The sequence below is a fragment of the Maribacter algicola genome (assembly GCF_003933245.1).
Classification (GTDB): Bacteria; Bacteroidota; Bacteroidia; order Flavobacteriales; family Flavobacteriaceae; genus Maribacter; species Maribacter algicola.
The window spans coordinates 1,037,816-1,095,486 of record NZ_QUSX01000001.1; the positions used below are offsets into that span (position 1 = coordinate 1,037,816).

At 42.0% G+C, this 57,671-nt stretch carries 53 protein-coding genes (2 of these 53 running past the window's edge); 26 read left to right on the top strand and 27 right to left on the bottom strand.

Annotation, left to right across the window (positions count from 1 at the left end; all coding sequences use genetic code 11):
* A protein-coding gene (locus tag DZC72_RS04380) for an efflux RND transporter permease subunit (RefSeq protein WP_125221656.1) crosses the window boundary here: on the top strand, window positions 1-2,856 show its 3' portion. The gene continues 612 nt to the left of window position 1, outside the view; the window shows 2,856 of its 3,468 coding nt (coding positions 613-3,468); its start codon lies off the left edge, out of view; its stop codon occupies window positions 2,854-2,856.
* Window positions 2,857-2,890: 34 nt separating this feature from the next.
* Here the strand turns inward: DZC72_RS04380 and DZC72_RS04385 are convergent, their stop codons facing one another.
* Both DZC72_RS04385 and DZC72_RS04390 read right to left on the bottom strand, forming a co-directional pair.
* A complete protein-coding gene (locus tag DZC72_RS04385) occupies window positions 2,891-3,646 on the bottom strand; it encodes a DUF4184 family protein (RefSeq protein WP_125221657.1) in 756 nt (251 codons plus the stop codon).
* 126 nt (window positions 3,647-3,772) lie between these two features.
* Window positions 3,773-4,120: a toxin-antitoxin system YwqK family antitoxin gene (locus tag DZC72_RS04390; protein ID WP_125221658.1), complete on the bottom strand. Its 348-nt coding sequence runs from the start codon at window positions 4,118-4,120 to the stop codon at window positions 3,773-3,775.
* 263 nt (window positions 4,121-4,383) lie between these two features.
* Between DZC72_RS04390 and aspS the strand changes: the two genes are divergently transcribed.
* The 6 genes from aspS (at window position 4,384) to DZC72_RS04420 (ending at window position 10,842) form a co-directional block, all read left to right on the top strand.
* Window positions 4,384-6,132, top strand: a complete 1,749-nt coding sequence (gene aspS, locus DZC72_RS04395) for an aspartate--tRNA ligase (RefSeq protein WP_125221659.1) — start codon at window positions 4,384-4,386, stop codon at window positions 6,130-6,132.
* Between the two features lie 62 nt (window positions 6,133-6,194).
* Window positions 6,195-7,982: a chloride channel protein gene (locus DZC72_RS04400; protein ID WP_125221660.1), complete on the top strand. Its 1,788-nt coding sequence runs from the start codon at window positions 6,195-6,197 to the stop codon at window positions 7,980-7,982.
* 171 nt (window positions 7,983-8,153) lie between these two features.
* Entirely contained in the window at window positions 8,154-8,591 is a 438-nt protein-coding gene (locus tag DZC72_RS04405) for a GNAT family N-acetyltransferase (protein WP_125221661.1), read from the top strand.
* A gap of 165 nt (window positions 8,592-8,756) precedes the next feature.
* A complete protein-coding gene (locus tag DZC72_RS04410) occupies window positions 8,757-10,181 on the top strand; it encodes a M20 family peptidase (RefSeq protein ID WP_125221662.1) in 1,425 nt (474 codons plus the stop codon).
* A 131-nt stretch (window positions 10,182-10,312) separates the two neighbouring features.
* On the top strand, window positions 10,313-10,588 hold the full coding sequence (locus tag DZC72_RS04415; protein ID WP_125221663.1) for a hypothetical protein: 276 nt from the start codon (window positions 10,313-10,315) through the stop codon (window positions 10,586-10,588).
* Window positions 10,589-10,650: 62 nt separating this feature from the next.
* On the top strand, window positions 10,651-10,842 hold the full coding sequence (locus DZC72_RS04420; RefSeq protein WP_099546095.1) for a cold-shock protein: 192 nt from the start codon (window positions 10,651-10,653) through the stop codon (window positions 10,840-10,842).
* A gap of 68 nt (window positions 10,843-10,910) precedes the next feature.
* On the opposite strand, the gene DZC72_RS04425 is transcribed toward DZC72_RS04420, so the two are convergent.
* The gene (locus DZC72_RS04425; RefSeq protein ID WP_125221664.1) at window positions 10,911-11,354 is read right to left on the bottom strand and encodes a nucleoside deaminase; all 444 of its coding nucleotides are present in this window, start codon (window positions 11,352-11,354) and stop codon (window positions 10,911-10,913) included.
* A 96-nt stretch (window positions 11,355-11,450) separates the two neighbouring features.
* Here DZC72_RS04425 and DZC72_RS04430 point away from each other — a divergent pair, with 96 nt between their 5' ends.
* Together DZC72_RS04430 and DZC72_RS04435 are read left to right on the top strand one after the other, a co-directional pair.
* On the top strand, window positions 11,451-13,217 hold the full coding sequence (locus tag DZC72_RS04430; RefSeq protein WP_125221665.1) for a 1-deoxy-D-xylulose-5-phosphate synthase: 1,767 nt from the start codon (window positions 11,451-11,453) through the stop codon (window positions 13,215-13,217).
* Between the two features lie 83 nt (window positions 13,218-13,300).
* A complete protein-coding gene (locus DZC72_RS04435; protein WP_125221666.1) occupies window positions 13,301-14,428 on the top strand; it encodes a DUF3078 domain-containing protein in 1,128 nt (375 codons plus the stop codon).
* Here DZC72_RS04435 and dgt read toward each other — a convergent pair.
* Window positions 14,425-15,768 (bottom strand): dGTP triphosphohydrolase, encoded by a 1,344-nt coding sequence (gene dgt, locus DZC72_RS04440; protein WP_125221667.1) that lies wholly within the window; start codon window positions 15,766-15,768, stop codon window positions 14,425-14,427. The genes DZC72_RS04435 and dgt overlap by 4 nt on opposite strands.
* 176 nt (window positions 15,769-15,944) lie before the next feature.
* Between dgt and DZC72_RS04445 the strand changes: the two genes are divergently transcribed.
* The 3 genes from DZC72_RS04445 to DZC72_RS04455 all read left to right on the top strand — a co-directional run bounded on the left by DZC72_RS04445 (window position 15,945) and on the right by DZC72_RS04455 (window position 19,465).
* Window positions 15,945-16,328, top strand: a complete 384-nt coding sequence (locus DZC72_RS04445) for a carboxypeptidase-like regulatory domain-containing protein (RefSeq protein WP_125221668.1) — start codon at window positions 15,945-15,947, stop codon at window positions 16,326-16,328.
* A gap of 178 nt (window positions 16,329-16,506) precedes the next feature.
* On the top strand, window positions 16,507-18,777 hold the full coding sequence (locus DZC72_RS04450) for an inorganic phosphate transporter (RefSeq protein WP_125221669.1): 2,271 nt from the start codon (window positions 16,507-16,509) through the stop codon (window positions 18,775-18,777).
* Complete coding sequence (locus tag DZC72_RS04455; protein WP_243641640.1) at window positions 18,728-19,465, top strand: DUF6503 family protein; 738 nt, start codon at window positions 18,728-18,730, stop codon at window positions 19,463-19,465. The genes DZC72_RS04450 and DZC72_RS04455 overlap by 50 nt, the downstream gene beginning before the upstream one ends.
* Window position 19,466: 1 nt before the next feature.
* Here the strand turns inward: DZC72_RS04455 and nadD are convergent, their stop codons facing one another.
* Genes nadD through DZC72_RS04485 form a run of 6 tightly spaced genes read right to left on the bottom strand, consistent with a single transcriptional unit; the run spans window position 19,467 to window position 24,254 of the window.
* Complete coding sequence (gene nadD / locus DZC72_RS04460) at window positions 19,467-20,051, bottom strand: nicotinate (nicotinamide) nucleotide adenylyltransferase (RefSeq protein WP_125221670.1); 585 nt, start codon at window positions 20,049-20,051, stop codon at window positions 19,467-19,469.
* A gap of 51 nt (window positions 20,052-20,102) precedes the next feature.
* Window positions 20,103-20,687 carry a guanylate kinase gene (gene gmk, locus DZC72_RS04465; protein WP_125221671.1) on the bottom strand — a complete coding sequence of 195 codons (585 nt, stop codon included), beginning with the start codon at window positions 20,685-20,687 and terminating at the stop codon, window positions 20,103-20,105.
* Entirely contained in the window at window positions 20,687-21,544 is an 858-nt protein-coding gene (locus DZC72_RS04470) for a YicC/YloC family endoribonuclease (RefSeq protein ID WP_125221672.1), read from the bottom strand. The genes gmk and DZC72_RS04470 overlap by 1 nt, the downstream gene beginning before the upstream one ends.
* Window positions 21,545-21,597: 53 nt before the next feature.
* Window positions 21,598-22,419, bottom strand: a complete 822-nt coding sequence (locus DZC72_RS04475; protein WP_125221673.1) for a 3-keto-disaccharide hydrolase — start codon at window positions 22,417-22,419, stop codon at window positions 21,598-21,600.
* A 17-nt stretch (window positions 22,420-22,436) separates the two neighbouring features.
* Window positions 22,437-23,186, bottom strand: a complete 750-nt coding sequence (locus DZC72_RS04480; protein ID WP_125221674.1) for a 3-keto-disaccharide hydrolase — start codon at window positions 23,184-23,186, stop codon at window positions 22,437-22,439.
* Window positions 23,187-23,201: 15 nt separating this feature from the next.
* Window positions 23,202-24,254 carry a sugar phosphate isomerase/epimerase family protein gene (locus tag DZC72_RS04485; protein ID WP_125221675.1) on the bottom strand — a complete coding sequence of 351 codons (1,053 nt, stop codon included), beginning with the start codon at window positions 24,252-24,254 and terminating at the stop codon, window positions 23,202-23,204.
* 260 nt (window positions 24,255-24,514) lie between these two features.
* Here DZC72_RS04485 and DZC72_RS04490 point away from each other — a divergent pair, with 260 nt between their 5' ends.
* Together DZC72_RS04490 and DZC72_RS04495 are read left to right on the top strand one after the other, a co-directional pair.
* Window positions 24,515-26,218 carry a GMC oxidoreductase gene (locus DZC72_RS04490; protein ID WP_125221676.1) on the top strand — a complete coding sequence of 568 codons (1,704 nt, stop codon included), beginning with the start codon at window positions 24,515-24,517 and terminating at the stop codon, window positions 26,216-26,218.
* Between the two features lie 108 nt (window positions 26,219-26,326).
* Window positions 26,327-26,785, top strand: a complete 459-nt coding sequence (locus tag DZC72_RS04495) for an ASCH domain-containing protein (RefSeq protein ID WP_125221677.1) — start codon at window positions 26,327-26,329, stop codon at window positions 26,783-26,785.
* A 50-nt stretch (window positions 26,786-26,835) separates the two neighbouring features.
* Here the strand turns inward: DZC72_RS04495 and DZC72_RS04500 are convergent, their stop codons facing one another.
* The 4 genes from DZC72_RS04500 to DZC72_RS04515 are packed head-to-tail and all read right to left on the bottom strand — an operon-like array spanning window position 26,836 to window position 30,713.
* Window positions 26,836-27,975, bottom strand: coding sequence for a Gfo/Idh/MocA family protein (locus DZC72_RS04500; RefSeq protein WP_125221678.1), 1,140 nt, complete (start codon window positions 27,973-27,975; stop codon window positions 26,836-26,838).
* Between the two features lie 48 nt (window positions 27,976-28,023).
* Entirely contained in the window at window positions 28,024-29,256 is a 1,233-nt protein-coding gene (locus DZC72_RS04505; protein WP_125221679.1) for a nucleoside permease, read from the bottom strand.
* A gap of 6 nt (window positions 29,257-29,262) precedes the next feature.
* Window positions 29,263-29,706, bottom strand: coding sequence for a DinB family protein (locus tag DZC72_RS04510; RefSeq protein ID WP_125221680.1), 444 nt, complete (start codon window positions 29,704-29,706; stop codon window positions 29,263-29,265).
* 17 nt (window positions 29,707-29,723) lie between these two features.
* Entirely contained in the window at window positions 29,724-30,713 is a 990-nt protein-coding gene (locus DZC72_RS04515; protein ID WP_125221681.1) for a sugar phosphate isomerase/epimerase family protein, read from the bottom strand.
* 174 nt (window positions 30,714-30,887) lie between these two features.
* Between DZC72_RS04515 and DZC72_RS04520 the strand changes: the two genes are divergently transcribed.
* From DZC72_RS04520 to DZC72_RS04530, 3 genes are all read left to right on the top strand, one after another.
* Window positions 30,888-32,606 (top strand): GMC oxidoreductase, encoded by a 1,719-nt coding sequence (locus tag DZC72_RS04520; protein ID WP_125221682.1) that lies wholly within the window; start codon window positions 30,888-30,890, stop codon window positions 32,604-32,606.
* Window positions 32,606-33,253: a gluconate 2-dehydrogenase subunit 3 family protein gene (locus tag DZC72_RS04525; protein WP_125221683.1), complete on the top strand. Its 648-nt coding sequence runs from the start codon at window positions 32,606-32,608 to the stop codon at window positions 33,251-33,253. The genes DZC72_RS04520 and DZC72_RS04525 overlap by 1 nt, the downstream gene beginning before the upstream one ends.
* An 89-nt stretch (window positions 33,254-33,342) precedes the next feature.
* On the top strand, window positions 33,343-34,260 hold the full coding sequence (locus tag DZC72_RS04530) for a hydroxypyruvate isomerase family protein (protein ID WP_125221684.1): 918 nt from the start codon (window positions 33,343-33,345) through the stop codon (window positions 34,258-34,260).
* A 484-nt stretch (window positions 34,261-34,744) separates the two neighbouring features.
* On the opposite strand, the gene DZC72_RS04535 is transcribed toward DZC72_RS04530, so the two are convergent.
* Window positions 34,745-35,248: a hypothetical protein gene (locus DZC72_RS04535; RefSeq protein ID WP_125221685.1), complete on the bottom strand. Its 504-nt coding sequence runs from the start codon at window positions 35,246-35,248 to the stop codon at window positions 34,745-34,747.
* 468 nt (window positions 35,249-35,716) lie between these two features.
* Here DZC72_RS04535 and DZC72_RS04540 point away from each other — a divergent pair, with 468 nt between their 5' ends.
* Together DZC72_RS04540 and DZC72_RS04545 are read left to right on the top strand one after the other, a co-directional pair.
* Window positions 35,717-36,451 (top strand): LytR/AlgR family response regulator transcription factor, encoded by a 735-nt coding sequence (locus DZC72_RS04540; RefSeq protein WP_099546117.1) that lies wholly within the window; start codon window positions 35,717-35,719, stop codon window positions 36,449-36,451.
* 6 nt (window positions 36,452-36,457) lie between these two features.
* Window positions 36,458-38,446: a tetratricopeptide repeat protein gene (locus DZC72_RS04545; protein WP_125221686.1), complete on the top strand. Its 1,989-nt coding sequence runs from the start codon at window positions 36,458-36,460 to the stop codon at window positions 38,444-38,446.
* Here DZC72_RS04545 and DZC72_RS04550 read toward each other — a convergent pair.
* Window positions 38,439-39,008: a DUF3109 family protein gene (locus DZC72_RS04550; protein ID WP_125221687.1), complete on the bottom strand. Its 570-nt coding sequence runs from the start codon at window positions 39,006-39,008 to the stop codon at window positions 38,439-38,441. The genes DZC72_RS04545 and DZC72_RS04550 overlap by 8 nt on opposite strands.
* A gap of 110 nt (window positions 39,009-39,118) precedes the next feature.
* Between DZC72_RS04550 and DZC72_RS04555 the strand changes: the two genes are divergently transcribed.
* Window positions 39,119-39,703 (top strand): MarC family protein, encoded by a 585-nt coding sequence (locus tag DZC72_RS04555; protein WP_125221688.1) that lies wholly within the window; start codon window positions 39,119-39,121, stop codon window positions 39,701-39,703.
* Between the two features lie 35 nt (window positions 39,704-39,738).
* Window positions 39,739-39,942 carry a hypothetical protein gene (locus DZC72_RS04560; RefSeq protein ID WP_099546121.1) on the top strand — a complete coding sequence of 68 codons (204 nt, stop codon included), beginning with the start codon at window positions 39,739-39,741 and terminating at the stop codon, window positions 39,940-39,942.
* Here the strand turns inward: DZC72_RS04560 and DZC72_RS04565 are convergent.
* From DZC72_RS04565 to DZC72_RS04580, 4 genes are all read right to left on the bottom strand, one after another.
* A complete protein-coding gene (locus tag DZC72_RS04565; protein ID WP_125221689.1) occupies window positions 39,939-41,564 on the bottom strand; it encodes a S41 family peptidase in 1,626 nt (541 codons plus the stop codon). The two genes, DZC72_RS04560 and DZC72_RS04565, sit on opposite strands and share 4 nt — an antisense overlap.
* Window positions 41,565-41,569: 5 nt before the next feature.
* The gene (locus DZC72_RS04570) at window positions 41,570-42,001 is read right to left on the bottom strand and encodes a deoxycytidylate deaminase (RefSeq protein ID WP_125221690.1); all 432 of its coding nucleotides are present in this window, start codon (window positions 41,999-42,001) and stop codon (window positions 41,570-41,572) included.
* Window positions 42,002-42,092: 91 nt separating this feature from the next.
* The gene (locus DZC72_RS04575) at window positions 42,093-42,677 is read right to left on the bottom strand and encodes a HupE/UreJ family protein (RefSeq protein WP_125221691.1); all 585 of its coding nucleotides are present in this window, start codon (window positions 42,675-42,677) and stop codon (window positions 42,093-42,095) included.
* 14 nt (window positions 42,678-42,691) lie between these two features.
* Window positions 42,692-43,432, bottom strand: a complete 741-nt coding sequence (locus DZC72_RS04580) for a TerB family tellurite resistance protein (protein WP_125221692.1) — start codon at window positions 43,430-43,432, stop codon at window positions 42,692-42,694.
* Between the two features lie 130 nt (window positions 43,433-43,562).
* Here DZC72_RS04580 and DZC72_RS04585 point away from each other — a divergent pair, with 130 nt between their 5' ends.
* The 3 genes from DZC72_RS04585 to DZC72_RS04595 all read left to right on the top strand — a co-directional run bounded on the left by DZC72_RS04585 (window position 43,563) and on the right by DZC72_RS04595 (window position 45,459).
* Window positions 43,563-43,973, top strand: coding sequence for a BrxA/BrxB family bacilliredoxin (locus DZC72_RS04585; RefSeq protein WP_125221693.1), 411 nt, complete (start codon window positions 43,563-43,565; stop codon window positions 43,971-43,973).
* Between the two features lie 74 nt (window positions 43,974-44,047).
* A complete protein-coding gene (locus DZC72_RS04590; protein ID WP_125221694.1) occupies window positions 44,048-44,785 on the top strand; it encodes a lysophospholipid acyltransferase family protein in 738 nt (245 codons plus the stop codon).
* A complete protein-coding gene (locus DZC72_RS04595; protein ID WP_125221695.1) occupies window positions 44,782-45,459 on the top strand; it encodes an HD domain-containing protein in 678 nt (225 codons plus the stop codon). Before DZC72_RS04590 ends, DZC72_RS04595 begins: the two co-directional genes overlap by 4 nt.
* A gap of 59 nt (window positions 45,460-45,518) precedes the next feature.
* Here the strand turns inward: DZC72_RS04595 and DZC72_RS04600 are convergent, their stop codons facing one another.
* Window positions 45,519-46,949 carry a glycosyltransferase gene (locus tag DZC72_RS04600; RefSeq protein WP_243641641.1) on the bottom strand — a complete coding sequence of 477 codons (1,431 nt, stop codon included), beginning with the start codon at window positions 46,947-46,949 and terminating at the stop codon, window positions 45,519-45,521.
* 278 nt (window positions 46,950-47,227) lie between these two features.
* Here DZC72_RS04600 and DZC72_RS04605 point away from each other — a divergent pair, with 278 nt between their 5' ends.
* Window positions 47,228-48,652, top strand: coding sequence for a Gfo/Idh/MocA family protein (locus DZC72_RS04605; RefSeq protein WP_125221696.1), 1,425 nt, complete (start codon window positions 47,228-47,230; stop codon window positions 48,650-48,652).
* 111 nt (window positions 48,653-48,763) lie between these two features.
* A complete protein-coding gene (locus DZC72_RS04610; RefSeq protein WP_125221697.1) occupies window positions 48,764-50,500 on the top strand; it encodes an amidohydrolase in 1,737 nt (578 codons plus the stop codon).
* Between the two features lie 94 nt (window positions 50,501-50,594).
* Here the strand turns inward: DZC72_RS04610 and DZC72_RS04615 are convergent, their stop codons facing one another.
* The 6 genes from DZC72_RS04615 to DZC72_RS04640 form a co-directional block, all read right to left on the bottom strand.
* Window positions 50,595-51,665, bottom strand: a complete 1,071-nt coding sequence (locus tag DZC72_RS04615; protein ID WP_125221698.1) for a PA0069 family radical SAM protein — start codon at window positions 51,663-51,665, stop codon at window positions 50,595-50,597.
* Between the two features lie 47 nt (window positions 51,666-51,712).
* A complete protein-coding gene (locus tag DZC72_RS04620) occupies window positions 51,713-53,263 on the bottom strand; it encodes a hypothetical protein (RefSeq protein WP_125221699.1) in 1,551 nt (516 codons plus the stop codon).
* 16 nt (window positions 53,264-53,279) lie between these two features.
* The gene (locus tag DZC72_RS04625; protein WP_125221700.1) at window positions 53,280-54,062 is read right to left on the bottom strand and encodes an enoyl-CoA hydratase/isomerase family protein; all 783 of its coding nucleotides are present in this window, start codon (window positions 54,060-54,062) and stop codon (window positions 53,280-53,282) included.
* A gap of 12 nt (window positions 54,063-54,074) precedes the next feature.
* Window positions 54,075-55,505 carry a sensor histidine kinase gene (locus tag DZC72_RS04630; protein ID WP_125222602.1) on the bottom strand — a complete coding sequence of 477 codons (1,431 nt, stop codon included), beginning with the start codon at window positions 55,503-55,505 and terminating at the stop codon, window positions 54,075-54,077.
* Between the two features lie 205 nt (window positions 55,506-55,710).
* Window positions 55,711-56,262 carry a CopD family protein gene (locus DZC72_RS04635; protein ID WP_125221701.1) on the bottom strand — a complete coding sequence of 184 codons (552 nt, stop codon included), beginning with the start codon at window positions 56,260-56,262 and terminating at the stop codon, window positions 55,711-55,713.
* A gap of 246 nt (window positions 56,263-56,508) precedes the next feature.
* Window positions 56,509-57,671 carry the final stretch of a WD40/YVTN/BNR-like repeat-containing protein gene (locus DZC72_RS04640; RefSeq protein WP_125221702.1) on the bottom strand. It continues 1,966 nt past the right edge of the window, so 1,163 of the gene's 3,129 nt are visible here — the last part of the coding sequence; the start codon falls outside the window, past its right edge; its stop codon occupies window positions 56,509-56,511.

Below are 57,671 nucleotides of genomic sequence, written 5' to 3' on the forward strand. Positions count from 1 at the left end.
GATATCTACAAAATGATGGCCGCCAAAATCAGCTTCCAGGATGTATTGAATGCCATTGGGAACGGAAACATGACCATATCCGCCGGAAATTTAAAGGCCAGTGGACAACGAAGAACGATCCGGGTTTTGGGGGAGATCGAAAATCCCAGTGACCTGAACAACTTTGTGGTAAAATCAGAAAACGGTGCCGTGTATTTAAAGGACATAGCGAAGGTTACCTTTGAGGAAAAGGACAAAACTACGTATGCCCGGGAATTTGGGGATAATGTGGTGATGTTGGACGTGAAGAAACGTGCCGGTAGGAACGCCATTTCAGCCGCGGACAAGATTAGGGAAATTGTAAAACAAGAGCAGCAAGACTACTTCCCGGCAGATCTGCACATATCCATCGCCAACGACTCTTCCACTAGAACGCTGAATCAGGTGGACGACCTGGTGAACAATATCATTTTCGGGATCATTCTAGTGGTCACCGTATTGATGTTCTTCCTTGGGTTTAGAAACGCCCTTTTCGTTGGATTCGCCATCCCAATGTCCATGTTCATGTCCTTTATGATCCTTTCATCCTTGGGATACACCCTCAACACCATGATCCTTTTTGGGATGATCATGGGGCTGGGTATGTTGGTGGACAATGGTATTGTGGTGGTGGAGAACGTATACCGACTCATGGACGAGGGTATGCCCAAAATAGAGGCTGCCAAAAAGGGTATTGGGGAAATTGCCTATCCTATCATCATTTCTACGGCCACCACGGTAGCGGCCTTCGTTCCGCTAGGTCTTTGGCCCGGAATCTTTGGTCAGTTCATGAAGTATTTTCCCATAACGCTTTCCGTGGTATTGGGATCATCCTTGGTAGTTGCCATTTTTATGAACTCCATGTTGGTGTCCCAATTCATGAATACCAGTGAAAAGGAACTTACCAAAAAACAGTTGATCCGTTTGAGCATCATCTTAGGTGGATTTGGAGCCCTAATATTGATTTTTGGTGGAGCCATGCGCGGATTGGGTTCAGTATTGATCCTAACCGGAATCATGTTCTGGGTCTATAAATATGTCATTAAGGGAGCGGCACAGCGTTTTCAAAAGAAGGCAATGGCCCGTTTTGAGGATTGGTACGAAAGAAGATTGGTGCATGCCTTACGGGGCAAAAACGTGTATTGGTATTTTGGCCTCACCTTTCTTTTATTGATTGCCGTGTTCATGCTCTTTGGCGTGTCTTTGGGTACGGGACGGACCAAGGTGGAATTTTTCCCGGACAACATTCCCAATGAAATCTATGTCTACATAGAATACCCGGAAGGCACCGCAATCGAGAAAACGAACGAGATCACCAAGGAAGTCGAAAAACAGGTCTACGGACTCATGGACGACCCGGCCTACAAAAAGAACGGGGAGAACTTCATCGTAACCTCGGCGGTATCCGTAGTAGGCGAAGGAGCCGGAAACCCACTTACAGATGGTGGTTCATCCGCAGAAATGCCTCATAAGGGAAAAGTGACCGTAAACTTTGCGGAATTCAAATACCGTGACGGCGTGAATACGGAGGATATCCGCGCCAAGGTTCAGGAGGCCGTAGCGGGTATTTATCCCGGTGTGGCCATATCCGTAGAGAAGGAGGCAAACGGTCCGCCAGCAGGCCCTCCCATCAATATTGAATTGGAGGGCAGGGATTACGATCAGTTGATAAGTACCGCAGAGGACATTCGGAATTTCTTGAACACCAAGAACATTGAAGGTATCGAGGAACTGAAAATCGACGTCAACAAGAGTAAGCCCGCCATGCGCGTGAACGTAGACCGTGAAAAGGCCGGGGAACTCGGCGTGGCCGTAGGCCAGGTAGGGAACCAATTGCGCCGATCGCTTTTTGGCGAAAAGGCCGGGGTCTATAAGGAAGACGGTGAGGATTACGATATTAATGTTCGTTTCAACGAAGATCTGAGGTATAATAAAAGTGCCCTGTTCAACCAGAACATCATTTTTAGGGATCCCGCAAGCGGACAGATCAAGGAAGTTCCCATCTCCGCCGTTGCCAAGGAAACCAATACTTCCGGCTTTAGTGCGATCAAACACCGTGATGGCAACCGTGTGGTTACCGTGTATTCCGGGTTAAAAGCCGGGGGGAACGCCGCTGCCATCGTTGCACAGATCCAGGAGGAGATGAAGCAGTTTGAAGGTATGCCAGAAAATATAAAAGTGGATTATACCGGGGAGATCGAGGAACAGAACAAGCAGCAAATGTTCTTGATCGGTGCCTTTTTCTCTGGACTTGGACTCATTATGTTGATTTTGATATTCCAATTTGGGGGGATTTCAAAACCCTTGATTATTATGATCGCCATTTTCCTGAGTTTTATTGGAGTATTTGGCGGATTGATGATCACTGGTTGGTCCTTTGTGATTATGATGACCATGATGGGAATTATCTCCCTGGCGGGTATTGTGGTGAACAACGGCGTGGTACTGCTGGATTATACCCAGATTTTGGTAGACCGAAAAAAGGTGAAACTGGGAATGGACGACAAGGACCTTTTGACCTTGCCCGAAGCTACAGAAGCCATCGTTAAGGGAGGAAAGGCGCGTTTGCGCCCCGTAATCCTAACGGCTATTACCACTGTGTTAGGATTGATTCCGTTGGCCATAGGTTTGAATATCGATTTCTTTGCCCTCTTTTCCGAGTTTAACCCACATATTTACATTGGTGGGGATAACGTGGTGTTCTGGGGACCCTTGGCCTGGACGGTTATTTTCGGCCTATTGGTAGCCACCTTCTTGACCTTGGTTATTGTACCGGTATTGTTCAATATCGTATACCGAATCAAGATAAAGCTGAGAAGTTTAAGAAGCAACAACTAGTTTCAAAATAGTTTTAAAAGACTTTCCGGTTGGTTTATTCAGACTGACCGGGAAGTTTTTTTGGTTTTAGTCCGTAGGTAGGGAAAAATCGTAGGGCGATACTCAGGGCTATCAAAGCCCCAAAAAAACATCCAATAGCGGAAAAAACAAAAGATCCCAGTTCCTGAAACCCATACATATGACGTATACTTAAAAAAATAGCCGTGAGCAGACCCATAAAACCCCAGGCCACCAACCTATACTTTAGGGAAGGAAGTTGTACTTTTTCCTCAGGTAGTTTCAGCACAAACCAAAAGACAAGGATAATACCCAAAACCGAACTTACAAACTGAAAAACATTGAACAAGGATATTCCCCAAAGCTTCCGGTAAAAAAAGTCGTAATAGTAGTTTACAATGTAACCGTCATAATGGGTGAAGTCGTCCCACAGCAAATGGGTAAACACGCCCAAGAGGATGGATATGAGTACCCTGACCCAATGCTTCCGGAAATAAGGAACCCAATTAAATGCTAAGGAAAAGACCAACCGAGTGGCCAGGAAATAAGGCAGAATACGCAGAAATAGATGCTTCACCAGGCCATGATAGAGAAACAAGATACCAATGGCTACAGGTATGTTGAAAAGGAGGATACCGGGCCATGAGTCGGCCCAGTTCCCATTGACCTCCATGCGCAGGAATCCCTCGAAATCCGGAACCAGACTACCCACGATCAATCCAGAAGTGGAAAGAGGCCCATTTTTCCTCAAAAAGGGAAGTACGACTGCGGGATGTGCAAAGGTAAACGGCATAGATGCTATTGTATATCCTAAACGGCTTGTTAGCCATTTTCTTACAATTTAAATATCCGAATAACTGTATGGCATAAAAAAGCCCGATACCATGGTACCGGGCTTCCATTCTTTTATTGGGAAATGCTAGTTGGTCACTACGGACTCCTTAGCATTCATCTGTTCTACACTGGCAATCCTGTTGTTATCAAAACTGACTTCCTTTACAATGTCACCTTCCCAGAACAACCAAGTTCCGGTCTTTACGCCCTTGTCATAGTTGCCCATGGCAATTTTCTCACCTTTGGTATCGTACATAATCCATTCTCCCTGTAATTTTTCGTTCAGGAAAAAACCTTGTTGGGAAATTTCCCCATTGGCATGAAAATAGGTCGCTTTTACCTCTTCCCCTACCTTTTCAAACTTGGGAGCTATCTGTTGCGCATTAACACCAAAAGAAAGTGCTAAAATGGCGATTATCAATAAACGTTTCATAATATATATATTTTAATTAAGTACCTTCGACATAACATTAACGTTACAAATGTAGCATTATTTTACCATAAATCAATATTTAGGTAACATTTACTTAACATTAAATTTACATTAAAACGATAGGTATCTGTTTTTTAACAACTTACAATTTAAACTTTAACAATTATACCCTTCCCTACATTTTAAAAAAGGTGTGCCCTAAATAGATTTTTAATCAATCAAGACTTATTAAATTTGCCTTTTCTTTTTATAAACCGATACTTATGTACAGAAGCCATACCTGTGGGGAATTAAGGGATTCACATATAAATACCGATGTTGTTTTATCCGGTTGGGTGCACAAGACCCGTGACAAGGGATTTGTGGTTTGGGTGGACCTACGTGACCGATACGGAATTACCCAATTGGTTTTCGATCAGGACCGCAGTTCTGCAGAACTCTTGGAAAACGCCCGAAACCTAGGTAGGGAATTCGTTATCCAAGTAAAAGGATCGGTCATTGAAAGGGCTTCCAAAAACGATAAGATTCCTACAGGAAATATTGAGGTCCTAGTAAAAGAACTAACCGTACTTAACAGCTCCAAAACACCTCCCTTTACCATTGAGAACGAAACGGACGGCGGTGAGGATCTTCGCATGAAATACAGATATCTGGACATTCGCCGAAATCCGGTAAAAAACAACCTCATCTTTCGAAGCAAGGTTACCATGGAGGTGCGAAAGTACCTTTCGCAACAGGGATTTATAGAGGTAGAGACCCCCTATTTGATAAAATCCACTCCAGAGGGCGCACGTGATTTCGTGGTGCCCAGCCGTATGAACGAAGGTCAGTTCTATGCCCTGCCACAATCTCCACAGACCTTTAAGCAATTGTTGATGGTGGGCGGCATGGACAAATATTTCCAGATCGTGAAGTGTTTTAGGGACGAGGACCTTAGGGCAGATAGACAACCGGAGTTTACCCAAATAGATTGCGAGATGGCCTTTGTGGAACAAGAAGATATCTTGAACGTCTTTGAGGGACTTACCCGATACCTTTTAAAGGAAATCAACGGCGTGGACGTGGACACCTTTCCCCGTATGACCTATGACGAGGCCATGGAAAAATATGGAAACGATAAACCGGACATCCGTTTTGGGATGGAATTCGGGGAATTGAACCAAGTCGCCCAACATAAGGACTTTAATGTATTCAACAACGCTGAATTGGTGGTAGGTATCGCCGTTCCCGGTGGTAACGCCTACACCCGAAAGGAAATAGACCAACTCATTGACTGGGTCAAAAGACCACAAGTGGGTGCCCTAGGAATGGTGTACTGCCGTTGCAATGAGGATGGTAGCTACAAATCCTCTGTAGACAAGTTTTACGACCAAGAGGACCTTGCCAAATGGGCTGAAGTGACGGGCGCCAATCCTGGAGATTTGATTTGTGTACTTTCTGGGGAAACACATAAAACACGTACCCAATTGAGTGCCCTCCGTATGGAATTGGCTCAACAATTAGGCTTGCGGAAATCCAATGAGTTCGCACCCTTATGGGTCGTTGATTTCCCGTTGTTGGAACTGGATGAGGAGACCGGTCATTACCATGCCATGCACCATCCATTTACATCGCCCAAGCCTGGGCAATTGGAATTGTTGGATTCAGACCCGGCGGCGGTTCGCGCCAATGCCTATGATTTGGTGTTGAACGGGAACGAAATTGGCGGGGGTTCCATCCGTATCCATGATAAGGAGACCCAGTCCATCATGTTTAAACACTTAGGATTTACACCGGAAGAGGCAAAAGCACAGTTCGGGTTTTTGATGGATGCCTTCCAGTACGGTGCACCGCCCCATGGTGGCATCGCCTTTGGTCTGGACAGATTGGTCGCTATTTTGGGCGGACAGGAGACCATTCGCGATTTTATCGCCTTCCCCAAGAACAATAGCGGTAGGGACGTGATGATCGATGCTCCGGCACCTATTGATGATGAACAACTTAAGGAGCTAAATCTGAAATTGGATTTATAGGAAATAAAAAATCCCACTTTTAGGTGGGATTTTTATATACCTTTAAATGAAGTTTTTCAGGAATGCCAACCCAAAACAAATCATTCTTAAAGCGTTTGCTCATTTGGAGGTACAAGCATATTTCCGAAAAGACCTTCATCTACATCCTCAGCGTTGTAGTAGGGCTGTTGGCGGGATTGGCATCGGTCACCCTAAAAAACATTACCTATTTCATTGAAGCCTCCCTGGAACGAGGCATCATCTTCTCCAGTAACCAATTATACTTTATACTGCCCATCATAGGGTTGACCTTGGTATATCTCTACGTTAAGTTTGTGCACAAGGAACGCTTGAAACACGCCGTGTCCTCCATCCTGTTCTCCCTTTCCAAAAAAAAAGGCATCATTGACCGAAAACAGATTCTGACCCAACTGGTGGCCGCACCCCTGACCGTAGGTTTTGGGGGTTCGGTAGGGCTTTTGGGTCCCGCAGTGGCTTCTGGTGCGGCCATTAGTTCCAACTTGGGGAGGTTGTTCCATATCAATGCCAAGACCCGCTCGTTGTTGATCGCCTGTGCTTCGGCAGGTGCCATAGCTTCCATCTTTCAATCGCCCATTGCGGCCATCATATTCGCCGTAGAGGTCTTTAGCATGGACCTCACCATGCTTTCCATGCTTCCATTATTGTTGGCATCTATTTCCGGAGTGCTCACCTCCTACTTCTTTCTGGGTAACGAGGTACTGTTCAACTTTAGCATATCCCGGGCTTTTGAGGTCAAGGACACGCTTTTTTATATTGTTCTGGGCGTTGGTACGGGAGTGGCCTCCATTTACTTTACCAAAATGTATTTTGGCATCCTGCATTTGTTCAAACCGCTCAAAAGTCCTAAATACCGCCTTCTGGTGGGCGGACTCGCCATAGGCATCATGCTGTACATGATTCCACCGCTCTACGGGGAAGGTTTCAGCTTTATAAACAACCTATTGATCGGCGACCATATACAGGCCCTTGGAAAGACGCCTTTTGATGCCTTCATGGACAATATCTGGGTGGTCATCGCCCTCTTGTTCGGTATTACGATATTCAAGGCCGTGGCCATGACCACTACCTTGGCGGCCGGCGGGGCGGGGGGAATCTTCATTCCCACCATGGTGATGGGCAGTGCCTTGGGCAACGTGGTGGCGAAGGTCATTAACAATCTGGGATTGGGCTTCTCGGTTTCGGAGAGTAATTTTACGCTCATTGGCATGGCCGGACTCATCGCCGGGGTGTTGCACGCGCCTTTGACCGCTATATTCCTCATTGCCGAGATCACAGGAGGCTACGGTCTTTTCGTTCCACTGATGATTACGGCATCCATCTCCTACCTGATCACAAAAAACACCATAGACTATACGATCTATACCCGGGAACTTGCCGAACGCGGCGACCTCCTCACCCATAACAAGGACAAGGCCGTGCTGACACTTATGCAGTTGGACGACCTCATTGAGATGAACTTTAAAAAGGTGGACCAACACATGACCTTGGGCGAAATGCTCCATGAATCCGTGGCCAAGTCTACCCGAAATATCTTTCCCGTAGTGGATAGCCAGGAAGCCTTGGTGGGCATAATCCTATTGGACGATATACGGGAGTTTATGTTCGATACAACCCTTTACAAAAGCACCAAGGCCATCACCTTTATGCAAAAGCCCCCTGAAATCATATTTTACGGGCAAGACAAGATGCAGGCCATCATGCAAAAGTTCCAGGATAGCGGGGCATGGAACTTACCAGTGGTCAAGGATGGTAAATATCTGGGCTTTGTCTCCAAGTCCAAATTGTTGACGGCCTACCGAAGGGAACTCATCAACTTTACGGGGAACTAAGGTTTTAGGCTTAGTTCGGCAAATTTGGTATACACCTATTTAAACTTGTTTCCACGGACCAACCTTGATTTTAATCCATTACAGCTTTCATCGGTTTAATTCCTATATTGGGGGTATATAGATGTATTTTACATCCATATAATCAAGTTAGCAACAAGCTATAGCACTCACATGGAAATAGAAATTGAATTTACTATTGAATCTTGCGAAAAGGAAAATATAAAGAAAATCGTTGACGGACTTAATGAATACAACCTGAGTAAAGTTTCTGCAATTGCTGATATGTGGACTCGTTTGGAGTTTGTAGCAAAAGATAAAAACGGAATTGATATTGGTGGAATATTGGGTGGACTTGGATATTGGAATGGTCTTGAAATAAAAATCCTGTGGGTAAAAGAAGAATACCGAAATAAAGGAGTTGGAACTAAAATTTTAAGATACATCGAAAAAATAGCTATTGAAAGAGGAGCGGAATTTTCAATGCTTGACACGTTTGATTTTCAAGCAGAGGAATTTTACTTGAAAAACGGATATAAACCAATTGGAGAAATAAAAGGTTTCCCAAAAGGACACAGAAGAATATATTTCTCGAAACAATTAACGCAATAAATAAAAGCCAGTTGCTAACAAAAAACTGAGTTAAAAAAACAAGTTCTTTTAGTTGAATTAAAGACATAATGCTTAGCCTTCGGCAGGAAACTATTACGTATTTAGCCATCCCAGAATTTCATACCTTTAGAGAGACCAAACAAGTTATTCTCAAACCACCACCCTATGAAAAAAATACTTCTGTTTTTACTGCTGTTATTGATTGTCGTTGCGGGCATTTTGGTCTTCAACACCCTAAAAATGGGCTCCAAACAAGTGGCCCCGGGCACTGTCGAAACTATAGCGCTCCCAGACGATATCTTTAAAAACCTATCAAAGGGACTGCAATACGAGACCATTTCCTTTAGCGAGGACGCCATTCCGGACTCGACCGCGTTTTTTGGCTTTCACAGGTATTTGGAAGCAACCTTTCCCCTAGTGCATAAAAATCTGTCTCTTGAGAAAATAAATACCTATAGCCTGCTATACACTTGGAAAGGCTCCGATGCTTCCAAAAAGCCGCTTATTTTAATGTCGCACCAAGATGTGGTTCCCGTGGACCAGCCCACACTCGCGGACTGGGAGGCAGGGCCTTTTGCCGGTACGATTACGGATACCCATGTCATTGGCCGTGGCACCTTGGACGACAAGGGCACTTTGATCGGACTTATGGAGGCCGTGGAAAAACTGTTGGAGGAGTCCTTTGTACCGTCCCAGACGATATATTTGGCCTTTGGACACGATGAGGAAGTTGGGGGCAGCAAAGGTGCCGCCGAAATCGCAAAGCATTTAAAGTCAAAAGGTGTTACCGCGGCCATGGCCTTGGACGAAGGCGGATTTTTGGCAGAGAACCTAGTTCCCGGTATTGAAACCGTAGCCATGGTCAACCTGGCCGAAAAAGGATTTGCCTCTTTTAGGCTTATTGTAGAAACCAAAGGGGGCCACAGTTCCCAACCGCCCAAGGAAAATACCATTGGAATGTTGGCAAAGGCCATTGTGGACCTGGAAAACAACCAATTGCCCTACAAACTGGTGAAACCCATCGATTACCAACTGGAATATATGGGCGCGGAACTCCCGTTCTTTAAAAGAATGGCCTTCGCAAACCCTTGGCTGTTCAAGGACCCCATACTGGAGGCATTGAACGCCCACACCACTACGGCCCCTACCATTGTAAGCGGCGGCGTTAAGAACAACGTAATCCCCACGGTAGCCGAGGCGACCATCAACTTTAGGATATTGCCCGGCGAGACGATAGCATCGGTACAGGAACATATTGAAAACACCATTTCCGATAAGATCAGGGTAGAACCTGTGGGGTTTTTGACCAACCCTTCAGAAGTGTCAAGCATCGATTCAGATGCCTATAAAATCTTGGAACAGACCATACGCACCCAATTCTCGAACAGCGTAGTAGTGCCTGGATTGGTAGGGGGAGGTACGGATGCACGGTATTTTTACGGAATTGCGGAGGATGTGTACCGTTTTTATCCCATCAGGTTAGGACCGGATAGCATGTCGCGATTTCACGGAATAGACGAGAAAATCAGCAAGGATAACTACAGGGAAATCATTTCATTTTCCTACCAGCTTATCAAGAATTTCAATTGAGGTTTTTTTTACCCGACGATTTTTATCCTGACGAACCTTAGCATGCCAATAGGGATTTTGAACCGATTTGCTGCAAATCTGTGTTATGGTAAACCCGATGGATTCCATTCCATATTTCCTAACTTTGTCCCATGAAATATCTTATCATATTTATCGTCCTGGCTTCCTTTGGATGCATTATTTACGGATTCAATCTGGAGGATTCCCAAGAGGCAATCGCACACAAGTTCATCGGTGGTGGTACGGCAGGCCTTTTTTTAGTGGCCATGCCTTTGTTCCTGATCAAGGAAAGCAGAGGTAAAAAAATGAACGACTATATGTTGACAGAAGAGAACATTCGAAGAATGCAGGGAAAATCGACAAAAAACACTGAAAATCAAAGATTTCCAAAGGACAAAAAAGAATAATCCCCAACTACTTGACCTAAAATTTCTTATTTTAGGGTGTTAATTACCTAATTTTTATTTTAATGACTGGCACAGTAAAATTTTTTAATGAATCCAAAGGTTATGGTTTCATTACAAACGACGACACGGGAAAGGACATTTTTGTCCATGCGACCGCCCTGAACGGAAAGGATATCAGGGAAGGAGACAAAGTAGAATACGTTGAACAAGAAGGCAGAAAAGGCATAGTAGCGGGACAGGTAACTGTTCTCTAGTAATAAGTATTTGATTTTGTAGGAACATAAACCACGCAATGCGTGGTTTTTTTATGTTTGCCGATGTGCTATCGCCGTTTTTTTTCAAAAAATCGCAGTAAAAGATCGGATGCCTCATGCTCCAGAATGCCTCCTACCACTTCTGTTTTTGGGTGTAAATGGGTTCCCATGGCCCTAATGCCCCTTTGGGGATCCGATGCCGCAAATACAATTTTGGAAATTTGGCTCCAGAAAAGCGCTCCACCACACATTTGACAAGGCTCCAAGGTGACGTACAGCGTACAATCCCTGAGATATTTTCCACCCAAAAAATTGGCTGCGGCGGTTATAGCCTGCATTTCGGCATGTGCCGTTACATCGTTCAATTTTTCCGTAAGGTTATGCGCCCTGGCTATAATTCGATTCTTGACAACAATAATGGCCCCCACCGGAATCTCATCCTGTTCAAAAGCATATTGGGCCTCCTGAAGGGCCTTCTTCATGAAAAAAGAATCATCAAAGGGAGCTATCATACCGTAAAAATACAATAAGATGGAAAGGCCTACTAGATTTTAAAAACAATTGTTTTGGTGGGTAAAAGAAGTATTTTTGCCACGAATAAACTCCAAGTGGATCCACTTTTAGCACATATAGACTCGCCCAAGGACCTTAAAAAACTCTCGAAGGACCTGTTGGCCCAAGTGGCCAGGGAGTTAAGGGAGTTTATTATTGACATCGTGGCTACCAAGGAAGGGCATCTGGGAGCCAGCCTTGGTGTTGTGGAGCTTACGGTTGCCCTGCACTATGTATTTAATACGCCTTATGATAAATTAATATGGGATGTGGGCCATCAGGCGTATGGACATAAAATCATTACGGGAAGAAAGGACCTATTCGAGACCAATAGACAGCTCAACGGGATTAGTGGTTTTCCAAAAATGAGCGAAAGCGAATATGATGCCTTTGGAACAGGACACAGCTCTACTTCCATTTCGGCGATATTGGGAATGGCCTTGGCATCCAAATTAAAAGGAGAACACCAAAGACAGCATATTGCGGTTATAGGAGATGCCTCCATAGCCAGCGGCATGGCCTTCGAAGGTCTTAACCATGCGGGTGTCACGGATACCAACATTCTTATTATTCTCAATGATAATGCCATAGGAATAGACCCCAGTGTGGGTGCCTTAAAAAAATACCTGACCAATGTAAAAAAGGGCACGGCTAAGGACGAAAACATTTTTGAATGCCTAAATTTCAATTACTCGGGTCCATTGGGTGGTCATGACCTTTATGGATTGATCAGCGAACTAGAGCGCTTAAAAAGCGTTCCTGGCCCCAAATTGTTGCATGTGATCACCACAAAGGGAAAGGGCCTTCAAAAGGCGGAAGAAAACCAGGTAGCCTATCATGCTCCTGGCAAATTCGACAAAACTACCGGGGAACTTTTAAAAAAGAGCGATCGGCCTGAGCCATTGAAATATCAGGATGTTTTTGGTCATACCTTGGTGGAACTTGCAAAAAACAATGAAAGAATAGTGGGAATTACGCCGGCGATGCCCACGGGAAGTTCCTTAAAGTATTTGATGGAAGCCATCCCAGATCGTGCCTTTGACGTTGGGATCGCCGAACAGCATGCCGTAACCATGGCCGCAGGTATGGCAACAGCAGGACTGGTGCCCTTTTGCAACATTTACTCAACCTTTTTGCAACGTGCCTATGACCAAGTGATCCACGATGTGGCACTGCAAAATATACCGGTCGTTTTTTGTTTGGATAGGGCAGGATTAGTGGGTCAGGACGGCCCCACCCACCATGGGGTGTTTGACATTGCCCATTTACGTTGTATCCCCAATATGATACTCTGCGCCCCTTTGAACGAGGTTGAACTTAGAAATATCATGTATACAGCGCAATTAGGATTGGAAAACCCCATTGCTATTCGTTATCCACGCGGCAGAGGGGTCCTATTGGATTGGCAGCGACCTTTTGAAAAGATAGCCATCGGCACATCTTTTGAGATAAAAAAAGGAAGAAAAATTGCCATCCTCAGTTCGGGAACCATTGGAAACAACATTACTGAATTGTTGACAGCAATCAAAAACGATGAGGCCTTGGGACATTACCACTTTCCCTTCATAAAACCTTTGGACAAAAAACGTATACAGCAGGTCCTGGAAAGTTATGACCACATTGTAACGGTGGAGGATGGATCGGCCATTGGGGGTTTTGGCAGTGGCATTCTAGACGTAGCAAACGATTTGGGGCCCTACAAAAGCATCAAGTTATTTGGAATCCCTGATAAATTCATAACCCATGGTACCCAGGAAGAATTATACCGTTTGGCACAAATAGATATGCAATCCATTAAAAACTATATAGAGACGCTTTTATGAAAAGTCCCATACAACTTCTAACACCCATTTAGATGATTCTTGGCAAATTACATCTGACCAATTAAAAACAATAAGAAACACAGATGAAAAACGTTTTTTTCAATAGATCCAGACTCTTTTACTTTTTTACACTTTTTATTTCAATAGTGTCATATTCACAGGATACGATACCCTCGCCCATCGTTCCGGATACGGTTATCATCGATACTACCGTGGTGGATACCATTGTAATACGAAAGACCCAGGAAAAAATCAAACACATTCCAAGGGGTGTGAATTTGACGAACCCCGTAATTTCCTTTAAACGCACAAAACCCCTAAAGGACAAATACGACCCCTTTAGGGTGCCCTCTTTTTGGAACAAGGAAAATACGCTGGGAATCAATTTAAGCGAGGCCGCCTTTATCAACTGGAATGCCGGGGGTGACAATGCGGTCAGCGGACTAGGATTTTTAAAGATCATACGGGATTATAAGTTTCGATACTTTAAGTGGGACAATATCGTTGAACTCAGGTACGGACTAAATGCACAGGAAGGTAGGAAAATAAGAAAGACCGAGGACGTGATACGTTTAAGTTCCAACGTGGGCTATAGAAGGGACACGATCAGCAATTGGTACTATTCCGTCCAATTGAACTTCAATACCCAATTTTCAAATGGTTATAAATATCCTGATAGGGATAACCCCATTTCAAGGTTCATGGCTCCGGGATACCTCTTCTTTGGTGCGGGTACGTCCTATATCAGCAAAAATCAGAAATTCAACCTGTACATGTCTCCTTTGACCCAAAAATCGACTTTTGTATTGGATCAGGATTTGGCGAACAAAGGTTCCTTTGGTGTGGAAAAAGCCATTTTGGATGATAATGGAAATGTACTAACGCCGGGGGAAAACCATCGGTTGGAGCTTGGTATACTCATTACGCATAAATGGGAATTCAATATTGCCGAGAATATCGATGCCAATAGCCGATTAAACCTATATACCGATTATCTCAGGAGCTTTGGAAACGTGGACGTTGATTGGGAACTTAACGTAAAAATGAGGGTCAACAAATACATCCTGACCACCCTGGGTACCCATGTAATCTATGACGACGACATCCTTTTTGATGAAGTACAAAATGATGCGGGGGTAGTTACAGATCGTGGCATTCCCAAAATACAGTTCAAACAGGTACTTGGCATAGGGGTCACCGTGGATTTTTAAAGTTGCTTGCCCGTAATTTTATTATGGATGTGTACGGCGGAACTATCGGAGAGACTGGCCACAAAGCAACAGGCATTCAATAAGATTTCATAAAGGGACAGATCCGTTCTTCGATAAAATTCGGGAAGGGTTTGCAATATCAAATGATGGTAATTGGTGGCGGTGTTATGCTTTTTTTGAACTAGGGCATCCGTATATACCTCCAAAATATCGGCTATAATCTTATATCCCGCGATCTCCTTTTCAATTACTTCATTGGCCTTATATACACGTTCCACGCTCAAGCTGATAATGTCCCGTACTTGCGCATCATATTTACTTTTATCCAGTAAAGAAACTTCAAAAGTACCATTTAGTATATTTTCTTCGTTATCCATAAAAATAGATACCGCATCCTGAATTAGTGTGTTGATGGCCAAGGCCCTTAAATAGCTGATACGATCTTCCCTGTACGCAAGGGTATTATACTTTTTGGTATTTATGGAATCCTTCACAAGTTTTATTAGGTATTCGAGGGCATAATCCTCAGATATAAGCCCCAGATTGATACCGTCCTCAAAGTCTATTATGGTGTAACAAATATCATCTGCCGCCTCCACCAAGTACGTGAGTGGATGCCTAGCAAAAGTTAGATCTTCGCCAGTACGGGTCCGTATCAATCCCAAATCTTGGGCAATGTCTGCAAAAGCCGCCTTTTCCGACTGGAAAAACCCAAATTTTTTATCCGAAATATGCTTGGTAGGTCTTTTAGGGAGGGATTCCTTGGGATATTTCATAAAGGCCCCCAAAGTGGCATAGCTCAGGCGCAATCCACCGGAAACACCTGCCCTATCCTGTGTCAATAGCTTAAAGCCATTTGCATTGCCCTCAAAATCAATAATATCCTGATATTCCTTGGGCGTTAAGTGTTCCCTAAAAACAGCGCCCTTCCCATTTTTAAAATATTCTCCTATGGCCTTTTCTCCGCTATGACCAAACGGAGGGTTTCCAATATCGTGTGCCAAGGCTGCAGCGGCAACAATGGCTCCAAAGTCATTGAACTTATAGCCATGGATCTCTTTTAAATGGGGATGCCTCTCAAGAATTTTTTGACCTGCCAACCTACCAAGGCTTCTTCCAACTACGGAAACTTCCAAGCTATGCGTGAGCCTGGTATGTACAAAATCGGTTTTTGACAGTGGTATAACCTGAGTTTTATCCTGTAGACTTCTAAATGCCGCGGAGAATATAATACGATCGTAATCCACATCAAATCCCAAACGGGTTTCATTCTGTTCGTTCCTAATTCTTTTATTGACATCGCCCTTTCTGCGCAATGATAGTAATTGCTCCCAATTCATGTTGCTTCTTTAATCCTTGCAAGATACATTTTTTGCGATGTAGAAAGACCATACCAAATCATTCTACGACCAAAAACTATCGATACCTTAACCTTAAGAATATAAAGAGATAACCCGAACATAACCTTAAATTAACCTTGCATGTTTTTATTTGCAGGCAAATAAACTGTTTCCAAATGAGAACATGCCTTTATGCAATCGTTACCCTTCTTACAACCATGGCCTATGCACAGGGAAGTGGCTCGATTCGCGGTAAAATCCTGGATAATGAAATGTTCAACGAGCCTTTGCTTATGGCAACCGTTTCCTTGAAAAATACCCAGTGGAAAGATCAAACCAATTTTAACGGGAATTTTGAGATTACAGATGTGGAACCGGGCAACTACACCTTGGAAATCAGTTTTTTAGGTTACGAGTCTCGAGAAGTAGCTGTAGAAGTAAAGGAGAACCACCAACTTGAAATCTTGGAGTCGCTAAATGCCAAAACCTTATCATTGCCCGTGCTGGCAGAAGGTTCTGAAAAAATGACCTCGGACCGGTCTTTGGAACCGAATTACTGATTGGTGCATCCATCTAGGTTCAAAATTTTCAAAGTACCATCTTTTACGGATTTATTTCCTATTTTCATCGTCTTGAATTGAAGCAGGGATATAAAGCCTAATTCCTACTGACTTCATAACCTTATTTTAACCTGATTGACGAATTATAATATCATTTTTGCATTTATTTAATTTTTAGATGGGAGAAAACATTTACCTCTTCATGATCATTGCCCTGGCCGTATTGGCCATTACGGACTTGGTAGTTGGAGTAAGTAATGATGCGGTCAATTTTTTGAATTCGGCCATAGGTTCAAAGGCCATATCCTTCCGGACCATCATGATCGTTGCAAGTGTTGGAATCGCATTTGGTGCCATATCGTCCAGCGGTATGATGGAAGTGGCGAGAAAGGGAATTTTTAATCCAGGTGAATTCGTATTCTCTGAAATTATGATCGTTTTTATGGCCGTAATGATTACGGACATCTTGCTTTTGGATTTTTTCAACACCTTGGGCATGCCCACATCCACAACGGTCTCCATTGTATTTGAGCTTTTAGGGGCGGCAGTCGCTATATCCATTGTTAAAATTTATGCAGATGAAGGCAGTATATTAGATTTGGCCAATTACATAAATACCGATAAGGCCACGGAAATCATACTGGGCATATTACTATCCGTCGTTGTGGCGTTTACCATTGGTGCGGTCGTACAATTCCTAAGCCGAATCCTTATTTCCTTCAAATTCCACGAAAAGCCAAAGTGGTATGGAGCCGTATTTGGAGGATTAGCCATCACTGGAATCATTTATTTTATTTTGGTAAAAGGTCTTAGTGGTACTTCGATTTTACCAGAGGCAGTGAATGAATTCATAGACACAAAGGCATCTATGTTTATATTGATGAACATTGTGTTCTGGACCTTGGTATCCTTTGTGGTATCGGCGTTTTTGAAATGGAATATTTATACCCTTATCATCATATTGGGCACTTTTGCACTGGCCATGGCCTTTGCTGGCAACGATTTGGTGAATTTTATTGGTGTACCTTTGGCCGCATTGGAATCGTTTACCAGTTGGAAAAGCTCTGGAATCCTTGCTTCGGAATTTAACATGCGGGGACTTTCCGCCGCTGTACAGACCCCCACCTATCTCCTTCTTTTATCTGGGGTAGTAATGATCGTTACACTATGGTTTTCCTCCAAGGCCAAGAGTGTAGTAAAAACAAGTGTAGACCTGTCAAGACAGGATGAAGGCGACGAACGTTTTGAACCCAATTTTCTGTCTCGCCAAATTGTTAAATATACCATTAGGGCATCTGAGAACTTGAGCGGACTTATTCCAAAAGTCATTCAAGACAAAATCGACAAGCAATTCGAAAAACCCTATGTGTATATCCCAAAAAGCAAAGTAAAGGATTTACCCGCCTTTGATTTGGTGCGTGCATCCGTAAACCTTATGGTCGCAAGTGTATTGATTTCCATGGCCACATCCATGAAACTTCCTCTATCCACTACTTATGTGACCTTTATGGTCGCCATGGGATCTTCATTGGCCGATAGAGCCTGGGGGCCAGAAAGTGCTGTCTACAGGGTTGCAGGTGTACTCAATGTGATTGGCGGTTGGTTTTTTACGGCCTTTAGTGCTTTTACAGCTGCGGCAATCATTGCCTATATCATTCATCTTGGTGGCATTTTTGCCATTGGAGCGCTTTTGATCCTGGCATTTCTTCTTATTGGCAAAAATTATCTTTCCCATACCAAAAAACTGAAGGAAACCAAGTTGGAAGAGAAATTGCAACGTGCAGAAAGCAATACGATTATCGGGTTGATCGAAGAAAGTGCCTCCAATATTGCACTTTCCATGAAAAGGGGAAACAAAATCTATACACAAAGCATCGACGGGCTTGCAAAACACGATATAGATACGCTTAAAAAAGGAAAAAAGGGCATAAGTAAACTTGATAAGGAAGTTGAGGATTTAAGAAACAACATCTTTTATTTTATTAAAAATTTGGATGAATCCAGTGTAGGTACAAGTAATTTCTACATCACCGCATTGAGCTATTTACAGGACATGACCCAATCCTTGGAATATATATCCAAAGCAGGGTACAAACATGTTCATAACAACCACAAGAGGCTTCGTTTTAATCAAATTAAGGACTTAAAGGAAACCGAGTCCTATGTAGAGGAACTTTTTAAAAGCATCCAAGAGATTTTTGAGAACAAAAGGTTTGAAAAGTTAACTCCGCTTCTCATGAACAGGCAGGATTTGCTCAATAAACTGGACGCTAAAATCGCTAAGCAGGTAGAACGTACCCGGTCTGATGAATCGAGCCCAAAAAACACTGCCCTATACTTTAGTCTTTTGTTAGAGACCAAAGATCTATTGACAGCCATTATGAACCTAATAGAGATTTATGAAAAGTATTCAAATTCTAAAGTGGTTTCTACCAGTACTTTTCTTTAACGTTTTACTAAGTAATGCCCAAGAAGAATTAACCGGGACCCAACTTTTGGAGAAGGCCATTACCTATCACGATCCCAATGGCAATTGGAAAAGCTTTAAAGGGAAAATGGCCATTATCATGACTACCCTAGATGGCGACACCCGTAGAACGCTGTTGGAACTGGATCTACCATCAAGCTATTATAAATCCACCGTTAGAAAGGGCAATCATACCGTAGAGTATATTATTGATCGGGGCGAATGCAAGCTCCTTCTTAATAATAACGCTGTGATAGCGGACAGGTACAGGGATAGCTTGCAAATTACCTGTGAACGGGCAAAAAAAATGAAGGATTATTATACGTATCTCTATGGCCTTCCCATGAAATTAAAAGATCCGGGGACCATTTTAGACCCCAAAGTGGGTAAAAAATCATTCAAGGGAAAAGAGTACCTGGTGTTAAAGGTAAAATATGACGAAAAAGTGGGGAGCGACACGTGGTACTTTTATTTTGACCCTACCAATTACAAGATGGAAGTCTATCAATTTTACCACGACGAATCCAAAAACGACGGCGAATACATCCTATTATCGGAAGAAATTAGCGTCAACGATATAAAAATACCCAAGGTCAGGGCATGGTACTACAACAAGGACGACAAATATTTAGGTACGGACGACCTGGTAAAGGCGAATGCCTTTAAATAAGTTATCTGTAAAAATTCATCTCATCCATATACTTCCAAACGGAAGCAGGCAACATAGGCTTAATGTTTTTCCCTTTTTTATGCTCCTTTCGAATAAAGGTGGATGAAATTTCCATTATAGGGGCGTTTACCCTATGTATTTTAGGATGATCTTTAAATTGATTTTCAACGTTACCCATGGAAATCCTTGGATACACATAAATGTCGAACCCCTCCAATATCTCCTCGTAATTCTTCCATTTGTGGAAACCTTTTAGGTTATCCTCGCCCATTATCAAACAAAACTGATATCCATCAGTGTACTTTTCCGTTAAATGAACTAAGGTATTTATGGTGTAATTAGGCTGCGGAAGGTCGAACTCTATTTTGGAAGGTTTTAACTTTGGATACTCCTCGGTGGCTTCCAGTACCATTTGGTATCTGTGATGATTGTCCAAAAGTGATTTCTTCGCCTTAAACGGACTTTGTGGCGTTACCACGAACCAAACCTCATCCAAATCGGAGAACTCCACCATATGGTTCGCTATGACCATATGGCCTATATGTATCGGGTTAAAGGTGCCAAAGTAGAGGCCTATCCTTTTCATAAGACTAGTAAGCTTTTATTCTTAGGAAGGAAACAAAACTGTAGAAACACACTACCCTTTTTTCTCTACGCCCACAAACTCAGCGACCAATTCCTCCGCTTCCTTTAAGGCAACTTTTAAATCGTAGTTCTTTATAATCTTATCGAATTGGGGCGCTGTTGCCAATTCTACCGATGCCTTTGCAATACGCATATTGATCTTATCGTCGCTCTCCGTACTTCGTTTTTTTAATCGGATTTTAAGCTCGTCTACACTGGGCGGTTTTACAAAAACCGCCAAGGTACGATCCGGAAATTTCTTTTTTATACGCAGGCCCCCAACAACGTCAATATCAAAAATAACATTCTTGCCCTGGGCCCATAATCGCTCCACCTCACTTTTCAAGGTTCCATAAAAGTTGTCACGGTATACCTCTTCCCACTCCAAAAAGTCATCGTTCTTGATATGGCTCTTAAACTCGGACACTGTCATGAAATAGTAGTGCTCCTTATTTTTCTCCTTGCCCCTTCTGGGCCTGGAGGTAGCCGAAACGGAAAACGCTAAATTAAGTTCTGGAATGCCCAAAAGATGACGAACAATGGTGGTTTTTCCACTTCCAGACGGTGCCGAAAAAATAATGAGCTTTCCTCCTTCCATTATAATACGTTTAGCATCTGTTCCTTTATTTTTTCCAATTCGTCCTTCATTTGGACCACCAACTGCTGCATGGGTGCGTAATTGGCTTTTGAACCAATGGTGTTGATTTCCCGCCCTATCTCTTGGGAAATGAAGCCCAATTTCTTACCATTACTGTCATCAGACTTCAAGGTTTTTTCAAAGTAGTCCAAATGGTTTGCCAGGCGTACCTTTTCCTCCGTAATATCATACTTCTCCAAGTAATAGATGAGTTCCTGTTCAAATCGATTGGCATCTACCTCCACCTTTATATCCTGTACGGCCTTTTCCAACCGTTCCCGTACATTGGCCTGCCTATCCGGATCCATGGCCACAACATTATCCAAAAGGGTCTGTAAAACTTCTATTCTTTCCAAAAAGTCCTTTTCCAGCACACTTCCTTCCTCAGACCTAAAGGCATTTATTTCTTCAAGTGCCTCGTTCAAGGCGCCCAAAATAGCCTTGTACTCTTCGTCATCTATGTCGTCCCTATCGGTTCGCAAGGCATCCGGCAACTTCAAGGCCATTTCGAGCAATTGAATATCCTCACCATGTGCAATGGATTTCAATTGTTTCATATACTGTCTTACGACGTTTTCATTGACTTGGCCTGAAGCCTCGTCACCCGTAATTTCCACGTAAAGATTAAAGTCGACTTTGCCACGTTGCAAGGAGTTTGCAATTATCTTTCTCAATTCCAATTCCTTCTCCCTGTAGGCTGAGGGCATTCGGGCATTCAAATCAATGCTCTTGCTGTTCAAGGATTTAATTTCTACCGTAATCTTTTTTGTAGGAAGCTGGACCACGTGCTTCCCAAATCCAGTCATGGATTGAATCATAAGTCGAATTTATTGTTGGTAAAGGTAACTTTTTTGAATTGCTTTTGTAATTTCTATAGTTCCCTTACCCAAATATTACGATAACTCACCCGGCTATCGTCACCATGATCCTGTAAAATTAAAGGTCCTTTGCCGTGCACCGGATTTTTTGGCCATCCTATATATGGAGTAGTACCTTTAATCTCAATATGGTCTTGAACCAAGACCCCATTATGGATAACCGTCATAGTTCCGGATTTTATTTTTCCTCCTTCATCATTAAATTCAGGAGCGTGATAAATAATATCATAGGAATTCCAATCTCCAGTAGGTACGGAGGCCATTGCCAAAGGTACATGCTGTTTATAAATGGAAGCTACCTGGCCGTTTACATAGGTTGGATTATCGTTATTATCCAACACTTGAACCTCATAGAGCCCATTTAGGAAGATACCGCTATTACCCCTATTTTGTCCTTCCCTCTGTACGGGAAGAGGGGACCTCCATTCAATATGGAGTTGGATGTTGCCAAAATTTTGTTTGGTCTGGATGTCCCCGGTTTTGTCATTAACCGTCATGCTACCATCGTCATTCAAATGCCATTTTGCGGCGGTACTATCCTTGGCGGAAATCCAATTGTCCAAACTACTGCCATCGAACAAAATTATGGCATCGCTTGGAGCGCCATTTTGTGAAGTTGGATTGACAACGGGAACCTTGGGTTCATAGAACTCGGTTTCCTCCGGAGTTGTTGGCTCCGTACCACTGTATTCCTCATGGACGATTACCTCATCCCATACTGGTGTTTCAGGTTCCATCGATTCCTCCTTGGCTTTCTCCTGACAAGCGACAAACAATAAGGAAAATAACAGTCCGCTACTATAAATTCTCTTCATAATAAGTTGTCCGTTTTTTAAAGCTCCTTAATCTTGATGTTTTTATAGGCTACGCCGTCCCCGTGATCTTGTAGCGCTATTTTACCGGTAGGGTATTTTGCAAAATGTTCCCATTCCGCAAATTTGGAATTGGCCACCATTTCACCCCATTTAGGGTCGTTCACGGGAAATTCCACCACGGTTTCCCCGTTCAATTCAACCGACCCCTCGTTTGTTTTATGGTTTATGGTGATAACCATTGTATTCCATTCGCCCACGGGTTTGGTAACATCTTTGGTTGGCGATACCATATCATACAAGGCACCAGATTGATGACTGGTACCGTTTTTTCCATCAGGGTGTCCTTCATTGTCCAAAACTTGTATTTCAGGACCGGTAAGATACGGCTGTCCCAAATCTTTCATTTCATTAACGCCCCACATGACACCGCTATTTCCATTTTGGGCAATCTTCCAATCAATGGACAGAATAAAATCGGTATAGCTATTATCGGAAACTAAATTAAACTGATTGCCGCTCTCCCTAGACTCTGGTGGATAGAACACCATAGCGCCGTCCTCAATCTTCCAGTTATCGGAGACATTGTCCTTTAAATATTCGTGCCAACCGGTAAAGGATTCCCCATCGAATAAAGAGGTCCATTCATTGCCCATTGACATCTCTGCCGTTTCGTCCATTTCTTCTACGGTCGGGGTATTTTCCTTTTTTACTTCCTTACACCCTAAAATCAATAAGGCAAGTACTGCTTTTCTAAATATGTTTTTCATGTGTATAATGTATGTTTAAAGTCCCAATATTTTTTTGAGCATTTGTTCATCGGTTTCTGCACCCGCAAAATCATCAAATGTCTTTTCGGTAGCTTCAATAATGTGGTTCTTAATAAAAATGGCCCCTTCCCTTGCTCCTTGTTCCGGACTTTTAATACAACATTCCCATTCCATTACGGCCCAAACATCGCATCCGTATTGGGTCAACTTGGAAAAGATGGTCTTAAAATCGATTTGGCCATCGCCCAATGAACGATACCTACCCGCGCGGTTGCCCCAATCGTTATAACCACCAAAGGCTCCTTTCTTTCCTGTAGGGTTGAACTCGGAATCCTTTACATGGAATGATTTTATGAACTCATGGTAGAAATCAATATACTGAATATAATCCAATTGCTGCAGAACGAAGTGACTTGGGTCGTAAAGTATATTTACTCGTTTGTGGTTATTGGTAGCCTCCAGAAATCGCTCAAAAGTATCACCATCATGAAGATCTTCTCCTGGGTGGATCTCATAACAGACATCCACACCTTCCTTGTCAAAGTGGTTCAATATAGGCATCCATCTTTTGGCCAACTCTTCAAAGCCCATCTCTACAAGTCCTGCCGGTCTTTGTGGCCATGGATGCATGGTATGCCATAGAAGCGAGCCTGAAAACGTGGCATGGGACGTTAGGCCTAGCCTTCTACTTGCCGTAGCGGCCTTCTTTACCGTTTCAATGGCCCATTCCGTTCTGGCTTTGGGATTGTTATGTACATTTTTTGGCGCAAAGGAATCGAACATCAAATCATATGCTGGGTGCACCGCCACTAATTGTCCCTGTAGGTGCGTGGAAAGTTCCGTAATTTCCAAGCCATAGGAATTTATCTTGCCCTTGAGCTCGTCACAATAGGTCTGACTCTCAGCAGCCTTGTCCAAATCTATAAGAAAGCTTTCCCATGTAGGTATCTGGATTCCTTTATACCCTAAATCTGCCGCCCATTTACACATTCCGTCCAAGGTGTTGAACGGTGCCTTACTATCTACAAATTGTGCTAAAAATACTCCTGGCCCTTTAATTGTTTTCATTTGTTCTTTTTAATTGTTTTAAGCGGTTAGATGTAATTCGCCATCCCGATAATTACCGGCACCTCTTGATATTTATGATCAATGATTATGGTTTATTTCATTTTTAATAAGTGGTTCTATTCTATAATTCGTTGAAAATCTTGCCGATAGAAATAGGTGAATTAATCTTATATTTAAGAATTAATTACATATTTCACTATTTATCAATAATCAATCTATAAATATAGGAAATACCAATAGAAAAAGATAAAAATATCCGAATGAATCAAGACGAAACCTATGATGCTATTGTAGTTGGGACAGGGATCAGTGGCGGCTGGGCCGCCAAGGAACTTTCCGAAAACGGCTTAAAAACCTTGGTACTAGAACGTGGGCGTATGGTGGAACATATCAAGGATTATCCCACCATGAACGACGACCCTTGGGATTTTCCGTATAAGGGGGAACTTTCCGCGGATGACAAAAAGAAGTATCACGTTCAAAGCCGGGTCAATTGGGCTCCAAAAGATGATAACAAGCATTTTTTTGTAAACGATCTGGAACACCCCTATGTGGAGACCAAACGGTTCGATTGGATACGGGGCTATCAAGTAGGTGGAAGATCTCTTACATGGGGCAGACAAAGCTATCGTTGGAGCGATATCGACTTTGAGGCCAACAAAAAAGAGAATATTGGCGTGGATTGGCCGGTACGTTATAAGGATATAGCTCCATGGTATGACAAAGTGGAACGTTATATAGGTGTGAGCGGTGAAAATTTAGGCCTCAAACAATTACCCGATGGCATTTATCAACCCGCCATGAAACTGAATTGTGTGGAAGATGCGTTTAAAACAGCAACGGCAGAAAAATTCGAAGATGGACGACTGGTCACTATAGGTAGGGCGGCACATATTACGGACCCGAGTGCCAAATTTGAAGGAAGAAATACCTGTCAAAACAGAAACCGCTGTTCCAGAGGATGTCCCTTTGGCGGATACTTTAGCAGTAACTCCTCCACATTACCTGCTGCTGAAAGGACGGGAAATATGACATTGAGACCTAACTCCATTGTATATGAGGTCATCTATGACGATACCACAAAATTGGCGACCGGCGTGAAGGTTATAGATGCCGAAACCCATGAAAAATTGGAGTTTAAGGCGAAGGTTATCTTTTTATGTGCTTCGGCCATGGCCTCCGTTGGTATATTGCTTCAGTCGAAATCCGAACGTTTTCCCAACGGATTAGGCAACGATTCCGATGCCTTGGGAAGAGGCATCATGGACCATCACTATAAACTTGGAGCAACTGCCTCAGTGGATGGCTATTTGGACAAATATTACAAAGGCAGACAGCCTTCTGGATTTTATATTCCAAGGTTCGTGAACTTGGATGAAAACACCGGGAAAAAGGAATATTTAAGGGGCTTCGGCTATCAAGGTAGGGCCAGCAGAGGGGATTGGACGGATGCCATTGCTGAACTCAGCTATGGAAAAGAGCTCAAGGACCAAGTTCTAAAGCCAGGTAAGTGGACGATAGGTGCTACAGGTTTTGGTGAATTTCTGCCTTATGATGCCAATAGGGTAACTTTGAGCCCTACGGAAAAGGACAAATGGGGCCTTCCTCAATTAGCCTTTGATGTGGAATTCAAGGAAAACGAGTACAAAATGCGGGAGGATATTAAAAAGCAAATCGTGGACATGTTCAGGGCCGCTGGATTTAAGGATGTACAAGCCTATGATGAAGAAACCGGTCCCGGTTTGGGCATTCATGAAATGGGAGGAGCAAGAATGGGCCATAGCCCTAAGAGTTCCATAATAAACATGCACAACCAGGTGCACTTGGTCCCCAATGTTTATGTAACCGATGGTGCTTTTATGTCGTCCTCCAGCTGTGTAAATCCCAGCTTGACCTATATGGCGTTTACGGCCCGTGCGGCGAACCATGCCGCGAAGGAATTTAAGTCGGGCACTTTTTCATAAGCGGGACAGTAATCGGGAAAGGAATAAAATATATCGATTTAATTGCACTTTTAAATTTTATGCCAGTTCTTTAGCATTTGTATGCTAACCAACCATTCGCTTTAGATTATGGAAAATGCCTCAGCTAGGAACATGTGGGGAGATTACTTGGACAAGCACTTGGAAGATGCCTTCCACGAAGCCCCACAGGTAATTCATTTTTGCGATAACCAACAAGATGCCGATTTATGTGCGGATCTCGTTAAAAAAGGAATAAAAAAGGCCACTACGGACTCCCTTTTGGGACTTCAGTATAGAAAAGAACCCTTGCCAAAAATTGGAGATTTTAAAGTAGTGACCAATTGGGATGGAGAGGCCCAATGTATCATAAAGTTAACATCGGTCAAGTTAAAACCCTATTTCAGTATCGATGCCGCCTATGCCCAATTGGAGGGAGAAGGTGACAAAAGTCTGGACTATTGGAAAAAAGTTCATTGGGATTACTATACACGGGAACTTGAACCTTATGGACGTGTACCAAGGGAAAGTATGATTTTGGTATGCCAAGAATTCGAACGCATATTTTAAAGCAAAAAGGACCAGTGAGTAGCCGGTCCTTTTTTAAATGGGTTTATTAATTAATCCTCTAAATTCACCCAAGTATTTCCATTTTTGTTGGATTCCACAGTAGACAGGATGAAATCCATACCACGTACCCCATCGATTATGGTTGGGAATTCCCCATCGTTGTATTTTTCGCCACGGATGGCCCTTGCAGCTCCCAGATAGATATTTGCCATGGAATCAAAAATTCCTTCTGGGTGTCCTGGAGGTAATTTAGTGCCATCCAAGGACAGATCGGTATTATAGGCATGACCTGGTTTGTACATCTGAACAGGTTCCGTATCGCTCATTTTATAAAGGAAGTTAGGGTTTTCCTGTTCCCAAACAAAAGCACCTTTTTCACCATAAATGCGAATGGCCAAGCCATTTTCCTCGCCGGTGGCCACCTGGCTTCCTCGAATCACCCCTTTTACATGGTCCCCCATTCTTATAAGCACGGTTCCATCCACATCCATTTGGTTATCATCGTATAAATAGTTGAAATCACACAATACGGATTTTACCTTAAGCCCTGTAGTGTACTCCACCATATTAAAGGCATGTACCCCAATATCGCCCATGCAAGAACTGATACCCGCTTTTTTAGGGTCCAAACGCCAAACTGAATTTCGTTTCTCCTTATCATGGATAATGGCATTGATCCATCCTTGATAGTACCTTGCATCGACCTTATGAATTTTTCCTAAGGCCCCTGCCTTGATCATTTCCCTCATTTGGCGTACCATGGGATATCCGGTATAGGTATGTGTCAACGCAAATACCGTTCCCGATTTTTGTTGGGCTTCCAGGAGTATCTTTGCCTCTTCCAAGGTAGTGGTCATGGGCTTTTCACAGATAACGTGAAAACCATTGTCCAACAGTTTTTTGGCCATTGGAAAGTGCAGGAAGTTTGGGGTCAATACGGAGCAAACCTGGATACGTTCATCTTCCGGAAGTTTCATTTCCTCTTCCACCAAGGTGTCAAAATCCTTGTAAACTCTGTCCAAGGGAATGTCTATTTCCTTTGCAAACGCTACGTTGTCTTCATAATTCGGGTTAAAAACCGCTCCGGTAATCTGATAATTGTCATTGATGTGGGAAGCTACCCTATGCAATACCCCAATAAGAGAATCTCCTCCTCCTCCTAAAATTCCTAATCTAATTTTCTTTGGCATGTTGTAATCGTATTTTAAGTTTTAAGGTTTTCAATTTATGTAAAAAATCTAAGATTGATAGTCGATTTTTTCCGATTTGAACAAAAGAGCGAACAAAATGGATACAACCAGGGCAAAGCCGGCCGGGTAGAGCCAAATGCTATCCCAAATATGCATTCCATCACTCAACAAGTATTTATTAGATATTTCCCCTGCAATCCAAAATCCGATCAGCATTCCAACTCCATAGGTAGCCAAGGTAATCAACCCTTGGGCGGAGCTTTTGTATTTGGGTCCCGCTTTTCCGTCGGTATATATTTGTCCAGAAACAAAGAAAAAATCATAACAGATTCCATGTAAGGCAATCCCAATAAGCAACATGAACTCCCGTTCGCCAACATCACCATAGGCAAAAAGTAAGTAGCGAACGAACCAAGCCAACATCGCCACTATAATCGTATTCTTAAATCCAAAGCGGGTAAAGAAAACAGGTAATAACAACAGAAATAGGATTTCCGAAAGTTGTCCCAAGGTCATTTTTCCGGTGGGACTTTCCATTCCCACCTCGACCAAAAAGGGATTTGCATTTTGGTAATAGAATGCCAATGGAATACAAATGAGAATAGAGGATATGAAAAAGATCAAAAAATTCCTATCCTTAAAAAGACCTAAAGCATCCAGACCCAAAATATCCCTGAGTGATAGTTTATCACCGTTATCCTTCGCCTTTGGGGGTGTTTTGGGCAAAGTAAAACTAAAAACCCCGAGAAAAATGGAGGCTATGGAAGTCATTAAAAAGGTATTCTTTAGCATACCCTGCATAATACCGCCCGTGGAATCCCATTTAAAAAAGTAACTGATCAGTACACCTGCAATGATCCAGCCCATGGTACCAAAAACCCTTATCAATGAGAATTCCTTGGCCGGATTCGACATTTGGTTAAAGGAAACGGAATTTACAAGGGCCAGCGTAGGCATATACAAAATCATATAGCCCAATACATAGGGGTAAAAAACCTCAAAAGAGGTAGTTTTATACATTAAGAACAGAAGGCCGGCACCTATTAAATGTAGTAGGCCCAATATTTTTTCGGCATTAAAAAATCTATCGGCGATCAAACCAATGACAAAAGGAGCTATGATCGCGCCCCATGACTGTGTAGAGAACGCCAATGCAATTTCGCTATCGGTCGCATTAACATTATTTCCAAGAAAAGTACCCAAGGTTACAAACCAGCCTCCCCAAATGAAGAATTCAAGGAACATCATTAGACAAAGCTGCATTCTTACTCCCAAGTTCATAGCAACCTATCTTTTATAGAACACATAGTCCAAGACCAAAGGCTCCAAGCCATTGTTCCTGAAATCAACTGCAATCTGTCCCCTATGATTGGTGGAATGATTAATTATATGAAAGAGAATATCCTTTATTGTGTTAGTAAACAAGCGCCCTTCTGAATTTTCATAATCAATTCGTTTTTCGAAGCCGTCCGCATTAGTAATGATTTCAAAGGAGCTTCTTTGGTTCTCGTAATGGATATCGCTCCAATTCTTAACATCGTGCAAATCCCAAGAACTTAAATCAGGGGTATTCCCAAGAATTCTTGAATTCCAGCCATGATGCGCATTTAGGATGTGGCTAAAAAGTTTATGTGTCTTTTCCGGAGTTTCCCCCATGGCTATGCATTGTTCGATTATCCTCTTATTGCAATAATAATTGTAATCAAAAAGCTCATTAAAAAATGCCTCCATCTTTGATAATCATAGAATTAAACAACTTTTTGAGCTGCTTTTAACAGTAAATCCCTGGTCGCGATAATGCCTTCTTCCTCACTGAGTACGTTTCCTTCATATTCCACCCCTATATACCCGGTATAACCATTGTCCTTTACCATTTGTAGCATCTTAACATAATCAATGTTTTCCTCATTACCATTGGAATCGAATACATTTGATTTTGCACTTACAGCCTTGGCATACGGCATCAATTCTTTTACACCCTTATATTTGTCATAAGACACTTCGCACTCCCAGCTATCAGGTTTTCTGGTCATACAAAAGTTGCCAAAATCAGGCAAGGTCCCCACATTTTCCATATTCACCTTTTCCATGACCTGAGAATGCAGTTCTCCGTTTGAGGAGAGCCCTCCATGATTTTCCACTAAAATATTAATGCCCTTATCTTTTGCATACGTGGCCAATTTCGTCAATCCGTCCACGGAGTTCTGAATCCATTCTTCTGGAACATCACTTCCATTGAGATTTACCCGGATTGCATGGCATCCCATCGCGGCGGCCGCATCTACCCATTTCTTGTGTTTTTCTACGGTTTCATTACGTTCGGCCTCGTCACTCACAGCTAAATTGCCTTGACCATCGATCATAATGAGAACATTCTCCATACCATGTTTCTTAGCTTCGGCATTACTCTTTTCTACAAAGGCAGCCATGGCCTCTTCAGAGTAATCCGCATCTGAAAGTTCTGGATTATACAATTGACTTACATATTCCAAGCCTTTGAAGCCCCATTTTTTTGCCTTCTCTGCAAAAGTATAGGGGTCTACCCCGTTTTCCCTGATCATTCTATGGATGGACCATTGTGCCAAGGATAGCTCAAAAAATGGCTCTGCCGGACTTGTTTCCTCAACTTCCTCAGTCTTCCCTTCCTCTTTTTTGGTTTGTTTACAAGCATAGGCCCCTAAGAAAGTGACTCCTACTCCAGCTACTGTGGTCTTGCTAATAAAATTTCTTCTTTTCATGAATCAGTGAATATTTTGGTGTTATGTTATTGATTTTCTTTTAGTTCAGGATGGAAAAAAACTAGTAATTCCCTTTATTTTATGAGAATACAATAAGATATTCTCAACAAGATTAAGTTTTAAATGTATAGAATTAATTTAATATTTAATAAATTTAGGGAATAAACAATTTCTATGAGTAAATTTTATTATAACGAGGAACAGGAATCGTACGATGCGATTGTTGTTGGTACTGGTATTAGCGGTGGTTGGGCCGCAAAGGAGTTATGTGAAAACGGTTTGAAAACCTTGGTTCTCGAAAGGGGTAGGATGGTGAAGCACATTGAAGACTACGAAACCGCGAACATGGACCCTTGGGATTTTCCAAACGGTGGCGTAGCTACCAAGGAGATTATAGCGCAACAACCAAAGCAGCACAGGACAGGGTACACTACAAGCCAGGCAAGCCATATGTGGTTTGTAAACGATTTGGAACACCCTTATAACGAAACCAAACGATTTGATTGGATGCGTGGTTACCACTTAGGCGGTCGTTCCCTACAATGGGGTAGGCAGAGTTATCGCTGGAGCGATATCGACTTTACAGCTAACCAAAGAGAGGGTATAGCTGTGGATTGGCCCGTTCGTTATAAAGACATCGCGCCATGGTATTCCAAAGTGGAGAATTTTATTGGTGTGAGTGGGGAAGCACTTAATCTTCCACAATTACCCGACAGTGATTTCCTTCCCATGATGGATTTGAACTGTGTGGAGCAACATGTTAGGGAAAAAGTAGCCGAAAATTTTGATGGACGTGTTATTACTTCCGGTAGGGTTGCACATATCACAGGTACTAAAAATTTCGATGGACGATCAAAATGTCAATTTAGGAATAGATGTATACGAGGTTGTCCTTTTGGCGCCTATTTCAGTAGCCTGTCATCAACTTTGCCAGCCGCAGAAGCCACAGGGAATATGACTCTTAGACCGGATTCAATCGTTCACGAAATTATGTATGATCCAGATACCAAAAGAGCCACAGGTGTTAAGGTCATAGACAGGGTAACCAAAGAGGCGTATGAATTTAAAGCGAAGGTGATCTTCCTATGTGCTTCTGCCATTGCCTCGACCTCTATTTTAATGCAATCAAAATCCGATAGATTCCCCAATGGTATGGGCAATGACTCGGATCAATTGGGCAGAAACATCATGGATCACCACCTTGGTGTAGGTGCTTCCGGTAAATTCGATGGTTTTGAGGATAAATATTATAAGGGCAGGAAGCCCAATGGTGTCTATATTCCAAGATTCAGAAATTTAGGAGGTGATTCCAATCGTACCGACTACAAGCGCGGTTTTGGATACCAAGGTGGCGCCAGTCGAGGAAACTGGGAGGATATAATCGCAGAAATGTCCCATGGTAAGAACTTAAAGGATGCCATTACGAAACCAGGCGGATGGACTTTTGGCATTGGTGGTTTTGGTGAAATCCTACCTTATGAGGAAAACAGATTTACCTTGGATTATGACAATACAGACCAATGGGGTCTACCAACGGTGACTTTTGATGCGGAATTCAAGGAGAACGAATATAACATGCGTAAGGACATGCAAGAGTCTGCCGTAGAGATGTTGGAAAAGGCAGGCCTTAGAGATGTTGTAGGACATGACAATAAGGAATCCCATGCCATAGGGCTCGGTATTCATGAAATGGGTACCGCAAGAATGGGTAGAGACCCAAAAACATCGGTACTTAATGGAAACAATGCCATACATGCCGTTCCCAATGTATATGTAACGGATGGGTCCTTTATGACCTCCGCAAGTTGTGTCAACCCGTCCTTGACCTATATGGCATTTACCGCAAGGGCCGCCAATCATGCAGCCCAAGAACTTAAAAAAGGAACTATATAATGGATAGAAGAAAAGCACTCAAAAATATGGGCCTTGCCATGGGTTATACCGTGGCAACGCCAACCCTTTTAAGTATTATGCAAAGTTGTAAAGGGGAACCGGTGGCTACTTGGGCACCTCATTTTTTTACCACTGTCGAAGGAGGGACACTTACCAAATTGGTAGATGTCATCCTTCCAAAGACGGATACCCCATCAGCTTCTGAACTACAAGTAGACATTTTCATTGACAAGTTTGCCAAAGATGTTATGGAAAAAGAACAGCAGGATTTCCTTAGAATGGCTATGGGTAAATTTACTGATAAAGCTTTACAGGAATCAGGTAAGTCAAATGCGGAAGACCTCACGGAGGAGGATTTAGAACCAGTGCTTGCAAATTCGTTGAAATATAGTAAGGAAGACGAAGCCAAAATGTTCGAGTCCATTACCTCCTACACAGAAGCTGTAGCCGAAGGAAAAGAAGCTACATTAGACGATGAAACTTCACGTTTCGCGTTTGCAAACAACTTACGAGGTCTCGCTATATGGGGTTACAAAACCTCCGAATATGTTGGTGAAGAACTAATGGCATACCTCCCAGTTCCAGGAGAATATATTCCTTGTGGTGATGTACAGGAATTAACAGGTGGAAAAGCTTGGTCCCTATAATATCAAAAGAGCGAAAAGAAATCTTTTATTATTAACTAGATAATGATTAGCGAATTGCATCTGATCTTTTAATATATAAATACCAACAGATGAAAAGGAGGGATTTTGTTAAAAATACGGCCCTTTCCAGTGGAGTTATTTCACTGGGCGGGGTCTTTTCCTATGCATCCAAAACCCACAAAATGGTATCAGCAAATAGTTTCAATCTTAAATACGCACCGCACTTTGGTATGTTCAAACACCACGCGGGCGAAAACCCTATCGATCAATTGAACTTTATGGCCGATCAAGGATTCACTGCTTTTGAAGATAATGGCCTTATGAACAGGGATATTTCCATGCAAACAAGCATTGGCGAAACCTTGGCCAAAAGAGGAATGACCATGGGCGTATTTGTAGTGGATAAAGGAGGTAATATGGCAAATACCTTGGCTGCCGGAAAACAGGAGCATTTGGATATCTTCTTGGACGGTTGCAGACGTGCCGTAGAGGTCGCCAAAAGGGTAAACGCAAAATGGATGACCGTGGTTCCGGGAGGTTTTGAAAGAAAACTACCTTTAGGTGTGCAGGATGCCAACGTTATAGAGGCTTTAAAACGGGCCTCGGAAATTTTTGAGCCCCATGGGCTCGTGATGGTCCTGGAGCCATTATCGGACTCACCTGACCTTTATTTACAGAACTCAGACCAAACCTACATGATTTGCAAAGCGGTGGATAGTCCCTCCTGTAAAATTCTCTTCGACATTTATCACATGCAAAAAACAGAAGGGAACCTAATCCATAATATGGGCCTTACTTGGGACGAAATCGCCTACATACAAATTGGGGACAATCCAGGTAGGAACGAACCCTCAACAGGTGAAATCAACTATAAGAACGTATTCAAGTTCATACATGAAAAGGGATTTGAGGGTGTTTTAGGTATGGAACACGGAAATTCGAGAGAAGGCAAAGAAGGGGAAACGGCTGTAATTGAAGCCTACAAGAAGGTAGACCAATTTCTATAGTACCAAACAAAGGATACTTCGTTCATTTTTATCATCCATTTCTGGAATTAGAGGCAAAAATTTGACTTTTCGATGAATCACCATAACAATATGTAAGTTTTTTACTACATTATCGTTATGGTAATTATGTATCCATATATTTATCTACTTGTTGTATATAGTGCCTTACTGTGTATTTCCAAAATAACTCGGTCTTACATAAATAAAAGGTACAAGTCTTGACTCAAAAATGATTTTTTGAGCATAGTCGTTATGGGTTAAAAAAACCGAGGAATTTTTTCCTCGGTTTTCTTAAATACAGGTTTAAATCTAAAAATACGACCCTCAATGCTTCATTTAATGAAAATGGCCACCAAATGCTCTAATCTAGGTAGTTCCCCCGAAACCTAATATCAGACTAGTAATACAATCCAATAATGCATTGTAATTCCTATTGGCGCTCAAAACATTGACCGGAATAGAACATTCCTAGGGTCGTATACTACTAATAATTTCGGAATGAATCCGAAATTCTAATGGTTCTTCCATAGTCGTTTACCAAGGTTACATCCATATATCCTTCAATACGATTATTATCCAACCTAAATATCCTAACGATTCCACTATCCGCAAAAAATGGTTTCTCGCCAAAATCCTTATGGATAAAATAGCCAAAAATTCCTTCGAAACCATTTAAGAAACCTTCTACCTTGTGCACTTCAAAAGCACCTTGATTTAAATCACTCCCGGTATTTTTGCCCCTCATTACCAACTCAATTTTGCTTTTGTCCTCCACGTCGCTAAAAACGAGTGTCCACTTATTAAATAAAGTACCAGCATCCGATTCTTCCACTGCCAAACCAAAATCAAGTTGGGATGGAAGCAGATTTTCATTGGTAGGTTGACCGATTATAAAATCAATTTTATCATCCGAATTGGAAATCAACAAAAAGGGCATAATCCCTAGAAAAACAAACTTGATTATTTTAATGACAAAGCGACTTATCATCTCTCCTGAAATTTAGTTATTTGGGTCAATCATAGTTTTTGTCTCATTATGGCCCATGGCTAATTTTTCAGGGAACGATTTTTCCGAGTTCTTGTGTTCGAGTATAGATGCCACAATTACTACTACTAACAAAATCCCAAACATTAGTAAACATCTTTTCATAATCAAAAACAATTTATTTTATTCATGTAACCACAACGAAATTAAGACAAGTTTAACGCCGCTAAGGGCAACTTGTATAAACTGCATTCTTTTTTGTATAATCGGGAAGCGGGTTTTCGAGAAATCCTGAGAAACTAAAAAGCTGTACTACTTTTCTTATAAGATTATGTGTTTCAAATGCTAAAACAACCCATTTTATAAATTATACCAGTTATACTCAAATAAACCCCATTGATACAAATTACCTATGCCGTTATCATCGTAGTTCTAATTTTGATTAACTTTCCCTTAGTGTAAATACTACATATGTTAGAAGCTGTAATCGTCGATGATGAAATAAAGGCACTCCAAAGTCTCACTTGGGAGCTCACCAATTTCAGTGAAGAAATTCATGTGATGGCGTCCTTTACCAACCCTTTTGAAGCTTTGGAATATTTGGAAAAAAATACGCCGGACTGTCTGTTCCTGGATATAGAAATGCCCACCATGGATGGTTTTCAATTCATCCAAAAACTGACGAACAAGAACTTTCCCGTGGTCATTACTACGGCCTATAACCAATATGCCATTAAAGCCCTAAAGAACGAGGCCATAGATTATCTATTGAAGCCTATCGATTCCGATGATTTGGAAGACACCATTTCCAAGATCAAAAAGTTCAACTCAAAGAATTTAACTGCTGAAAAACTGGAACAGATATTGCTAAATTTCAACTCTAGGTCTTCCAATAAACGAATTACACTGAACACGGACGGGAAATTGCTTTTTTTGGACAGTGATGAAATTCTGTATGCGGAGTCCGATGGCAATTACAGCACCCTATTTTTAACGGACGGCCAAAAAATTGTCCTTACAAAAAAATTGAAGGAAGTAAATCAGTTGTTGCCGGAAGATTGCTTTTTTAGAATTCACAATTCCTATATCATTAATTTAAACAAAATAAAGGAATTCCTTAAAACCGATGGATATGTGGTCTTAAAGTCCAATCATAAGATCCCTGTTTCCAGACAAAAGAAGTCGGACTTTCTTGATTTATTATGAGATTACATGATTCTGTCACCATTTAATAATCATTGGAATCCCTTATCCTTGAAACCTTCTTATTTAATTAGAAGGTTTATCCTTTTTTATGGAATTGTTTTTTCATTCCAGACTGCCCTATCACAAAATATTTCAGATGAATTCAAAGCCAAAGTAAATGAGTTGATAGAAGAAGCGCCAAGAACATATGCTAATATAGACAGCATTCTAAGGAATTCCCGTAAAGACACCCTCTCAATGAGGTTCGTGATACAGGCCTCCAAGAAGAATAGTTATCCAGAAGGGGAATTGTATGCCCTTAATCAACTAGGTAGGGTCTACAGGGATATTTCCAACTATCCAAAAGCGCTTGAACTTTTTCAACAAGCTTTAAAACTTTCCATCGAATCTGACAATATAGAATTCAGGATCTATAGTCTTAATATGATCAGTGTGGTCTATAGGCGTACGGAAGCCATAAAATCCGCATTGGATTATAGCCAAGAAGCCCTTGAACTTGCAGAAACTATAAAACCGGAAGACCGCTCCACTGGTATAAAAAGAAGTATCAACGTATCCTTAAACTCCATTGGCAATATCTATCAATTGTTGGAACAATACGACCTGGCCATCCAAAAGTTTAAGGAATCCATGCAATTGGAGAAGGAACTGGGTAATAAATTAGGGCTTGCCATAAACCATCAAAACGTTGGGGAATGTTATGAAGCCCAGGGAAAGTTGGAGCCGGCCTTGGAGAACTTTCAAAAATCGCTCTCCTACAACGAAGAAATAAGCTCAGAAAAGGGAAAAATCATCTGTAACTACAGCATTGCCCATATCTATGTTCATATGAAAAAAATGGATGAGGCAATGGCACTGCTTACATCCTCCTTGGAACGGGCCAAAGTATTAGGTGATCAGGAAATCATAGCCACTATACTAAACAATCTTGGTTGGGCCAATTTGAACATCGGGGATTATACACAAGCGGAAATCTATTTAAAAGAAGGACTCAAAATAGCCAAAACCTATAATTACCCATCGGAAGTTGCGGAAGCCAACAAATTTCTTTCCGAATTGTGGATGAAAAAGGATGACTTTAAAAAGGCCATGGACTTTTATAAAGAATCCAAAAAATATGAAGAACAGGTAACCAATAATCTGAATGTTAGGTATGTAAACGATATGATCGTAAGGTATGAGGCAGAAAAGCAAAATGATCAGCTCAAATCCTTGGAAGAAGAGGTAAAGAACCAGGCCATAACCTTGAGAAAAAATAAGACCATGTTGCTGGTGACCTTCATTGGATTGGCCTTGGCGGCCGGAATTCTTTACATCCTATACAGACAATATCAATTAAGCAGCGAAAAGAAACTACTTACCTTGGAACAGACAATGTTGCGTAGCCAAATGAATCCCCATTTCCTTTTCAATTCACTGAATTCCATCAAACTATATATAATAAACAACGAAAAGAAAAACGCTGTCCATTACCTAAATAAATTCTCCAAATTGGTTCGAAAGATTTTGGAAGCCTCATCGCAACGTGAAATTTCTTTGGCCGAGGAATTGGAAACGGTCGAACTGTATATGAACATTGAAAATATTCGGTTTTCAAACGAGATTATTTTTAAAATAAATATTGCCAACGATATCGATGTTCATGCCGTAAAGATTCCTTCCCTGATACTTCAGCCATTTTTAGAAAATGCCCTTTGGCATGGACTCTCCTCCAAGGAAGGCGAAAAAAACATACAGCTCGATGTAATGAAAGGCCGGGAGGGTTTTATAAAGATTGCCATTACCGATGATGGGGTAGGGCGCGATGCGGCAGAAAAAATCAAGGAACGTAAAGTCCTTAAAAGAAAATCAGTGGGTATTGATATTACGAAAGAACGATTGGCTAATTTTTCCAAGGATTATCAAAATTCCTTTCAGGTAGAGATCATAGATATCTACGACGATGACAATAAACCATCAGGTACCAAGATCATGCTGCACATTCCAACTATCTGAGGAAATCGGCAGCTACTTGCTCCAATTCGTCGTACCAATCCTTTCCAAATTTCCGTATCAACGCGTCCTTGACAAATTTGTAAATGGGTACTTTTAATTCTTCACCTAAGCTACAGGCTGGGTCACAGATATGCCATTTATGATAGTTTACCGCTGTTAGGGCTGTATACTCCTTAATCCTTACGGGATACAGGTGACAGGAAACAGGTTTTTTCCACTTGATCTTTCCCTGGTTATAGGCTTCCTCAATCCCACATTTGGCTATATTCCTTTCATCAAAGGTTACATAGGCACATTCGCTTCCATTTATAAGCGGGGTTTCCCATTCTCCGTCCTCACCTTTCACAAAGGCACCTTCACTTTCGATTACGGTGATACCTTCGGGCCTTAAAAAAGGTTTTACCTTGGAATAAATATCCACTAAGATCTCCGTTTCCTTTTCTTCCAAAGGTGCACCGGCATCACCGTCCACACAACATGCGCCCTTGCAGGCATTTAGGTTGCAAACAAAGTCGTTTTCAATGATCTCTTCGGATACAATGGTTTTTCCTAATTGGAACATGTGAAAATTTTAGTGCCGAAAGATACGGCATTTACTTTGTCCCTTTAATTATTATCCATTTAATAACATCCAAAGAGGTTTTATAAACGTAAATTTGCAAAAAATTTAGAATGACGTTCCATTTTAATTTAAGGGAAATTGCAACGGCGAGCATGGTATTATTCGCCGTAATCGATATACTTGGTAGTATTCCGATCATCATAGGCCTACGTAAAAAAGTGGGGCATATCCAATCCGAAAAAGCATCGATCGTAGCGGCATGTATCATGGTCGCCTTTTTATTTTTGGGTGAAGAAATCTTAAACCTTATTGGTATCGATGTAAACTCATTTGCAGTGGCGGGTTCGTTCATTATTTTCTTTCTCGCTATTGAAATGATCCTGGGCATCACCATCTACAAGGACGACGAACCGGAAAGTGCCTCCATTGTACCTATAGCCTTTCCTTTGATCGCTGGTGCCGGTACTCTAACATCATTGCTCTCCCTAAGAGCCGAGTATTATGTTGAGAATATCATTATATCCATCATAATTAATATAATCTTTGTATATCTCGTACTCAAATCCTCCGTCAAGCTTGAAAAAATCTTGGGCAAAGGCGGGGTCAACATAATTAGAAAAGTCTTTGGTGTCATATTAATGGCCATTGCGGTTAAACTCTTCGCGGCCAATATTAACGAACTTTTCAATCGATAAAAAAGATTGTATTTTTAAAGCATTAAGCGACTAAAATGAATAGGACTTTAACGATTATACTGGTTGTTTGTGCGGTTGCCCTTATCGCCTATAATGTAACCCTAATTGACTTTGAAAACCCTTTTGAAGGTAACAGTATCGTGGCCATAATTGGAGTCATGGCCTCCTTATGCGCCATAGTTTTGATACTTATTTTCTATACCAGTAAAAAAATACAGAAAAACCTGGATGAGGATTAATTTTGCGACTCGATAGCGGCCGCATCCGCTTGTTTAATGGTGGGATTGTCAAGTTCCAATACCTTTAACAGCATAGCATCCTTTACACTCTTTATTTTAGCATGCATATTGGCATCGAACAATTGCTCCGCCAAAGAAGCTTTAAGATATAATTTTATGCTATCCTCAAAATCATAAAAATTCATTTTGAGGTTTCTGGCCAAGGAATAATCCACAAACTTTTCAAAAAGGATGTCGTCCACCCTAAAATACCTGAAATACTCTTCCGCCGTATAATCCTTGTACAAGTCTCTGTTCTCATCAAGATGTTCGAATACAAAAAAGGATAAAAATCCCAAGCTATCCATACTCTCAACGGCCTCCTCCTCATTGGAGCCAATAGGTACGAATTCATCAGGTATGATACCACCTCCACCATAGACTATTTTACCTTTAGGAGTTGTGAACTTTAAGGAGTCGGCCACTTTTATGCTATCCACGGATACCATCTCGCCGTTGTGGTATCTATCCGTAAATCGTTCATAATAATCCTTGTTGCCATTGGCATAGCTTTTCTGAATGCTTCTACCGGTAGGGGTGTAGTATCGGGAAACGGTCAATCGAACGGCCGATCCATCGCCCAAGGCCATTTCACGCTGTACCAAACCCTTTCCAAAAGATCTTCTGCCCACAATAGTACCTATGTCATTATCCTGAAGCGCACCTGCCACGATTTCACTAGCGGAAGCGGAACGCTCATTGATAAGGACATATATAGGTTTATCCTCAAAACTTCCCCTACCTGTGGCATACGTTTTGTCTATTTTCCCTTTTTTGTTCTTGGTGAACAATATAAGTTTGTTGTCCTCCAAGAATTCGTCCGCCATTTGCTCTGCAATGTTCAAATAGCCCCCGGGATTGTCACGAAGGTCTAATACCAATTTTTGGGCACCTACGTTTCGAAGTTCTTCCAAGGCTGATTTAAATTCATCGTAGGTGGACTCTGCAAATCTGTTCACCTTTATATAACCTATATCATCGGAGAGCATATAATAGGATTCCACACTTTTAATGGGTACTACCCCCCTGGTCACCGTTACGTCAAATATCCTATCCTCTGATTTTCGATACACCCTAAGGTTAACAGGGGTACCTTCCTTTCCCTTTAGTTTCTGAACGATCAAATCACTGGGCATGTTCTTACCGTAAAGTGTATCATTATCGGCCATTAGGATTCGGTCTCCGGGCTTTATTCCCTTTACGAAACTGGGTCCATCCTTTATCGCACGAATAACGGATATGGTATCCCTGTACGGATAGAAATTAATACCTATACCTACAAAATCACCCTTCATGTTCTCCGCAACGCGGGTCATCTCCTTTTCTGGAATATAAACGGAATGGGGGTCTAGTTTTTCAAGAATACTGTTTACCGTAACATCTACGATGCTATCCGTGTTTACGTCATCCACGTACTCATAGTCGATATAATCGATCAATCTATTAAGCTTGTCCTTTTTGGAATTGGTGGTGAATAATTTTTCTGGGCTGTCATTGAAGTTAAGCTTACCGCCTACAAAAATTCCTATGGCCAAGGCCAGGGCGATTATGGTAGGCAAAAGATATGTATACTTGTTCTTCATTACAATCAATCATCTATTTGTGGCATATATTCAAGCTCCACCCCGGCCCTTTTCAAAAAGTTAAGCCCTGAATCGTCCTTATACGTTATCTGATATACAACACGTTTTATGCCAGATTGGTGAATCAACTTGCTACATTCCCTGCAAGGTGACAGGGTTATGTATAAAGTGGCACCCTGACAGCTTTGTGTTGAGGAAGCCACTTTTAAAATGGCATTCGCCTCAGCATGGAGTACATACCACTTGGTGTATCCTTCCTCATCCTCGCAAAAATTCTCAAAACCGGTAGGTGTTCCGTTATAGCCATCTGAAATGATCATACGATCCTTGACGATGATGGCCCCTACCTGCCTACGTTTACAATATGAGAGTTTTCCCCACTCCTTGGCCATCCTTAAATAGGCCTTGTCGTATTTTTCCTGTTTCGATTTGTTCATGTAAACGGAAGCAAAATTCTTGGTTTGTCTAAGATACCTGCTTTAAAAACCTTCGCAAAAGTATAGGGACAATTTTAACTTTTAAGATGCCTTACCAAGGAAACGTTTGATATAACAAAGGTATTGTGATTAATAAAACAATAATACTCGCTACCAAAACAAAATTGGGTTGTTTAATCCTACCCAAGTTTTGGACAGCGTAAGCCACCAACAGTACGGCCATCACAATAATTAATTGGGAGATTTCGATTCCGGTCGCGAATCCCAGTAACGGTGTTATTTTCTCATCTTCCCCTGCAATAAGCATCTTAAAATAATTGGAAAATCCAAAACCGTGGATGAGACCAAAAAAAGCGGTTGCCAGTGCATGCAACAAAATATTGGTCTGCCCTTGTAACCTCTTTAAGTAAACTATGTTGAAGATTGCCGTCAAAAATATGGTTACAGGTATTAAAAATTCAATTAATCCAACATCCATAACCACTATATCGAAAACCGAAAGCATTAAGGAAAGACAATGGGTAATCGTAAAAACCGTTGCCAGGACCAAGACCTTTTTCCAACTCTTGAAAGTAAAAGGAATTGCCAATGCAGATAAAAACAGGATATGGTCATATGCATTAAAATCCAACACATGGTTTAGGCCCATATTTATGTAAAACCAAAAATTCTCCACAACTATTTATTTTTTTAACTGATTCCCCTTTCCTTTTGTATGGTTTCATAGGCAAGCTGCACCTGCTTGAATTTTTCCTCCGCACCTCTTTTTATGGCCTCGTCCTGTGTATTCACCCTATCCGGATGGTATTTTTTCGCCATGGTACGGTAGGCTTTTTTTACCTCTTCATTAGTGGCAGATTTTTCAATCTCCAATATTTTATAGGAATTATCGGCCGATTTTATGAACATGGCCATAATACTTTCAAAATCTACTTGGGATACCCGCATATAACCGGCAATTTCCCTGATTTTATTTATCTCTGGCGTGCTGACATTCCCATCGGCCTGTGCGATACCAAACAAAAAATGCAGTAATTGGAGCCGTACTTCATACCGTGTCCTTTGTGCCAAAAAACTACTTATCCGCTGTGCGGAAATTTCCCTTTTTTTATTGATATCGTTAAAGGTCCTAAAAATGGCGTTCGCCTTTTCCTTTCCATACGTGCCTACAAAATACTGCCGTACGTAGTCCATTTCCTGTTGGCTTACCTGCCCATCGGCCTTGATTACAATGGAACATAAGGAAAGTAGGTTCAGTTCAAAATCCGCTGGAGATACATTGGGTCTAGTAAAATCACCAAAAACGGTCTGCGCCCTACCATTTCCAGACCCAAAAAGACTGTCCAAGGCACTTCCAACGAAAAAACCTAGAACAGCGCCTGCAAATCCCCTAATAAAAAAGCCAACTAAAGCCCCGATCCATTTAATCATTGCTATCTTTTGATAATTGCCAAAGATATAATATTAGGTAGAAAACCTACGACTAAGGAAACGTTAAGGTCTCCTTTAAAATAGTTCAAATTATTTATCTTTGTGTTTCAGATTTTCAAAAAAATATACTATGTATCCAGCAGAATTAGTAAAACCTATGAGAGACGACTTGGCTTCTGCCGGGTTTGAAGAATTATATACGGCAGAAGCGGTTGAAAATGCCATCAAACAGCAAGGGACCACACTGGTAGTGGTGAATTCCGTTTGTGGTTGTGCAGCTGCCAACGCTAGACCAGCGGCAAAAATGAGCTTACGGAACGAAAAAACTCCCGATCATACGGTCACAGTTTTCGCAGGAGTGGATACGGAAGCCGTCAACGCCGCAAGAAATTTGATGGTTCCTTTTCCACCGTCTTCACCTTCCATGGCACTGTTCAAGGATGGCGAACTGGTCCACATGATAGAGCGCCATCATATTGAGGGAAGGCCTGCTGAAATGATTGCTGAGAACCTTGTACAAGCCTACAACGAGTTCTGTTAGGCAGTATCCTTATTTCAACCGTATTTTAGATATTTTACACCGCTCTTAATAGAGCGGTTTTTTATTTTTGTAACATGCAAAAGATACTATCCTACATTGTTACCCCTTTTTTTTTCATTGTCTTTGGGATGACCCTGTTGGTTTTCCATCCTATACTTTGGTTGAGCTTAAAATTATTTGGTTATCCGGGTATTAAGAAAACTGTTAGCCTCCTCAATCTTAGCTTAATGCGCTCCACTAATATTCTAGGAACTACGTACAGGTTTACAAACCCCCACCAAATACCAACTGATAGACCACTAATAGTAGTTACCAATCATCAGAGCATGTACGACATTCCCCCCATTATTTGGTACATGAGGAAACACCACCCAAAGTTTGTAAGCAAAAAGGAATTGGGGAAAGGAATTCCAAGCGTCTCTTATAATTTGAGGCATGGTGGTTCAGTTTTGATAGACAGAAAGGATGCCAAAGCTTCAATCATGGAAATTGGAAAATTGGGTACATACATAGAAAAATATAACCGGACGGCCGTTATTTTCCCCGAAGGGACAAGAAGTAGGGATGGACATCCAAAACCTTTTAAACCTATGGGATTAAAGATGCTGATGAAGAAAGCCCCATCTGCTTTGATCGTTCCCATAAGCATCAATAATTCCTGGAAATTGGTCCAATATGGTAAATTCCCAATGGGATTAGGGGCGAAGGTTTCCTTTGATGTCCACGAACCATTTGAAAATGACGGAGACTTTGATGGATTGCTTGCCAAAGCCGAAGCTGCCGTCGTTTCCGGAATAAATTCATTTAAATGAGCAATACCGAAATCGTTGAGGAAACAATCACCTTTGTAAAGGAAACACTACAGAATGCGGAAGGTGGGCATGATTGGTTTCATATAAAAAGGGTATTTCAAAACAGTATGCTCATTGCAAAGGACGAAAAAGTGGATATTCTTGTGGTAAGCCTCGCAGCCTTATTGCACGATATAGCCGATGCAAAATTTCATAATGGCGATGAAACTGTTGGACCGCAAATGGCCTCAGACTTCCTTAACTCCCTTAAGGTCAAGAAAAAAACAGCTCGGCATGTAGTAAAAATTATTGAACACATATCCTTTAAAAACAGTCTAGATAAGTCCCAAAAGAGGTCTTTCAGCTCCAAGGAACTTGAAGTTGTTCAGGATGCCGATCGTTTGGATGCCATTGGTGCTATTGGTATTGCCCGAGCATTCAATTACGGTGGATTTAAAAACAGGGAAATCTACAATCCGGATATTGCCCCAAATCTAAAACTAAGCAAGGAAGCCTATAAAAAATCAACGGCCCCAACTATCAACCATTTCTACGAAAAATTGCTCCTCCTAAAGGATAAAATGAATACCGCTACCGGGATAAAGCTTGCAGAATCAAGGCACCAATTTATGTTGGATTACTTGGAACAGTTTTATTCTGAATGGAATCCATTGATCGCTAAACCAAAGCAATAAAAAAGGGAAATCTAAATTGATTCCCCTTTCAACGAAAACTAATAATTTTGATTTTTTGACTATCCCCTGGTCAACCAACCTCTTCTATTGGCGGTCGCAATGGCATAAGGAGTTATCCAGAACAGTCCAAATGTATACATTACGCTATAGGAATAAGCCCAGAATGATTCTATAAAGTTATATCTCTTCGCATAAAAAATAACTGGAAAAGTAGATAGTACCAGAATACTCAAGAACGTTGAGCTAATAAATAAGATTGGATGTGTTAGAACAAAATACAGCATAAACAAAAGGAATGGATAACTCATTACAATTTTAGTTGCCTGACTAAAGAACAATAGTCGTGTGCCCGCCTTGTTCCCTTTCCTAAAGTTTGTAAATACATACTTGGACATTTCAATATTCTCCCTAACGTTGCTCCTGCCCCATCTAATGAACATTTTATAAAGGCCCTTGTATTTTTCAGGAACATTGGTAAAAGCATAGGCATTTCTTTGAAATAGCACATGATATCCTTGCTTCAAAATCATATTCGTCATGGCACGGTCCTCTCCAATATCGGAAGGTTGTCCCATAAAGGTTTGGTTTATCCATGCATCCAAACAAGCGAATACAGCGGTTCTGCGATATGCGGCCAAGGCCCCAGGGGTACACAGAACTGAATTGAGGCTACTTTCGGCTGATCTTACAAATTCAAAACTCAAAACAAAGCTCACGTCCAACATTTTAGGTATCAAGGCCTCCTTATTGTTCAATACCCTAATGTTACCTGCAACGGCACCGCAGTTTTCATTGGTCACAAAAGGACTTACCAAATTCCTTAAAGTATCCTTCTTTACAATGGAATCACTATCCACAGTTACAAAAACCTCCCCTATCCCCTCATTAAAACCACGGTATAAGGCATGTCTTTTTCCCATATTCTTAGGTTGTTGGCAAATGGAAACCCGATCACCCAATACCTTTTTGGCCTCTTGCATCCAATGCCAGGTATCGTCCTTGCTCCCATCATCAATAGAAAGCAATTGTAGTTTTTCTATAGGATAATCGCTATCCGCCAAACTCATCAAGGTGGCATATACCTGTTTCCCTTCATTATAAGCGGGAACAATAACGGTACATGTAGGAAGCTCCTTATCTGAAACCGATGCTATCGCCTTGTAGCGAAAATATCTGTATAAGGTGTAGACAAAAAAACCAGCTTTGAACAGAAAAAGCCCGGTTGCAATAACCATAAATATTAAACCGAAAGTAGTACTCATTCGGTCTTGATTGAACTGGTCATAATCTGCCTGCAAGACATACATCACATAAATGGACGCGATCATTAGTACAAACGTGCTGCCCATAACAAAAACGCCCCACGCATTTGCGTTTTGAATAAAAGATTGGAATCTTGATTTCAATAAAAAACCGTTCTCGATACTTGGTTTGATATCAGAGTGGTTAACGGCATTAAATCCATGTGTCATAGTATTTTCAGATTTCATTTGTGTTCTTGATTTGTTCTATAGTTTATACGGCTACAATGCTATTCTGGATTTTCATTTATGATATATTTATGTAAAAAGCGATTCTTTAACTTTTAGGTAAGAATTTGCGATGGTTTAAGCCGATAAATTCATCAAATTCAAAATGAAGGCTAGGTCATTTTTTTTGTGAATATCAAAAAAAACACCCCATCATTTTATAAGTTTATAAATAACTATTGGACAGAAATAAGAAGTCAATTTTTTGTACCTTACGAGTCCAGACAAATTATTAAACCATGCAAAGAAGAAAGTTTATTAAAAATACTGCCGCCGCGTCAGCGGCCTTTTCCATTGTACCCAGTTTTGTAATGGGTAAAAACCATGTACCACCCAGTGACACCTTGTATATGGGTGCATTTGGTGTTGGTGGAAGGGGTGCTAGCGTAATCCAAGGACTCAATGAAACCCAAAAAGTGAAATTCGTATCCTTTTGTGACGTGGATGACCGAAGGGCCGCTGAAACCTATGCCAATTTTCCAGATGTAAAAAGATATAAGGATTTCAGAAAAGTCTATGACATGCATTTAAAAGATATGGACGCCATCATGGTAGCCACGCCCGATCACATGCATGCTTCAATAGCCTTGCCATTTATGAGAGCAAAAAAACACGCCTATGTTGAGAAGCCATTGACGCATAACATCAATGAAGCCCGCTTGATGACACAAGTCGCCAAGGATAATGGCATCGTCACGCAAATGGGGAACCAAGGAGCCTCCAGTGATGGCAGTAGGGAAGCAAAGGAATGGATAGATTCTGGCATTATTGGAAAGGTTTATAAGGTAGATTGTTGGACGAACAGACCCGTATGGCCCCAAGGTGTTCCGGTACCCCAAGGAAAAGATCGCATTCCCAAAGGACTGGACTGGGACCTTTGGTTGGGAACTGCTGAATTGAGGGATTATAATGATGCCTATCTGCCCTTTAAATGGAGAGGTTATTGGGATTTTGGAACTGGTGCCTTGGGAGATATGGGTTGTCACATTATGGAAACCCCATTTAGTGTTTTGGGTCTTGGTTATCCAACCGAAGCCGAAGCAAGTTGCACCACCAATTGGGTGGGCGATTTTGTAGAGGCGGACTATAGCAAATCTTGTCCTGCGTCTTCCATCGTCCGATTAAAATTCAATACGCCGGAACATGGAGACATCGCCCTAAATTGGTACGATGGAGGACTGCTCCCAGATTTACCCGATGAACTGAAGGATGGCGAAACCATAGGTGATAGTGGTGGTGGAAGCATTTTCTACGGAACCCGGGGAATTTTGGTCTGTGATACATATTCCAGAAACGCACGATTATTGCCCTCCACGACCATGGAATTGTTGACACCTCCAAAACCTTATTTAAAACGCATTGAAGGGGATACCGGTGGACACCAACGCAACTTTGTGGAAGGATGTCTGCAGGGTGCTGAAACCTCCTCTGATTTTGAACGTTCCGGACCTCTAACTGAAGCTGTCCTCATGGGAAATTTGGCCATAAAGGCATTCCAATATAAGAAACTGAAGGAGGGAAAGAAACTGGGAGACTGGGATCCATTTGAATATCCAGGCCGTAGAAAAATCCTTTGGGATGGTGACAATATGCGCGTAACCAATTGGGACAAGGCCAACGAATGGGTGAAAGGAAGTTACCGGAAGGGTTGGGAATTAAGCTAAACTGCTCCAATTCATACAAGATGAGACCGTCTAAAACGAAATTTGATTTAGGCGGTTTTTTTGTGATAAAAAAGATTTATATTCAACTACTTCAAATATCAATCCATTCGTATGTCTCTAAATCAATTCGCATCACGTTCCCTTCTTTTAATTTGCTTTGTTTTCCTCTTACAGTCCTGTTCAACAGAAAAGAAACAGGCTGGTACCCTATTGATCCACGGTGGCCCCATTTACACCATGGATTCCGTGAATCCCGTGGTGGAAGCCGTGGTCACCCTTGATGACAAAATCCTGTTTTCCGGTAGTTTAGAAAATGCCGAAAAACTAAAAGGCCCAGAGACCCAAGTAATCGATTTGGAGGGTAAGACCATGACTCCCGGACTGATCGAGGGCCATGGACATTTTATGGGTCTCGGTTACAATGAACTCAACTTGGACCTTATCAACACCAAAAGCTTTCAGGAAATTATCGATGCCGTTGCCGATGCGGTCCAAAAAGCAAAACCCGGAGAGTGGATTACGGGACGGGGCTGGCACCAAAGCAAATGGGACCAACTCCCTGAAAACAGCGTTTTAGGTTTCCCCACCCATGAAACACTCAGTGCCGTTTCACCGGACAACCCTGTCTACCTAAGACATGCCAGTGGACATGCCGGTTTTGCCAATGCCAAAGCAATGGAATTGGCCGGACTTCAATTGATGGGCACCGAAAACATGGACGCCTTTTCCGTGGAAGGTGGCGAGGTCATCGTGGATAATCTAGGGCTTCCTACAGGAGTTTTTAACGAGCGTGCCATGACGCTTATTACCCAACACATCCCAGAAAATACGGCTGAGAAAGACATTCAGGCTTTTGAATTGGCTGTAGCGGCCTGTCACCGAAATGGTATTACCGGTTTCCACGACGCCGGTATTGGGAGGGAAACCATCGCACTTTACAACAACATGAAAGCCGAAGGTAAAATGGGCATACGTATGTACGCCATGCTGACGGGTTGGGACAAAGAACTACTCAACGAATGGTATGAAAAGGGACCCAGCGTAGATCCTGAACATCTTTTTACGATACGTTCCATTAAACTGAATTGTGATGGGGCCTTGGGATCTAGAGGGGCCTGGTTGTTGGAACCCTACTCGGATCGGCCCGATCATTTTGGTCATGAGACCTTGCCCATGGAATTTGTGAAGGAAACGTCCCTAAAGGGTCTGGAACATGGCTTTCAAGTGTGTTCCCACGCCATTGGAGATCGCGCCAATCGGGAAATTTTGGACCGGTACGAAGCGGCTTTTAAGGAAAAACCGCAGATGGTCAATGACAATAGATTTCGGATTGAACATGCCCAACACCTACACCCGGAAGACATTCCAAGGTTCGCTGAACTAGGGGTCATACCCGCAATGCAGGCCGTACATTTATCCTCCGACCGACCTTGGGCGATTGACCGTTTGGGCGAAAAACGTATCAAGGAAGGTGCCTATATGTGGCAGGCTCTTTTAAAGAGCGGGATTCCGGTGGTTAACGGTACGGATGTTCCCGTAGAACCTTTGAACCCAATTGCCAGTTTTTACGCAAGTGTTACTCGGAAAACCCTGGAAGGGAATCCAGAAGGTGGCTATGAACCGGGTCAAAAGATGACCCGGGAACAGGCCCTACGTTCTTATACCCTCGATGCCGCCTATGGTGCCTTTGAAGAAGGCATTAAGGGTTCCATTACTGAAGGAAAACTAGCCGACTTTACCATCTTTGACCAAGATCTAATGACCGTACCGGAGGATACATTATTGGACACCCAGGTGGAAATGACCATTTTTAATGGGCAAGTGGTTTACACAAAATATGCCAGATAACTGAACCAGCTCGCTCGCGCGAGCATCTTACTCGTGCCACAACCCGCATTGCGAAATTTAAAACTTAATACAGCTTATTTATTTTCCCAAAGCTTTAAAAAAGGCTCAATTGTCCCGTCTTATATTGCCCATGTAATTCCGTATTCAAGACCGGAAACTTTTTGTCCTTAAAGTAGTTGCGTTTTGCAAGACGTACCATATCATGGATTTGCTTGGCAATGGTTCCTTCCCCTTTACTTCTAATACCAAAGCGGCTATCGTTTAAGGTGCCTCCGTGACATTCCTTGATTTGGTTAAGCACCTTGTCCGCCCTATCGGGTAGGGTCTTGCGGATCCAATCGGTAAAAATACCACCAATGGCACCATTCAATCGCACCACGGTAAAAGCAAAGGATACCGCCCCATTCTCCGAGACCGCTTTGGCCAAATCCATAATCTCATGGCTATTGATTCCCGGAATGATAGGTGCCAACATCGCATTGACTGGTATGCCATTGTCGGACAGTACTTTTATCGTCTTCAGCCTTTTGGGGATGGAGGCGGTTCTCGGTTCCAAAATCCGACGAGTTACCTCTTTTAAGGAAGTTACCGACACGTTCACACCTATCAAACCGTAGTTGTTCAGTTCCTTTAGAAGGTCTAAATCCCTTAAAATCAAGGCATTTTTGGTGATGATGCCCACAGGATGCTTGTATTTTAAAAAGACCTCCAAACAAGCTCGGGTAATTTTAAATTCCTGTTCCGCTGGTTGGTAGCAATCCGTATTGCCGGACAGCACGATGGTGCAGGCTTTCCAGGATTTGCTTCTTAGCTTTGCCTCCAGTAATTTGGGGGCATCTTTTTTAACGAGAATCTTTCGCTCAAAATCCAAGCCCGCACTGTAACCCCAGTATTCGTGGCTATTTCTTGCATAGCAATAGACACATCCATGTTCGCACCCTTGATAGGGATTCATGGAATACATCATCCCAACATCGGGACTTGTGACTTCGTTGACAATCGTCTTTGGAAAAATAGGAATGTACTGAGTTTTGTTTTTATCGGCCGGCTCACCTTCCAATCGGCAGAACTCCAGAAAATCGTCCCGAGTCTCATAACTATATTGAAGGAATTTGTTGGGCGTATTTTCCTGTGCCCCTCTTCCTTTTATAGGGGAATTATTCATTTTAATGGATTTATTCCAAAAATATGGAATTAATCCATTAAAAGATATTATTTAACGGCTACTTGGACCAATTGTTTTTTTGTCCCTCTTTTGGCGTAGAACATGAGCTCGTCATGCAATTTGTCTATGTAGGGTTTGGAAACCATTAGGGGCAAGCGGGCATCGGTATCATCGATAACCTTTTCATAGTTCATGCGGCCATGTTCATCCAACTTGATCAAAAACACGTTCCTGTTCCTGCTCAATCCCTGTTTGAACATGATGCGTTCGTCACTTAACTGTTGTGGGTTTTCGGCCGAGGTACTGATAAAAAAGTAGGTAGTATCGTCTTTGGTAAGGGAACTGTACGAGGCGTAGGCCCCATCGCCTTGGGTAACTTCGGTCTTGTTTATATTTCTGGCCCAGATCAAGTCGCCCTCCCCGCTCAGTTTGGCACTTACAATGTCGTTGTGGTGATACCTGGTGACCAACACCCTACCGCCACTGCTGTTTGCCTGCGTACTGGTACTGGTGAAATACTCTTCTGCATTGAATAGAATATTACCCATGGATGTTATGCTCATACCTTTGAATACCAAATCTTTCAGGGTCTTGTCTTCTTCCCTACCAAACTTGTCCATCATGAACTGTTCTGAAAACGAATTGAACTTTTGACTTTCTATTTCCAAGGTCCTCGGATTCAATTTAAAGTAGGAGATGCCGTTGTAACGGTTATCCTTTCTATCGGCATAGAAACCTAGACACAATAATTCCTTGCCCTTAAAAATTGGTTTTAGGGCCTCTGGAAACTTTCCGGGCGTATAAAACGATTGGGTGCTGCCTCCTGTTTTTGAAACACGTACCATTTCATATTGGAACTTGCGCTCCGTGGCATTGAACCTCTTTTTCTTGAAATAAGCCTTCCCTACCAAGTATACATTGCTCAAGTCTTCCGAGAAGGTGATTGTCTCAAAGGCGTAATTTTTTTCCTCTACTTCTGCCGAAAAATCATGCTCCATCAATTTGTTCAGTCCCGCATCAAAAACATGGATATAGTGCTGGTTGTTCTTACCCTTTTTAAAGTGGGTTGTTATGGCAAAGGCCGATTTCTCATCGTTAAATAGCACCGATGTAGTGAACCCCGATGTAAAATTCCTATTGTAGTAATTACGGTCCAGCGGCTCAGCTACGGGATCCGATGGAATTGTCAAAATTGTCTCCTTGGTGAACTGGTAATCCGTATACGGACTTCTATGAATTTGGTATTCATAAGCCATCGTATCATAATTGTACTCCAAGAAAAGTAAGTATGCCTGACCGTTCTTGATATAGGCATCCACAAAATTGGCATTTTTCAACTTGTAATTGAATTCGGAAAGCAGTTCCAAATCCTCATTGTAATGTTCAATAAAATACCCCTTGGGTTTTAGCACGATTCCCGTGTAGTAGGCCCTAACAATGACGGTTCCGCCTTTGCCATCGTCCGCAATGGCCAAAAGATTGGAATATTTGTATTTGTCATTGTATTTTTCGCCAATGTTATAGGCAACATCGGCCTGTTGGGCAACTGAAAGGTTTACTATTGCCAAAAACAGTACTAGGAAAATTGTTCTAAACATGTTAGGTTCGCTTTACCTACGAACCCGGAAAATCAGCTTTTCTTTTTTCTAAAAATGCCGTGGTGCCCTCAGCAAAATCATCCGTTCCAAAACACGCCCCAAAAGCCTCAATTTCCTGCTCGTAGCCATTTACAGTATTCATAAAACCCGCATTTACCGCTTTTATTGCATGGGATATGGCGACGGAGGAATTATTACTGATCTTTTCAGCCAATTTGTGGCATAAAGGTAGTAGTTCCTCTTGGGTAACGACATGGTTTACCAAGCCGTAATTTTTTGCCTGATCGGCAGAAATCATTCCTGCGGTCATGATCATTTCCATGGCCCTTCCTTTACCCACCAATTGGGGAAGGCGCTGGGTACCCCCATAACCCGGAATCACGCCAAGGGACACCTCGGGAAGGCCCATTTTTGCGTTATCGCTCGCCACCCGAAAGTGACAGGCCATGGCCAGCTCCAACCCGCCACCCAAGGCAAAACCGTTTACCGCGGCGATGACCGGTTTGGAAAGTTTCTCCACAAAATCAAACAATAGTTCCTGTCCTTTGGCGGCCAATTTCTTTCCCTTTTTAACCGAAAAATCGGCAAACTCGGAAATATCGGCCCCGGCCACAAAAGCCTTATCCCCGCTACCGGTTATGATTAGCACTTTTACTTCTGTATCATCCTCCAATTCAGATATGGCCTCATGAAGTTCTTGGATGGTTTCCCTATTCAGGGCATTTAGTTTTTTTGGCCTATTGATAGTGATAGTTGCAACGGCATCTAAAATTTCCACTAGTATTGTTTCGTAAGACATGTTCTTTCGCTTTTATTTTATAGTTTTCATTCTTCCAACCCTAGGGAATTTAACACAAAAAACAGTGCCCTTCCCTGGCTGGGACGTGAAATTAATGCTCCCTTTGTAAGTTTCTACGATATTCTTTACCATTCCCAGACCAAGTCCCATCCCACTGGTCTTTGTGGTGAACTTGGGTTCAAAAATCTTGTCCTCAAAATCCTTTTCAATACCAATACCGTTGTCCGCAACGGAAATCTTGACCATATCCCCATCAATGGCCACGGATACCAAAATCCTAGGGGAATCATGTTCATCGGGTATGGCCTGGATGGCGTTTTTTACCAAATTGGTAACGACGCGTATCAATTGGGTCCGATCCAATTTTGCAATAATTTCCTCTTCTTCGGCGATAAAATGGATGTACTCCTCATTGAATATATCCAGAGCCAGTTTAACTATTTTTACCACGTTAAGGGTCTCGTTCTGCTGTGCTGGCATTTCCGCAAAACTAGAAAAGGCCGAGGCAATACTGCTCATGGTATCGATCTGCTGGATGAGCGTTTTGGAGTATTCCGCAACCTTTTCCGTAATATTGGGATCCTTGGGGTCAAATTTAAGTTGAAAGCTTTGAACGCTCAACCGCATAGGGGTCAGTGGATTTTTAATTTCATGGGCCACCTGTTTGGCCATTTCCCTCCAAGCCTGTTCCCTTTCGCTTTTGGCCAGTTTCGCCGCACTTATACTTAGTTCATCGATCATGGCATTGTAGGAGGAAATCAATTTCTCTATTTCCTCACCGGGCTTTTCCAAATGAATTTTCTCGTTCCTTCGGGTAAGGTCGGTCCGTTCCATCATATCGCTTATTGCCTCCAAGGATCGCGTGATGTATTTTGATATAAAATAAGCCAACCCAATGGCCAATAGGAACATGAGAAAATATACGCCGCCCAAGCGCGCCAAAAACTCGTTTAACTCCTTATCGTTGAATGAATTATCTTCAAAATAGGGTAAGTTCAGTATTCCTATGGGCTTAAACTGACGGTCCGCTATGTAGGTATACGAAGCCTGATACTGGTCGCCCGCGGCCTTATTCCGCTCCACATACCTTTTATCAACACTAACGTCCAGGTGGTTTAAGATTTCAGCATCTAGACACATGGAAATTGGATCATTTTCAATCTTGGGCCTTGAGCTTTTGATCAACTCACCTTCCAAACTATAAATGTTGAAATTCATGTTCTGTACCACAGCGATTTCATAAATTTCCTCTTTGAAAATGAGTCCGAGATTCTCCGTGGTGACCGGATAGGTAGTTTTTTGAATGGTCAAATCGATGCTCTGTCTAATCTGCTCTTCCTTCCGCTCCATCCTGTTTTCATGGTAATCCCTATTGATTTCCCTAAACTGATAGATGGTAACACCCAAAATTAGCACGGAAGCGATCAGCACCAATAAAATCATTGATACGAAGATGCGAGACCGTAAAGAGAATCTACTTAACAAAAGTTTGACGTTTCGTTCAAAGTTAGCAAATATCGCACCAAAGCGGGTTCAAAATCAAGTGCAAACGCAAATCTCAAGTGCAAGCTCAAAAATCAAGTTCAAGTTCAAGCTTACATTCAAACTCTAGTTTCTAGTTAAATTATAAAAAGGGATATCAAAATTATTATGCTTCCGGATTCTTGTTTCGGATTCGTTTGTAAAGCTTGATGCCCAGCATCAAAAGGATTCCCAAAACAATGATGCCTACGACGCCAAAAATCCAACTGAAGGCGCTTTTTAAAATGACCAAAAAGACCACGGCAAATAGGATTAGGGTAGCCCCTTCGTTCCAAATGCGCATGTAATTGGAGGAGTATTTGATATCATCCTGCTGGAATCTCTTAAATATGAGGTGATTTTTTAAGTGATACACAATCAGCAATAGTACAAACCCCAATTTAATATGCATCCAGGGTTGTTGCAACCACTGGGGCATTAAGACCAATAACCAAATGGCAAATATAGTAGCCAGAATTGCGGAGGGCCATGTGATGATATACCATAGCCGTTTTTCCATCAACTTAAATTGGGTACTCAAGATTTCTCGCTCTACCTCGGGTTTTTGTTGCGCTTCGATATGATAAATAAACAATCTTGGGATATAAAAAAGACCAGCAAACCAGGTAATCACGAAAATCAGGTGCAGGGCTTTTATATAATTATAATATTCGGTCATATCCTGTTAAAATCAAACTCAAATACAAGTGCAAAAAACAAATTCAAATACAAGAGTCAAGTTCAAGTTCAAACACTTATTATTTCCAGAAGGATTTCAATAACTCACCATCCCACTAACTCACTATGTCACTATATCACTAACTCACTAACTCACTAACTCACTAACTCACCATCCCACTAAATCACTAATAAAACAGTTACAAAACAAAACGATAAACGTTCAAAAGAAAGAACAATTAATTAACTACTTCGGATTTAAAGCCCCAATACCAGCTTCCCAAAGTGCCTTGTTATACGCCGGTATGTCGGTATTTAGCAAGGCTTCTCCCCTGGCCTTTAATGGTATCCATTGCTTATCCAATTCCTGTTTTCTATCCAAGTTGGATTTGTTTACTCTTGGAATGCTACCGCTGGTCTGATTCAACAAGAACAGATATTCCGCCGTAAATTTGTTGGGGAAATTCTCCACATCATCATAGGCCTGCGACTTTCTTTGGACCATATCTGCGTCCCAATCCTTCATTTTTTCCAACAGTGCTTCACCTTTTGATTTTAAGGTTTCATCCTCGATTTCCTTCAACACTTCCTTTAGGTCTTTCTGAACCTCAAAAAGGGTATTGACCATTTTATGCATCTCGGTAATCTTCTGTTCCATTTCGCTCATTAACACATCATACTCCTCAAATTGTCCGGGTTTCATTTCAATGGTTGGAATCGGTTTGATCTCACCTTGCGTGGTTACTGTCTTCCCATCCATAGTAAGCGTTATGGTATACATTCCAGGAATTTCCTGGTGTCCCCTAAAGTTGGCCTCTATATACACGCCTGGAATTCCTGGAACTATTGAATGGCCCATATCCCATACAAACCGATTCAAGCCTTCATTTTTTGGCAATACAGGGGCCGGAGGGGCTCCCCCGCCGTTATGTGGTATATAGTCTTTGTCCTTTTCCGAACTAAAACTGCGAATCAATTTCCCTTTGGAATCCTTGATTTCCATGGTAAGCTTGGTGGAATCATTCAATTTTGGCAATTCGTAATACAGTACCATACCGTTCGCCGGATTGACCCCGTCAAAGGCATCCGTGGCAGTAACCTCCTTGGCATTGCTGCTCATGGGACTTCCCCAAGAACCGGCGTAGGCCGCACTTGGCTTCAATAATTTCAGCCCCTTTTTGGCTGGTTCATACTGGCTAATGGTATTGATATTGTCCAAAATCCAGAAAGATCGGCCCGAGGTCGCCATGATTAAATCCCCTCTATGCACCTTTAAATCCAACACGGGGGTTACCGGTAAATTCAACTGAAAAGGCTCCCATGCTTTGCCACCGTTCCACGAAATGTACATACCGAGTTCCGTACCCGCATATAGCAAATCCCTTTTATTTTCATCTTCCCTGACCACCC

What these genes read in the sequence shown, in the direction of transcription:
- DZC72_RS04385 (WP_125221657.1), bottom strand. Translation starts at nt 3,646, where the DNA reads ATGCCGTTTACCTTTGCACATCCCGCAGTCGTACTTCCCTTTTTGAGG.
- DZC72_RS04390 (WP_125221658.1), bottom strand. Translation starts at nt 4,120, where the DNA reads ATGAAACGTTTATTGATAATCGCCATTTTAGCACTTTCTTTTGGTGTT.
- aspS (WP_125221659.1), top strand. Translation starts at nt 4,384, where the DNA reads ATGTACAGAAGCCATACCTGTGGGGAATTAAGGGATTCACATATAAAT.
- DZC72_RS04400 (WP_125221660.1), top strand. Translation starts at nt 6,195, where the DNA reads ATGCCAACCCAAAACAAATCATTCTTAAAGCGTTTGCTCATTTGGAGG.
- DZC72_RS04405 (WP_125221661.1), top strand. Translation starts at nt 8,154, where the DNA reads ATGGAAATAGAAATTGAATTTACTATTGAATCTTGCGAAAAGGAAAAT.
- DZC72_RS04410 (WP_125221662.1), top strand. Translation starts at nt 8,757, where the DNA reads ATGAAAAAAATACTTCTGTTTTTACTGCTGTTATTGATTGTCGTTGCG.
- DZC72_RS04415 (WP_125221663.1), top strand. Translation starts at nt 10,313, where the DNA reads ATGAAATATCTTATCATATTTATCGTCCTGGCTTCCTTTGGATGCATT.
- DZC72_RS04420 (WP_099546095.1), top strand. Translation starts at nt 10,651, where the DNA reads ATGACTGGCACAGTAAAATTTTTTAATGAATCCAAAGGTTATGGTTTC.
- DZC72_RS04425 (WP_125221664.1), bottom strand. Translation starts at nt 11,354, where the DNA reads ATGATAGCTCCCTTTGATGATTCTTTTTTCATGAAGAAGGCCCTTCAG.
- DZC72_RS04435 (WP_125221666.1), top strand. Translation starts at nt 13,301, where the DNA reads ATGAAAAACGTTTTTTTCAATAGATCCAGACTCTTTTACTTTTTTACA.
- dgt (WP_125221667.1), bottom strand. Translation starts at nt 15,768, where the DNA reads ATGAATTGGGAGCAATTACTATCATTGCGCAGAAAGGGCGATGTCAAT.
- DZC72_RS04445 (WP_125221668.1), top strand. Translation starts at nt 15,945, where the DNA reads ATGAGAACATGCCTTTATGCAATCGTTACCCTTCTTACAACCATGGCC.
- DZC72_RS04450 (WP_125221669.1), top strand. Translation starts at nt 16,507, where the DNA reads ATGGGAGAAAACATTTACCTCTTCATGATCATTGCCCTGGCCGTATTG.
- DZC72_RS04455 (WP_243641640.1), top strand. Translation starts at nt 18,728, where the DNA reads ATGAAAAGTATTCAAATTCTAAAGTGGTTTCTACCAGTACTTTTCTTT.
- nadD (WP_125221670.1), bottom strand. Translation starts at nt 20,051, where the DNA reads ATGAAAAGGATAGGCCTCTACTTTGGCACCTTTAACCCGATACATATA.
- gmk (WP_125221671.1), bottom strand. Translation starts at nt 20,687, where the DNA reads ATGGAAGGAGGAAAGCTCATTATTTTTTCGGCACCGTCTGGAAGTGGA.
- DZC72_RS04470 (WP_125221672.1), bottom strand. Translation starts at nt 21,544, where the DNA reads ATGATTCAATCCATGACTGGATTTGGGAAGCACGTGGTCCAGCTTCCT.
- DZC72_RS04475 (WP_125221673.1), bottom strand. Translation starts at nt 22,419, where the DNA reads ATGAAGAGAATTTATAGTAGCGGACTGTTATTTTCCTTATTGTTTGTC.
- DZC72_RS04480 (WP_125221674.1), bottom strand. Translation starts at nt 23,186, where the DNA reads ATGAAAAACATATTTAGAAAAGCAGTACTTGCCTTATTGATTTTAGGG.
- DZC72_RS04485 (WP_125221675.1), bottom strand. Translation starts at nt 24,254, where the DNA reads ATGAAAACAATTAAAGGGCCAGGAGTATTTTTAGCACAATTTGTAGAT.
- DZC72_RS04490 (WP_125221676.1), top strand. Translation starts at nt 24,515, where the DNA reads ATGAATCAAGACGAAACCTATGATGCTATTGTAGTTGGGACAGGGATC.
- DZC72_RS04495 (WP_125221677.1), top strand. Translation starts at nt 26,327, where the DNA reads ATGGAAAATGCCTCAGCTAGGAACATGTGGGGAGATTACTTGGACAAG.
- DZC72_RS04500 (WP_125221678.1), bottom strand. Translation starts at nt 27,975, where the DNA reads ATGCCAAAGAAAATTAGATTAGGAATTTTAGGAGGAGGAGGAGATTCT.
- DZC72_RS04505 (WP_125221679.1), bottom strand. Translation starts at nt 29,256, where the DNA reads ATGAACTTGGGAGTAAGAATGCAGCTTTGTCTAATGATGTTCCTTGAA.
- DZC72_RS04510 (WP_125221680.1), bottom strand. Translation starts at nt 29,706, where the DNA reads ATGGAGGCATTTTTTAATGAGCTTTTTGATTACAATTATTATTGCAAT.
- DZC72_RS04515 (WP_125221681.1), bottom strand. Translation starts at nt 30,713, where the DNA reads ATGAAAAGAAGAAATTTTATTAGCAAGACCACAGTAGCTGGAGTAGGA.
- DZC72_RS04520 (WP_125221682.1), top strand. Translation starts at nt 30,888, where the DNA reads ATGAGTAAATTTTATTATAACGAGGAACAGGAATCGTACGATGCGATT.
- DZC72_RS04525 (WP_125221683.1), top strand. Translation starts at nt 32,606, where the DNA reads ATGGATAGAAGAAAAGCACTCAAAAATATGGGCCTTGCCATGGGTTAT.
- DZC72_RS04530 (WP_125221684.1), top strand. Translation starts at nt 33,343, where the DNA reads ATGAAAAGGAGGGATTTTGTTAAAAATACGGCCCTTTCCAGTGGAGTT.
- DZC72_RS04535 (WP_125221685.1), bottom strand. Translation starts at nt 35,248, where the DNA reads ATGATAAGTCGCTTTGTCATTAAAATAATCAAGTTTGTTTTTCTAGGG.
- DZC72_RS04540 (WP_099546117.1), top strand. Translation starts at nt 35,717, where the DNA reads ATGTTAGAAGCTGTAATCGTCGATGATGAAATAAAGGCACTCCAAAGT.
- DZC72_RS04545 (WP_125221686.1), top strand. Translation starts at nt 36,458, where the DNA reads ATGATTCTGTCACCATTTAATAATCATTGGAATCCCTTATCCTTGAAA.
- DZC72_RS04550 (WP_125221687.1), bottom strand. Translation starts at nt 39,008, where the DNA reads ATGTTCCAATTAGGAAAAACCATTGTATCCGAAGAGATCATTGAAAAC.
- DZC72_RS04555 (WP_125221688.1), top strand. Translation starts at nt 39,119, where the DNA reads ATGACGTTCCATTTTAATTTAAGGGAAATTGCAACGGCGAGCATGGTA.
- DZC72_RS04560 (WP_099546121.1), top strand. Translation starts at nt 39,739, where the DNA reads ATGAATAGGACTTTAACGATTATACTGGTTGTTTGTGCGGTTGCCCTT.
- DZC72_RS04565 (WP_125221689.1), bottom strand. Translation starts at nt 41,564, where the DNA reads ATGAAGAACAAGTATACATATCTTTTGCCTACCATAATCGCCCTGGCC.
- DZC72_RS04570 (WP_125221690.1), bottom strand. Translation starts at nt 42,001, where the DNA reads ATGAACAAATCGAAACAGGAAAAATACGACAAGGCCTATTTAAGGATG.
- DZC72_RS04580 (WP_125221692.1), bottom strand. Translation starts at nt 43,432, where the DNA reads ATGATTAAATGGATCGGGGCTTTAGTTGGCTTTTTTATTAGGGGATTT.
- DZC72_RS04585 (WP_125221693.1), top strand. Translation starts at nt 43,563, where the DNA reads ATGTATCCAGCAGAATTAGTAAAACCTATGAGAGACGACTTGGCTTCT.
- DZC72_RS04590 (WP_125221694.1), top strand. Translation starts at nt 44,048, where the DNA reads ATGCAAAAGATACTATCCTACATTGTTACCCCTTTTTTTTTCATTGTC.
- DZC72_RS04595 (WP_125221695.1), top strand. Translation starts at nt 44,782, where the DNA reads ATGAGCAATACCGAAATCGTTGAGGAAACAATCACCTTTGTAAAGGAA.
- DZC72_RS04600 (WP_243641641.1), bottom strand. Translation starts at nt 46,949, where the DNA reads ATGAAATCTGAAAATACTATGACACATGGATTTAATGCCGTTAACCAC.
- DZC72_RS04605 (WP_125221696.1), top strand. Translation starts at nt 47,228, where the DNA reads ATGCAAAGAAGAAAGTTTATTAAAAATACTGCCGCCGCGTCAGCGGCC.
- DZC72_RS04610 (WP_125221697.1), top strand. Translation starts at nt 48,764, where the DNA reads ATGTCTCTAAATCAATTCGCATCACGTTCCCTTCTTTTAATTTGCTTT.
- DZC72_RS04615 (WP_125221698.1), bottom strand. Translation starts at nt 51,665, where the DNA reads ATGAATAATTCCCCTATAAAAGGAAGAGGGGCACAGGAAAATACGCCC.
- DZC72_RS04620 (WP_125221699.1), bottom strand. Translation starts at nt 53,263, where the DNA reads ATGTTTAGAACAATTTTCCTAGTACTGTTTTTGGCAATAGTAAACCTT.
- DZC72_RS04625 (WP_125221700.1), bottom strand. Translation starts at nt 54,062, where the DNA reads ATGTCTTACGAAACAATACTAGTGGAAATTTTAGATGCCGTTGCAACT.
- DZC72_RS04630 (WP_125222602.1), bottom strand. Translation starts at nt 55,505, where the DNA reads ATGATTTTATTGGTGCTGATCGCTTCCGTGCTAATTTTGGGTGTTACC.
- DZC72_RS04635 (WP_125221701.1), bottom strand. Translation starts at nt 56,262, where the DNA reads ATGACCGAATATTATAATTATATAAAAGCCCTGCACCTGATTTTCGTG.